The sequence below is a fragment of the Serratia sp. CY82433 genome (assembly GCF_052166535.1).
GTDB lineage: Bacteria > Pseudomonadota > Gammaproteobacteria > Enterobacterales > Enterobacteriaceae > Serratia > Serratia sarumanii.
Genome location: NZ_JBJNOR010000004.1, coordinates 228,922 through 274,845 on the forward strand (window position 1 = coordinate 228,922; position 45,924 = coordinate 274,845).

The following is a 45,924-nucleotide window of genomic DNA, read 5'->3' on the forward strand; positions in this document are numbered from 1 at the left end:
GTACGGTCAAAAATTGCAGCAAATGTTAAGGTGCCCGGCGTGTGGAACCGCTTTTGCTTCAGCAACTGCCGTAGAATCAATCATTTCCCCGCTGTAATAATCACCTGCATGATTTTGTATTCTCATAGAGAGGGTTTGAATGACCAAAGAAATGCAAACTTTAGCCTTAGTACCCCAAGGTAGCTTGGAAGCCTATATCCGGGCAGCCAACGCCTATCCGATGCTGACGGCAGAGGAAGAGCGGGAGCTGGCTGAACGGCTGCATTATCAGGGCGATCTGGATGCCGCTAAGCAGCTCATCCTGTCTCACCTGCGCTTTGTCGCTCATATTGCCCGCAACTATTCAGGCTATGGTCTGCCACAGGCGGATCTGATTCAGGAAGGCAATATCGGCCTGATGAAAGCCGTTCGCCGCTTCAACCCTGAAGTCGGCGTGCGTCTGGTTTCCTTTGCGGTGCATTGGATTAAGGCGGAAATCCACGAGTACGTATTGCGCAACTGGCGCATCGTGAAAGTGGCGACCACCAAAGCGCAGCGCAAGCTGTTCTTTAACCTGCGCAAAACCAAACAGCGTTTGGGCTGGTTCAACCAGGACGAAGTGGAACTGGTGGCCCGCGAGCTGGGCGTAACCAGCAAAGACGTGCGCGAGATGGAATCTCGCATGGCGGCGCAGGACATGACGTTCGATCCGACTCCGGACGACGAGGCCCGCGATGGCCAGTCGATGGCGCCGGTGCTGTACCTGCAGGACAAGAGCTCCGACTTCGCCGAAGGCATCGAGGAAGATAACTGGGAAAGCAACGCCGCAGACAAACTGGCCTATGCGCTGGAAGGTCTGGACGAGCGCAGCCAGCATATCATCCGCGCCCGCTGGCTCGACGACGACAACAAGTCGACGCTGCAGGAGCTGGCCGATCAGTACGGCGTTTCCGCCGAACGCGTGCGCCAGCTGGAAAAGAACGCCATGAAGAAATTGAAAATGGCGATCGAAGCCTGAGTCGATGCGATATTCGAAAAAAAAGCCCGGCAAGCCGGGCTTTTTCATGCGTGAAATTCGGCGTTATGGCGCCACGGCGGTAAAGTCCGGCGCCGGGCAGTCGTAGCCGAATTTCGCCGCCCACGGGTAGCGAGTGCCGGTGTTGATGTAGCGTTGATAAAGCGCCCGGCCGGTCTTGGCGTCGCGCTTGATAACCCAGCTGGCGGCGTTACACAGCACGGCGGCATAGGCCTGGCTCTTCGGCGGCAGCAGATCGGCCGCCTGTTGCGCCAGCCCCACCGCCTGCCAGCGATAGTGCAGGAAACGGTTGTCCTGCGCCGGCAGCGCCGCCTTGGCGCGCGCCGCTTCTGCGCTGTCGATCCAGCTTTTATGCTTCAGCTCGCGAGTATCGAACGCATCCCCCAGATAGGAATAGCCGGCGCCATAGATGGCGTAATCCGGCGTCATCTCATAGCCGGTAAACTCCAGCCCCTGGGCGCGCAGCAGGTTGGCCGCACGATAGTAAGCTTGCGCGCGCGCCAGCGGCGCGGCGGATTTGTCCTTGGCGGCCTTCAGCTCATCGGCGTACTGCTGCGCCGCTTGCCGGTAGTTAGGGATATCGAAATAGGCCTGCGCTTCCGCGGCCCGCCCGGCGCGCATCAAGCGCCGCGCCAGCAGTTCGCGCAGCTGCACTTCCGGCGTGATTTGCTGGCCGCCACCGTAGTCGTCCGGGTTAACCGGCTTGAGCGGCGTCGTCGGCGCCGGGGCGTGCTTATCGACAAAGTCTTTCAACTCATCGACGGTCAGCACGCGCTCTGCCACATCGGCCACGTCGGCCCAGTAGATCGCCTTGCCGCGATACAGCAGGTCCATCGCCTGCAGATAGTCGCCGCGGTTCAGCGCCAGAATAGCCTGTTCGCCGGCCACCCGGCACTCGGGGACGATGGTTTCCGCGACAAAGTCGGCGTTACGCTGTTCGCCCCAGCTTTCGTCGGCGGGGAACGCGCTTGCCGCCTTGGCGTAGGCGGCGGTGGCGGCTTTCACTTCACCGTCGCGCAGCGCCATTTTGGCGCGCAGCCACCACGCCAGGCCGCTGTCGCCGGCGTTTTTCAGCAGGCTCGCCGCCATCGGGTACTGCCCGGAACGGTAGGCCAATGCCGCCAGCCGATCGCTGCCGGCGAAGCCGCTTTTTACCGTGCCGTCCAGCAGCGTCAGGATCTGGCTGATGATCTGGGCAGAGCGGCCGTTGCCGTCGGTATCCGCCATTTGCAGATTGCCGCTGCGGGCGAACAGCTCAATGGTCACCAGCTGCTGGATCAACGGATCGCCGATCACCTGCTTCAGCGTTTCCAGATGGTCGGGATTGACCAGGTAGCTGGAGACGTACTGCAGCGACTGCCCGCCGCTCGGATCGCCCTGCGCCGCCTGCTGTGCGTACAGGTGGGCAGCGGGGGCGACGTCACCCAGCCACAGGTGGATGCGCGCCTGCTGCCCGAGGCTGCTTAGCGCCAGCTGGTCGGGATCGGCGGCGCCGCTTTTCACCCGATCGATCACCTGCTGGAACGCCGCCAGCGCCTGTTCAAGTTCGGCTTTAGGCGGATGCTCGGCGGCGGGGGCCGCTTCACCCGATTCATTCACCGGCGTACCGTGGTCAGCCATCAACACCCGCCCAAGTGAATACTGCGCCCGCAGCCCCCAGTCGCCCTGTTCGGCGGCCGGGAACTTCAGCACCTGCTGGAAATAGTCTGTGGCGCGCGGATCGTGGCTGGCGAAAGCGACGGCGCCCAGTTGATAAAGGCGTGCGGCGTTGGACAATCCCTGAGTATTGACGGTGTCAGCCTCTTCCACCGTTTTGGCGGCGCGCATTTTGCCGATCGCCACCGTTTCCGGCGACTGCGGCATCGGTTTCGGCGGCATCGGCGGCGGGGGGGCTTGCCAGTGCGGCAGCTGTTTATCCGCCGGCACCAGCCGGCCGGCTTCGAAGGCGAAATTGCCCTCCGGCATATACAGCAGGGTGCCGTTGCGGTCGATCAGCAGCCGGTTAGGGAAATCCGGGCCGCAGGCATAGCCGCTCAGCGGCAGCGCGGCGCCGATCAGCATGGCCAGCGGAAGAAGGCGGCGGGTGTTCCGTGCCGCGCGCGTATCAAGGTGTGACAAGGGTGCCTCCTGGCGTCAGTTGTTGGCAGCGCAGCCAGCCCAGCGGCCGGGATTGCCCGGCGCGCAGCTGATCGCCGCTGATGCGAATAAAGCGTTGCCGCTGCGGTGCGGATTCCAGCCGGTAGTTGCCGACCGCGTCCGCCGCCAGGCAGTCGTCGGCGCGGATGGCCACCTCTTGCGGCAGCGGGGCGTCCACCGGCCCGTTGTTATGAATTATCAGATCATACAGCCCGTTTTGCTGTGGCTGAGGCCTAAATTTTACCTGCCAGTCGACGTTCAGCGGCTGCCGTTCGATCACCGCTCGCAGCGTGGCGAGCGACCAGGCGCGCCGATCGTCCGCCAGCGGCAAGCGGAACCAGATAATGCCGCGCAGCCGGGGCGGCGTTTGCTGCGCCAGCGTCTGCAGAAAATCGGCGATCTGCTGCGGCGCGACCGTCAGCTCGCGGCCGTTGCCCGCCACGCGCAGCGAGGACTCGCTCTCCACCTGCGCGCCCTGCGCATCAAACCCCAGCAGCGCCATGCCGTAGGCCGGCAGCGCGACGCGAAACGGCTTCGGTGTGACGGAGGCGTACTGCCGCACCCAGCGCAGCGCCAAGGAGCCGTCAAACAGCCCCTGCTGCGGCGAGAGCACCGCATGTACCTGCAGGACGGAGCTGTCGGCCTGTTGCAATACGCCGGGCAGGTCGGGCGAGCCGATCCAGGCCGGCAGGGCGGTGATGCCGAGCTGCAAAGCGGCGGGCAGCCGTTGGCGCAGTTGCTGCAGAAAGCGTTGGTAGTCCGGCAGGCGGGCGGTGGCGGCGTCATGATCGATCTCGACGCCGGTGACGGGCAGCCCGGCCGCCTGCCAGCGTTGGGTGAGCGCCAGCAGGCGCTGGATAATGGCCTCTTGGTCCAGCTGCGGCAGCTGGCCGTCGAGGCGCGCCACCAGCCAGAGCGGGCGGCCGTCCTGCTTCAGCAGGCTGAGATCGGCCGGGATCTCCCGCCAGCCTTCGCGCGGATGCACCTGCAGCGCCAGCACGCGCAGCCCACCGAACAGATCGCGGCTGCGCGCCAGCGCATCGGCGTGCTGCGGCGTCCAGACCCGCTGCCAGACATAAACCTGCTGATCCCAGCCTGAGGCCAGGCGCAGCGCCTGCTGGCGCCCGAGGAGCGCGGCCGCCAGCCCCAGCGCAATCAAGACCAGCGCCGCCAGCCGGCGTTTCATTTTTGCCAGAGATCGCCCTGCGGTGCGAAGCCGCAGGCGCGCATGAAGTTATCGACTTCCCCGCGTTCGCGCGGCGCCAGGCCGGCGGTCGACAGCTGCCAGTGGGCGATCTGCGGCAGCTGACGCTGCGCATCCTGCACCAGGTAAAGACCGACGCCGCGGCGGCGCGTCACTTCGCGTACCAGCAGGTCCTGCAGCTCGGCGCGGTCGTTCTGCAGCGCGATTTTCACCGCCCCCAGCAGCCGCTCGTTGAAGCGGGCGGCGAACAGCGCCTTGCCGTCGCTCAGCCAGCTCTGCCACTGTTCCGGCTGCTGGTGCGGCCAAATTTTGCCGAGGTCGATAAGGTCTTGCGGGGACAGCGCGGTCAGGCGCTCGATGGTCAGTTTCATGCAGAATTTCCGCGCAGCTAAATGATGCCGACAGTGTAATAGATCTTGTGCAGAGCGTTGTGTAAGTTTTTCTGTACGATTACTGTGCAATATGTTTTTTGCACGGGGCATTTTCCGAGTAAATAGTTAGTAAACGGATTGTTAACCAGCACAACGCACTACGCCTCAAGGTAAAGAGCGCAGATTTAATTCGAATTTTATCCTGTTTACACCGCTTGTTTCTGCCTGATGAAGTTGATTTGCAGAAGAAAATTCCTGTTTAATGGCATGAAAAATAAAGTCTTATTAGAAAATAATGCCGACAAAGCGCCTAAATCATTATTACTTATAACAAAAGCGGTCAATAACGATCCGGTGCAGGCAAACACAACAGGTACGTTCACAACGACAGATGGGGATTTGCGGATGAAATTAACAACAGGTAAGGCACTGCTGGCGGGTTGTATTGCGATGGCCATGAGCCAGGCGGCCATGGCGAAAGACATCAAGGTGGCGATCGTCGGGGCGATGTCCGGCCCGGTCGCGCAGTATGGCGACATGGAGTTTACCGGCGCGCGCCAGGCGATTGCCGACATCAACGCCAAGGGCGGCATCAAGGGCGACAAGCTGGTCGGCGTGGAATACGACGACGCCTGCGACCCGAAACAGGCGGTTGCGGTCGCCAACAAGGTGATCAACGACGGCATTCGCTACGTGATCGGCCACCTGTGCTCCTCTTCCACCCAGCCGGCGTCCGATATTTATGAAGACGAAGGCGTGATCATGATTACCCCGGCGGCCACCAACGCCGATCTGACCACCCGCGGCTACAAGATGATCATGCGCACCACCGGCCTGGACTCGGATCAGGGCCCGACCGCCGCCAAATACATCCTCAGCGACATCAAGCCGAAGCGCATCGCCGTGGTGCACGACAAGCAGCAATATGGCGAAGGCCTGGCGCGCTCGGTGCGCGACAGCCTGAAAAAACAGGGCACCGAAGTGGCGATGTTCGAAGGCATCACCGCCGGCGACAAAGACTTCTCCACCCTGGTGGCGCGCCTGAAGAAAGAGAATATCGACTTCGTGTATTTCGGCGGTTACTACCCGGAAATGGGCCAGATCCTGCGCCAGGCCAAGCAGGCCGGGTTGACCACCCGCTTCATGGGGCCGGAAGGCGTGGGCAACTCCTCGCTGTCCAACATCGCCGGGGCCGCTTCGGAAGGCATGCTGGTGACGCTGCCGAAGCGCTACGATCAGGTGCCTGCCAACCAGCCGATCGTCGATGCATTGAAAGCCAAGAAGCTGGATCCGACCGGCCCGTTCGTCTGGACCACCTATGCCGCGCTGCAGTCGCTGACCACCGGCATGGAGCGCAGCGGCAGCCAGGAGCCGGCGGACATCGTCAAGGATCTGAAAACCGGCAAGCCGGTGGAGACCGTGATGGGGCCGCTGAGCTGGGATGACAAGGGCGATCTGAAAGGCTTCGAGTTCGGCGTGTTCGAGTGGCATGCCAACGGCACGTCCACACCGATCAAATAAGCCATAATGATTAGGGTGGGGCGCGGCTCGCTGCGCCCGGCGGGTCGGCTTGCCGGCCCCGTCTCCCTTTACCCGCCGGTTCTCCGCCGGCGGGTTTCGCAGCCAAGGGTTCAGAGTATGTCAGAGCAGCTCCTCTATTTTCTGCAGCAGATGTTCAACGGCTTAACGTTGGGCAGCACCTATGCATTGATCGCCATCGGTTACACCATGGTTTACGGCATCATCGGCATGATCAACTTCGCCCACGGCGAGGTGTACATGATCGGCAGCTATGTCTCCTTTATCGTTATCGCCGCCCTGATGATGCTCGGCATCGACGTCGGCTGGTTGCTGATCGGCGCCGCGTTTCTGGTCTCGATCGTCATCGCCAGCGCCTACGGCTGGAGCATCGAGCGGGTGGCCTACAAGCCGGTGCGCAACTCCAAGCGCCTGATTGCGCTGATCTCGGCCATCGGCATGTCGATATTCCTGCAAAACTACGTCAGCCTGACGCAGGGCTCACGCGATCTGGCGCTGCCCAGCCTGGTGACCGGCCAGTGGGTGCTGGGGGAAAGCAATGGCTTCGCCGCCACCATCAGCACCATGCAGCTGACCATCTGGCTCGTGACCTTCCTGGCGATGCTGGCGCTGACGCTGTTTATCCGCTATTCGCGCATGGGCCGCGCCTGCCGCGCCTGTGCGGAAGACCTGAAGATGGCCAGCCTGCTGGGCATCAACACTGACCGGGTGATCTCGCTGACCTTCATCATCGGGGCGGTGATGGCGGCGGTGGCCGGGGTGTTGCTCGGCCAGTTCTACGGCGTCATCAACCCCTACATCGGCTTTATGGCCGGCATGAAAGCCTTCACCGCCGCGGTTCTGGGCGGCATCGGCAGCATTCCCGGCGCGATGATCGGCGGCCTGGTGCTGGGCGTGGCGGAAGCGCTGACCTCCGCCTACCTGAGCACCGAATACAAAGACGTGGTGTCGTTCGCGTTGCTGATCGTGGTGCTGCTGATCATGCCGACCGGCATCCTCGGGCGTCCGGAGGTTGAGAAAGTATGAAACTCAATCTGCTCAATGCGCTGATCGCCACGGCGGTGCTGTTCGTGATGGCGTCGTTCCTGATGGGCATGCAGCTTAGCCTGGACGGCACCAAGCTGGTGGTGCACGGCGCGGCGGAAGTGCGCTGGATGTGGATCGGCATCGGCTGCGTCATCGTCTTTTTCTTCCAGCTGTTGCGCCCGCTGCTGCAGCAGGGATTGAAAAAAGTCTCCGGCCCGGCGTTCGTGCTGCCGAGCTTCGACGGCACCACGCCGCGGCAAAAGCTGCTGGCGGCTCTGCTCATCGTCGCGGCGGTCGCCTGGCCGTTCCTGGTATCGCGCGGCACGGTGGATATCGCCACCCTGACGCTGATCTACGTGATGCTGGGCCTCGGCCTCAATGTGGTGGTGGGCTTGTCCGGCTTGCTGGTGCTCGGCTACGGCGGTTTCTACGCCATCGGTGCCTACACCTACGCGCTGCTGAATCACTATTACGGCCTCGGCTTCTGGGAGAGCCTGCCGCTGGCGGGCATCGTCACCGCCGCCTTCGGCTTCCTGCTCGGTTTCCCGGTGCTGCGGCTGCGCGGCGACTATCTGGCGATCGTGACGCTCGGCTTCGGTGAGATCGTGCGCATCCTGCTGCTGAACAATACCGAGATCACCGGCGGGCCGAACGGCATCAGCCAGATCCCGAAACCGACCTTTTTCGGCCTGGAGTTCAACCGCAGCGTGCGCGACGGCGGTTGGGATACCTTCCATAACTTCTTCGGCCTGAAATACGATCCGAGCGATCGCATCATATTCCTGTATCTGGTGGCGCTGCTGCTGGTGGTGCTGACGCTGTTCGTCATCAACCGCCTGCTGCGCATGCCGCTGGGGCGCGCCTGGGAAGCGCTGCGCGAAGACGAGATCGCCTGCCGCTCGCTGGGCCTCAGCCCGACGCGCATCAAGCTGACCGCCTTTACCATCAGCGCCGCTTTCGCCGGGTTTGCCGGCACGCTGTTCGCCGCGCGCCAGGGCTTCGTCAGCCCGGAATCTTTCACCTTCGTCGAATCGGCCTTCGTGTTGGCGATCGTCGTACTGGGGGGCATGGGCTCGCAGTTCGCGGTCATTCTGGCGGCGATCCTGCTGGTGGTGTCGCGCGAACTGATGCGCGATCTGAATGAATACAGCATGTTGCTGCTGGGTGCGCTGATGGTGTTGATGATGATTTGGCGGCCGCAGGGGCTGCTGCCGATGAAACGGCCGCAGCTGAAGCTGCAGGCGGCGGACATTCAGGCGGGCAAGGGGGAGCAGGCATGAGCGTTCAACCTTTACTGCAGGTGGAAGGCCTGTCGATGCGTTTCGGCGGGCTGCTGGCGGTCAACAACGTGGCGTTGACGCTGAACGAAGGCGAAATCGTGTCGCTGATCGGCCCCAACGGCGCCGGTAAGACCACGGTGTTCAACTGCCTGACCGGTTTTTACCGCCCGACCGGCGGCACCATCAAATTGCGCGATCGCCACCTGGAAGGGCTGGCGGGGCAGGCCATCGCCCGCATGGGCGTGGTGCGCACCTTCCAGCACGTGCGGCTGTTCCGTGAAATGACGGTGATCGAGAACCTGCTGGTGGCGCAGCATCAGCACCTGAAAAGCGGCGTGTTTGCCGGGCTGTTGAAAACCCCGGCCTTCCGCCGCGCCGAAGCCGAGGCGCTGACGCACGCGGCGGAGTGGCTGGAGCGCGTCGGCCTGCTGGAGATGGCCAACCGTTCGGCGGGCAACCTGGCCTATGGGCAGCAGCGGCGGCTGGAGATCGCCCGCTGCATGGTGACCCGGCCGGAGCTGCTGATGCTGGACGAACCGGCCGCCGGCCTCAACCCGAAAGAGACCGACGAACTGGATCACCTGATCGTCGAGCTGCGCGATCGGCATAAGGTATCGGTGCTGCTGATCGAGCACGACATGAAGCTGGTGATGGGCATCTCCGACCGCATTTACGTGGTGAATCAGGGCACGCCGCTGGCGCAGGGCACACCGGCGGAGATCCGCAGCAACCCGGACGTGATCCGGGCTTATTTGGGCGAAGAATAATATGTTGTCATTCAATCAGGTATCCGCCCATTACGGCAAAATTCAGGCGCTGCATCAGGTCAGCCTCACGATAAGCCAGGGTGAAATCGTGACGTTAATCGGCGCCAACGGCGCCGGTAAAACCACGCTGCTCGGCACCCTGTGCGGTGAGCCGCGCGCCAGCGAAGGCAGCATCGTCTTTCAGGATCAGGACATCACCCAGTGGCAAACCTCGCGCATCATGCGCGAAGCGGTGGCGATCGTGCCGGAAGGGCGGCGCGTCTTCTCGCGCATGACGGTGGAAGAAAACCTGGCGATGGGCGGTTTCTTCGCCGATCGCCGGCAGTATCAACAGCGCATCGAACGGGTGTTCACTCTGTTCCCGCGCCTGCTGGAGCGCCGAAACCAGCGCGCCGGCACCATGTCCGGCGGCGAACAGCAGATGTTGGCCATCGGCCGCGCGCTGATGAGCCAGCCGAAGCTGCTGCTGCTCGACGAGCCCTCGCTCGGGCTGGCGCCGATCATCATCCAGCAGATCTTCGACATCATTCAGCAGCTGCGGGAAGAGGGCATGACCATCTTCCTGGTGGAGCAAAACGCCAATCAGGCGCTGAAATTGGCGGACCGCGGTTATGTGCTGGAAAACGGCCGCGTGGTGTTGGAAGATACGGGGGCTGCATTGTTAGCCAACGAAGCAGTGAGGTCGGCGTATCTGGGCGGTTAATCCGCCCCCCTACGAATTAAAATAATCAGGTACGAGAAGAAGAAATGAAGACAGAAGGGTTACTCGCGCAGCGCATCGTTAACGTAAAAAGTTCGGCCATCCGTGAATTGCTTAAACACAGCAAGATGGAACACGTCATTTCGCTGGCGGGCGGCATCCCCTCTGATGCGCTGTTCGATTTCGAAGGATTGAGCATCGCCACCCAGCAGGCGATCACCGAACAGCCGAAAAGCGCGTTCCAGTATGGCCTGACCGAGGGCAGCCCGCTGCTGCGTGAGCGCATTTGCGCGCTGTGCGCCGAGCGCGGCGTCACCGCGCGCGCGGAAGAGGTGATGGTTACCGCCGGCTCGCAGCAGGCATTGGATTTGGTGATGCGCGCCATCGTCAACCCCGGCGACGTGTTCGTGGTGGAGCGCCCGACCTACCTGGCGGCGCTGCAAACGCTGGAGCTGGCGGAAGCTAACATCATGTCGGTCTCGTCAGACAGCGACGGCATGGTGGTGGAAGAGCTGGCCGAGCTGCTGAAAACCCAGCGCATCAAGGGCGTGTACGTGGTGCCGAACTTCGGCAACCCCAGCGGCATCACCCTGAGCGCCGCGCGCCGCGAACTGCTGGTGAAGCTGGCCGCCGAACATAACTTCCTGATCATCGAAGACGATCCGTACGGCGAGCTGCGTTTCACCGAAGAGCGCCACCCGACGCTGCATCAGGTGTCGCAGCGGGTGCTGGGCAACACCGACCACATCATTTATACCTCGACCTTCTCCAAGATCCTGGCGCCGGGCCTGCGGTTGGGCTGGGCGATCCTGCCGCCGTTCCTGCTGCATAAAGTGGCGATCATCAAGCAGGCGGCGGATCTGCACGCCAGCGCGCTGTCGCAGAGCATCGTCGAATGCTACCTCGGCCTGGATCGCCTGCCGGCGCAGATCGACAAGATCCGCGCCGCCTACAAGCAAAAGGGCGAGATCCTGGCCGGTTTGGTGGAGCAGGAGCTGGGCGACTACATCACCTTCGATAAGCCGAAGGGCGGCATGTTCCTGTGGGCGCGTTTCCGCCAGCCGTTCAACGCCACCGAATGGCTGAATACCACGCTGCAGCAGGGCGTGGTGTTCGTGCCGGGGGAATACTTCTTCTCCGACAACCCGGATCGTTCGACCTTCCGCCTGTCGTTCGCCACCGCCACCGAGCAACAAATGCAGGAAGCGGTGGCGCGCCTGCGCCGTTCGCTGTAATCCTCGCGGCGGCGGAGCGCATGCCCGCCGCCGACATCAAACTGCCATCTTCACTTCACTCTCCTGTCACATGGCTGTCACTTTTTAGTTATTTTTCTGTCATCCGCGCATGGCATGTTAGCTTCCGAACAAAAAACTGATTCTTTTCGCTCACGCGCTTTTACACCAGCTTTTTTCAGGAGTTAGGCATGCTCACCTACGCTATTCGCAAAACCACGCTGTGCGTCGCATTGACCCTGGCGGTCAGCACTCAGGCGCTGGCGGCGACCGAGATCCCGTTCTGGCATTCGATGGAAGGCGAACTGGGTAAGGAAGTGGACTCCCTGGCGGATCGCTTCAACCAGTCGCACAGCGACGTCAAGATTGTGCCGGTTTACAAAGGCAACTACGAACAGAGCCTGGCGGCGGGCATCGCCGCTTACCGCTCCGGCAAGGCGCCGGCGATCCTGCAGGTTTACGAGGTGGGCACCGCCACCATGATGGCCAGCAAGGCCATCAAACCGGTCTACGAAGTGTTTAAAGAGGCCGGCATCAACTTCGACGAGTCGGTGTTCGTGCCGACGGTAGCCGGCTATTACACCGACAACAAGAGCGGCCATCTGCTGTCGCAGCCGTTCAACAGCTCCACGCCGGTGCTGTACTACAATAAAGACGCCTTCAAGAAGGCCGGCCTGAACCCGGATCAGCCGCCGAAAACCTGGCAGGAGCTGGCGGCGGATACCGCCAAACTGCGTGAGGCCGGCATGAAGTGCGGCTACGCCAGCGGCTGGCAGGGCTGGATCCAGTTGGAGAACTTCAGCGCCTGGCACGGCGTGCCGTTCGCCAGCGAAAACAACGGTTTCGGCGGCACCAACGCCAAGCTGGAGTTCAACAAGCCGCTGCAGGTCAAGCATATCGCGCTGCTCGAAGCGATGAACAAGAAGGGTGATTTCACCTACTTCGGCCGCAAAGACGAATCCACCGAGAAGTTTTATAACGGCGACTGCGCCATCACCACCGCGTCATCCGGTTCGCTGGCGGACATCAAGCACTACGCCAAATTCAACTACGGCGTCGGCATGATGCCGTACGACGCCGACGCGAAAAACGCGCCGCAGAACGCCATCATCGGCGGGGCCAGCCTGTGGGTGATGAACGGTAAAGACGCCGCTACCTACAAGGGCGTGGCCGAGTTCCTGCAGTACCTGGCGCAGCCGGAAATCGCCGCCGAATGGCACCAGAAGACCGGCTATCTGCCGATCACCACCGCGGCTTACGATCTGACCAAGCAGCAGGGCTTCTACGACAAGAACCCGGGGGCCGACGTCGCCACTCGCCAGATGCTGAACAAGCCGCCGTTGCCGTTCACCAAGGGCCTGCGCCTCGGCAACATGCCGCAGATCCGCAGCGTGGTGGATGAGGAGCTGGAAGGCGTATGGACCGGCAAGAAAACGCCTCAGCAGGCGTTGGACGCCGCCGTGCAGCGCGGTGATGTATTGCTGCGCCGTTTCGAAGCATCAACCAAGTAACCCTGCGTCGCGGGCCCGGCAGACCGGGCTCGCGTCTTCACGCCGATCCTTCCGTACCCGATTAATGGTTTAACTGCTATGTCATCTTCCCGTCCCGGTTTCGGCTGCAGCTGGTTGCCCTATGCGTTGGTGCTGCCGCAGTTGCTGATTACCGCCGTCTTCTTTTTATGGCCCGCCGGCGAGGCGCTGTGGTATTCGGTGCAGAGCCTCGATCCGTTCGGCCTGTCCAGCCAGTTTGTCGGGCTGGATAACTTTAAGCAGCTGTTTCAGGATCCTTACTACCTCGACTCGTTCTACACCACGCTGATCTTCAGCTTCCTGGTGGCGGGCATCGGGCTGGCGGTTTCGCTGTTCTTCGCCGCGCTGGTGGACTACGTGCTGCGCGGCAGCCGCCTCTATCGCACGCTGATGATCCTGCCCTATGCGGTGGCGCCGGCGGTGGCGGCGGTATTGTGGATCTTTCTGTTCAACCCCGGCCTGGGGTTGATCACCCATTTCCTCAACGGGCTGGGCTATAACTGGAACCATGCGCAAAACAGCGGCCAGGCGATGTTCCTGGTGGTGCTGGCCTCGGTATGGCAGCAGATAAGCTATAACTTCCTGTTTTTCCTCGCGGCGCTGCAGTCGATCCCGCGCTCGCTGGTGGAGGCGGCGGCCATCGACGGCGCCGGCCCGGTGCGGCGTTTCTTCCATCTGGTGCTGCCGCTGATCGCGCCGGTGAGCTTCTTCCTGCTGGTGGTCAATCTGGTGTACGCCTTCTTCGATACCTTCCCGGTGATCGACGCCGCCACCGGCGGCGGGCCGGTGCAGTCCACCACCACGTTGATCTACAAGATCTACCGCGAAGGCTTCGCCGGATTGGATCTCTCCAGCTCCGCCGCGCAGTCGGTGATCCTGATGCTGCTGGTGATCGGCCTGACGGTGATCCAGTTCCGCTTCGTTGAACGTAAGGTGCGCTATCAATGATTGAGAATCGACGCGGGCTGGATATCTTCAGCCATGTGATGCTGATTATCGGCGTGCTGGTGGTGCTGTTCCCGCTGTACGTGGCCTTTGTCGCCGCCACGCTGGACGACAAGCAGGTGTTTCAGGTGCCGATGACGCTGGTGCCCGGCGGCCACCTGTGGGAGAACATCCGCAATATCTGGCAGGGCGGCGTGGGCAACCTCAAGGTGCCGTTCTCGCTGCTGCTGCTGAACAGCGTGATCATGGCGCTGGCGATCACCTTCGGCAAGATCGCGGTGTCGGTGCTGTCGGCTTACGCCATCGTGTACTTCCGCTTTCCGCTGCGCAGCCTGTTCTTCTGGCTGATTTTCCTCACCCTGATGCTGCCGGTGGAGGTGCGTATCTTCCCGACGGTGGAGGTGATCTCCAACCTCAACCTGCTGGACAGCTACACCGGCCTGACGCTGCCGCTGATGGCCTCGGCCACCGCGACCTTCCTGCTGCGCCAGTTCTTCATGACGCTGCCGGATGAGCTGCTGGAGGCGGCGCGCATCGACGGCGCCGGGCCGATGCGTTTCTTCTGGGACATCGTGCTGCCGCTGTCGAAAACCAATCTGGCGGCGCTGTTCGTCATCACCTTTATCTACGGCTGGAACCAATACCTGTGGCCGATCCTGATCACCAGCGACGCCTCGATGGGCACCGCGGTGGCGGGCATCAAGAGCATGATCTCCACCTCCGGCGCGCCGACCCAGTGGAACCAGGTGATGGCGGCGATGATTCTGACTTTATTGCCACCGCTGGCGGTGGTGCTTCTGATGCAGCGCTGGTTTGTGCGCGGTCTGGTTGATAGCGAGAAATAACAACGATGGCAGGATTAAAACTACAGGCGGTCACCAAGTCTTACGACGGTAAAACGCCGGTGATCAAACAGATCGACCTCGACGTGGCGGACGGCGAATTCATCGTGATGGTCGGCCCGTCCGGCTGCGGCAAATCCACGCTGCTGCGGATGGTGGCCGGGCTGGAACGCACCACCAGCGGCGATATCTATATCGATACCCGACGCGTGACCGATCTGGAGCCCAAGGATCGTGGCATCGCGATGGTGTTCCAGAACTACGCGCTCTATCCGCACATGAGCGTGTACGACAACATGGCCTACGGCCTCAAGATCCGCGGTTTCGGCAAGGATCATATCCGCCAGCGGGTGGAAGAAGCGGCACGCATCCTGGAGCTGGAGCCGCTGCTCAAACGCAAACCGCGCGAGCTTTCCGGCGGCCAGCGCCAGCGCGTGGCGATGGGGCGCGCCATCGTGCGCGAACCGGCGGTATTCCTGTTCGATGAGCCGCTGTCCAACCTGGATGCCAAGCTGCGGGTGCAGATGCGCCTGGAGCTGCAACAGCTGCACCGCCGTCTGAAAACCACCAGCCTGTACGTGACCCACGATCAGGTGGAGGCGATGACGCTGGCGCAGCGGGTCATCGTGATGAACAAGGGCGTGGCGGAGCAGATCGGCACCCCGAGCGAAGTGTACCAACGGCCGGCTTCGCTGTTCGTCGCCGGCTTTATCGGATCGCCGGCGATGAACCTGCTGCCAGGCACCCTGAGCGCCGACGGCGGCCAGCTGCTGCTGGCGGACGGCATGGCGCTGCCGTTGCCGGTGGCCAAACCGCAGTGGGCGGGGCGGCCGTTGACGTTGGGCATTCGGCCGGAGCATATTCAGTTGGTGGCGCAAGGCCAGGGTGTGCCGCTGCAGCTGCAGACGCTGGAGCTGCTGGGGGCCGATAATCTGGCTCACGGCCAGTGGGGCGGCCACGGGGTGATCGTGCGGCTATCGCATGAAACCTTGCCGGCGGCGGGCAGTACGCTATATTTGCAGCTGCCTGCTCAGGCGCTGCACTTCTTTGACACCGACAGCGGATTACGGATGGATTGATGACCAGACACTGGCCTTACCCTCATATCGTCGCCCACCGCGGCGGCGGTTCTCTGGCGCCGGAAAACACCCTGGCGGCGATCGACGTCGGCGCGCGCCACGGCCACAAGATGATCGAGTTCGACGCCAAGCTGGCGCAGGACGGGCAAATTTTCCTGCTGCACGACGACACACTGGATCGCACCAGCAACGGCTGGGGCGTGGCGGGCGAGCTGCCGTGGGACAAACTGGTGCAGCTGGACGCCGGCAACTGGTACAGCTCGGCCTTCAAGGGCGAGCGGCTGCCGCTGCTGTCGGAGGTGGCGGAACGCTGCCAGGAACACGGCCTGATGGCCAATATCGAGATCAAACCGACCACCGGCAGCGACGATGAAACCGGCCGGGTGGTGGCGCTGGCGGCGCGGCTGCTGTGGCAAGGGCAGACCGATCCGCTGCTTTCTTCCTTCTCGGTGGACGCGCTGGCGGCGGCGCAGCGCACCGTGCCGGATTTGCCGCGCGGCCTGCTGCTGGAGGACTGGGACGACAACTGGCGCGAGCTGACCGAACGTCTGGATTGCGTCTCGCTGCATATCGATCATAAAGCGCTGACCGCCGAGCGGGTAAAAGCGTTGAAAGACGCCGGGCTGCGCATTCTGGTGTATACCGTCAACCAACCGGATCGCGCGCGCCTGCTGCTCGACTGGGGCGTTGACTGCATTTGCACCGACCGGATAGATTTGATCGGCCCGGATTTTTAATCCGGCGCCGATGAATCCCGCGACGACAAGCCTTGCCGCCGCACCACCGGAAGGAATGCGATGCCTGGCTTTATGATGTCACTGTGGCACCAGATCGTGCTGTCTTTACCGCTGTTTGTGCTGATCGCGTTGGGTTATGGGCTGATTCGCTGGGGGAAATGGCCTGCCGGCATCACCGATGGCCTGACGCGCTTCGTGTTTTCCCTCACCTTGCCCGCCATGCTGTTTCGCATGATGTGCGACTTCTCGCAGCGCCCGGCGGTCGACGCCCGGCTGCTGATCGCGTTTTTCGGCAGTTGCCTGATCGTGTTCGTGCTCGGCCGTCTCGTCGCCCGGCACCTCTTTCGGCTGGATGGCGTCGCCGGATCGGTGTTTGCGCTGGGCGGCATTTTCTCCAATAACGTGATGCTCGGCTTGCCGATCGCCAGCGTGATGCTGGGGGAGGCGGCGATCCCGTCGGTGGCGCTGGTGCTGGTGTTCAACGGCCTGATCCTGTGGACGCTGGTGACGGTGTCGATCGAATGGGCGCGCAACGGTTCGCCGACGCTGAGCGGTTTCGTTAAAACTGCGCGCAGCGTGCTGACCAATCCGCTGATCGTCGGCATTCTGTCCGGCACCCTGTTCAGCCTGACCGGCCTGCCGCTGCCGGCCTTCGTCGATCGGCCGATCAGCATGCTCGGCCAGGTGGCGGCGCCGCTGTCGCTGGTGGTGCTGGGCATGGGGCTGGCGGAGTACCGCATCGGCGAAGGCTGGCGGCTGAGCAGCGCCATCTGCGTGCTGAAATTGCTGGTGCAGCCATTAGTGATTTGGCTGCTGGCCTGGATGATGGATCTGCCGCCGATGGAGACCCGGGTTGTGGTGCTGCTGGGCTCGATGGCGGTGGGGGTGAACGTCTACCTGATGTCGCGCCAGTTCAATACGCTCACCGGCCCGGCCGCCACCAGCCTGGTGATGTCCACCGTGCTGGCGGCGATCACTACGCCGCTGATCCTCACCGTTATGGGCGTGCGGGCGTAGCCGGCATCGGCGCCTGCGGCACCGCCGGCGCGGTGCGATTGAACGGATCGCGCGGCTGGTTGCCGTTGGGCAGCAGCTGCCCGCCGTTCGGCGTGGTTTGCAACAGCTGCTGCCGTTGATTGTCGAACTGCCGTTGCTGCTGCAGGCGGCGTTGATCCATCTGCCGATTGTTCAACAGGCGCTGTTGCTGAGCCTGTTGGCTGTTTTGGTTGAGCAACTGCTGCTGTGAGCGCAGGTCGGTTACGCCGTTGGCCGCCGCAGCCAGGCCGGGCAGCCACAGCAGAACAAACAGGATGTGAGAAGTTTTCATGATGGTTACCTCGCCTTTTTATTAAGCCTAACCCAACGGTGAAATTTTGCCGGTAGTTTGTATTTTGTTCAGATGTAAACCGCCTTTTCGCCAACGCGGCGCGCATCTTCCGTTACAATCGCCCTTTCGGTCTTTTTAGGGTGAACCCATCGTGCTGCTTTTGGTTATAACCACCATCCTGTGGGCGTTTTCTTTCAGCCTGATTGGCGAGTACCTGGCGGGCCAGGTCGACAGCGGGTTCTCGGCGCTGGTGCGCATCGGGCTGGCGGCGTTGGTGTTCCTGCCGTTTCTGCGCTGGCGCAATATCAAGCCCAGGGTGATCCTGCTGTATATGCTGGTGGGCGCCTTCCAACTGGGCATCATGTACCTGTTCAGCTTCCGCGCCTATCTCTACCTGACGGTGCCCGAATTCCTGCTGTTCACCGTGCTGACGCCGCTGTACATCACCTTGATCTACGATTTGCTGAGCGGCCGGCGTCTGCGGTGGGGCTACGTATTCAGCGCGCTGCTGGCGGTGCTGGGCGCGGCGATCATCCGCTATCACCAGCTGAGCGAACACTTTTGGTGGGGGCTGCTGTTGGTGCAGGCGGCGAATATCAGCTTCGCCATCGGCATGGTCGGCTATAAGCGCCTGATGGAAGTGCACCCCTTGCCGCAGCACACCGCATTTTCCTGGTTCTACCTGGGGGCGGCGGTGGTGGCGGTGGTGGCCTGGTTCCTGTGGGGCAATCCGCAGCAGCTGCCGACCACCAATCTGCAGTGGGGCGTGTTGATCTGGCTGGGCGTGGTGGCGTCGGGGCTGGGCTACTTTATGTGGAACTATGGTGCGACGCAGGTGGATGCCGGCACGCTCGGCATCATGAACAACATGCATGTGCCGGCCGGTTTGTTGGTCAACCTGGCCATCTGGCAACAGCAGCCGCATTGGCCGAGCTTTATCATTGGCGGGGCGGTGATCGTCGCTTCGCTGTGGGTGCATCGCCGCTGGGTGGCGCCGAAACGGCTCGGCTAAGCGGGCGGGCCACCCGGCACGTTTATACGTCGGCCGTCAACGCTTTGGCGCCGGCAGCGCCAGGGCGTGCCGCGTCGCGCACAAACGGCAGATGATCGCAGGCGTGCTGGCGGGCCGAGCGGATAAAGGCTTCGGTCACCGCCTGGCGCTGTTCGCCGTCGCGCACGGCGGCGTACAAGCGGCTCCACAGGCCGTCACCCAGGGTTTTGGTCACTATCAGCCCCTGTTGTTCGAAACTTTCCACCACCCAGTGCGGCAGCGCCGCAATCCCCATCCGCGCCGATACCATCTGGATCAGCAGCAGCGTGTTATCGACGTTCTTCAACGCCGGGCTAACGCCCGCTGGCTGCAGAAAATGCCGCCAGATATCCAGCCGCTGGCGCTGCACCGGGTAAATCAACAGCGTTTCGTCACTCAAGTCTGCCGGCTCGATGTGCGGCCTGCCGGCCAGCGGATGATCCGGCGCCAGCACCAGGCGTACCTCGAAATCGAACATCGGTGAATAGTGCAGGCCGCTGCGCGGCAGAATATCCGACGTCATGACCAGATCCAGCTCGCCCTGTTGCAAGGCCGGCTGCGGATCGAAAGTCACGCCGGAAGTAAAGTCCATCACCACCTGCGGGAAACGCCGGCGGAAGTTGTCCAGCGCCGGCGTCAGCCACTGAATGCAGCTGTGGCATTCGATGGCGATGCGCAGCGTGGTCTGGTGCGGTTCGTGGCAGGCCTGCAGCGCCTGTTGGATCTGCGGCAGCACCTGTTCTGCCAGCTGCAGCAGGATCTCGCCCTGGGCGGTGAAGCGCAGCGGCTGGCTCTTGCGCACGAACAGCTTGAAGCCCAGACGTTGCTCAAGATCGCTGAACTGGTGCGACAGGGCAGACTGCGTCTGATGAAGTTGGGCCGCCGCCCCCGCCAACGAACCGCTGTTGCGCAGGGCCTGCAGCGTCCGTAAATGTTTCAGTTCGATCATGAGAGTCCTTCACATTGACAGTGAATAAATTGCGCTTGTGGTTAATACAGTACCTGCTGATTATGGATGTGTAAACATCTGGACGGCTAAATGGGGAATATGACGATGGCAATTTTGAATCACACACTGGGTTTTCCTCGCGTTGGGCTACGACGTGAGCTGAAAAAAGCTCAGGAAAGCTACTGGGCCGGCAACTCAACGCAGGAAGAGCTGTTGGCGGTTGGCCGCGAGCTGCGCGCTCGTCATTGGCAACAGCAACAGCAGGCCGGGGTGGATTTGGTGCCGGTCGGCGATTTCGCCTGGTACGATCATGTGTTGACCACCAGCCTGCTGCTGGGCAACGTGCCGGCGCGCCATCAGAATGCGGATGGCACGATCGATCTGGACACGCTGTTTCGCATCGGCCGTGGCCGCGCACCGACCGGCGAGCCGGCGGCCGCGGCGGAAATGACCAAATGGTTCAACACCAACTATCACTACATGGTGCCCGAATTCCAGCAAGGCCAGCAGTTCAAGCTGGGCTGGACTCAGCTGCTGGACGAAGTGGACGAAGCGCTGGCGCTCGGCCATCGCATCAAGCCGGTGCTGCTGGGCCCGGTGACCTATCTGTGGCTGGGTAAGGTGAAGGGCGAGCCGTTCGACCGCCTGTCGCTGCTGAAAGACATCCTGCCGGTTTACCAACAGGTGCTGGCCGAGCTGGCGAAACGCGGCGTCGAGTGGGTGCAAATTGATGAGCCTGCGCTGGTGCTGGAACTGCCGCAAGCCTGGCTGGATGCGTTCAAACCGGCTTACGACGCGCTGCAGGGGCAGGTGAAGCTGCTGCTGACCACGTATTTTGACAGCGTCGGCCACAACCTCGATACCGTCCGCACGCTGCCGGTGCAGGGGCTGCACGTCGATCTGGTTGCCGGCCATGACGATATCGCCGCGCTGAGCGCCGCATTGCCGCAAGACTGGCTGCTGTCGCTGGGGGTAATCAACGGGCGCAACGTCTGGCGCGCCGATCTGAGCCGCTGGTTCGAACGTCTGCAGCCGCTGGTGGGCAGCCGTCCGCTGTGGATCGGCAGCTCCTGTTCACTGCTGCACAGCCCGATCGATCTGAGCGTGGAAAGCCGTCTGGACGAAGAAGTGAAAAGCTGGTTCGCCTTCGCCCTGCAAAAATGCGCCGAGCTGGCGCTGTTGAGCTCGGCGCTGAACGCGCCTGACGCGACGAAACGGGCCGAACTGGACGCCTACAGCGCGCCGATCCGCGCCCGCCGTCAGTCGAGCCGCGTGCACAACCCACAGGTCGAGCGCCGCCTGGCGGCGATCACCGCGCAGGACAGCGAACGCCACAGCGCTTACGCCGAACGCGCCAGGGCGCAGCGCGAACGTTTCAACCTGCCGGCCTGGCCGACCACCACCATCGGTTCGTTCCCGCAGACCACCGAGATCCGCGGCCTGCGTCTGGACTTCAAACAGGGCCGTTTGGACGGCAACAACTACCGCACCAGCATCGGTGAGCACATCAAACAGGCGATCGTCGAGCAGGAGCGCCTCGGGCTGGACGTGCTGGTGCACGGTGAAGCCGAGCGCAACGACATGGTGGAATATTTCGGCGAGAACCTCGACGGCTTCGTGTTTACCCAGAATGGCTGGGTGCAGAGTTACGGCTCCCGCTGCGTGAAGCCGCCGGTGATCATCGGTGACGTCAGCCGCCCGGAAGCCATCACCGTCGAATGGGCCAAATTCGCCCAGTCGCTGACCGACAAGCCGGTGAAAGGCATGTTGACCGGGCCGGTGACCATCCTGTGCTGGTCATTCCCGCGTGAAGACGTGACCCGCGAAGTGATTGCCAAGCAGATTGCGCTGGCGCTGCGCGATGAGGTGGAAGATCTGGAAAAAGCCGGCATCGGCATCATCCAGATCGACGAACCCGCGCTGCGCGAAGGGCTGCCGCTGCGCCAATCCGACTGGGCGGCGTACCTGAACTGGGCGGTGGACGCCTTCAAGCTGAACGCCGCCGTGGCGCGGGACGACACCCAGATCCACACCCACATGTGTTACTGCGAGTTCAACGACATCATGGACTCCATCGCCGCGCTGGACGCCGACGTGATCACCATCGAGACCTCGCGTTCCGATATGGATCTGCTGGAAGCCTTCAAAGAGTTCGAATACCCGAACGAAATCGGGCCGGGCGTCTACGATATCCACTCGCCGAACGTGCCGAGCGTGGAATGGATTGAAGCGCTGCTGCGTAAAGCGGCGCAGAACATCCCGGCGGAACGCCTGTGGGTTAACCCGGATTGCGGCCTGAAAACCCGCGGCTGGCCGGAAACCCGACAGTCGCTGGCCAACATGGTATTGGCGGCACAGCGCCTGCGCGAGCACGCGTGATGCCGTGCGGCGGATAAACCGCCGCTTATAGATTTACTGGTGTGATGATTGGGCGCTTCGGCGCCCTTTTTTATGCGCGGGAAATTATTTGACGCCGTGCTGGGCGAACCATGCCAGCATGCGTTGCCAGCCGTCTTGCGCCGCTTCGGCGTTGTAGCTGGGGCGATAGTCGGCGTTGAACGCATGCCCGACTTCGGGATACACCACAATTTCGGCCTCGGCGTTGGCGGCGCGGATCGCCTGACGCATGGTTTCCACCGTCTCCAGCGGGATGCCGCTGTCCTGCCCGCCATACAGCCCCAGCACCGGCGCCGACAGGTGGGTGGCGACGTCGACCGGCTGCTTCGGTGAATTCAGCGTTTTCTCGCCGACCAGTTTGCCGTACCAGGCGACCGCCGCCTTCAACTGCGGGTTATGCGCCGCGTACAGCCAGGTGATGCGGCCACCCCAGCAAAAACCGGTGATCGCCAGCTTGCCGGCGTCGCCGCCGTGGCGGATAGCCCAGTGTGCGGCGTGATCCAGATCCGACAGCACCTGACGATCCGGCACCTTGGTGACCAACTGCTGGAACAGCTCGCCGATATCGGTGTAGTCGTTGGCGTCGCCCTGGCGGAAATAGAGCTCGGGCGCGATCGCCAGATAGCCCTGCTTGGCCAGGCGGCGGCACAGATCCTGAATATGTTCATGGACGCCGAAGATTTCCTGCACCACCAGCACGATGGGGAAAGGGCCGCTCTGGTCGGCGGGTTTGGCGACGTAGGCCGGCAGCGCGTCGCCCTGAGAAGGAATGGTCGTTTGCCCGGCGTGAATGCCCTGTTCGTCGGTGATAATCGCGGAGGCGGCCAACGGCGCGGCGGCCGGGGCGAATCCCCCCTGAGCCTGTTCTAATGTCATCACATGTTCGGTTTTCATTGCGGTCTCCGTGCAATAGAAAAAAGCGCTGAGATTAACTATAGGAAAGATTACCCATTATTGGCGCTGCGTGGCGCACTTTCGGACAAGTTGATAAAAAACGGCTAATTATCTGGCTTTGCGGCATTTTTAAGCGCTTTTTATCATGTTATTACGCGTTTTGCCCCGCGTAAGTGCCATAAGGTGCGTTAGAGGGCTTTTTTGTCCCTAAGCAACCGATAAGATGGGGTTATTTGGGATTGATCAGCTAAATAGTTTCAGCCGGCAACCAACGGGCAGAGGGCGGCAAGATTTGTCGGCTAGACTGAGGTATAGCGGTGCGCTCTGGGGGCGTTACAGTGCTTTTTTGTGATAAAAATCACAAAAAATATGTAGCATGTAATTTGTTTCTCTTTTCATAGTGACTATCGTCACGAAATTAAGCGGCGATTTTCAGTAGAGTGCTTTTTTGTTCCTCCCAATAAACATGATCCATGAGGAGTCTCGTATGTCTCAGTCTGACGTTTTTCATCTCGGCCTCACCAAGAACGATTTACAAGGGGCCCAGCTTGCCATCGTGCCGGGCGATCCGCAGCGCGTAGAGAAGATTGCCAAGCTGATGGAAAATCCGGTGCATCTGGCCTCCCATCGTGAATTCACTACCTGGCGCGCGGAGCTGGACGGCAAGGCGGTGATCGTCTGCTCTACCGGTATCGGCGGCCCGTCTACCTCTATTGCGGTGGAAGAGCTGGCGCAGCTGGGCATTCGCACTTTCCTGCGCATCGGCACCACCGGCGCCATTCAGGCGAACATCAACGTCGGTGACGTGCTGGTCACCACGGCGGCGGTACGCCTCGACGGCGCCAGCCTGCACTTTGCGCCGATGGAGTTCCCGGCAGTCGCTGACTTCGCCTGCACCACCGCGCTGGTGGAAGCGGCCAAGGCCAGCGGCGCTACCACGCACATCGGCGTGACCGCCTCCTCCGATACCTTCTATCCGGGCCAGGAGCGTTACGACACTTACTCCGGCCGCGTGGTCAGCCGCTTCAAAGGCTCGATGGAAGAGTGGCAGGCGATGGGCGTGATGAACTATGAAATGGAATCCGCCACGCTGTTGACTATGTGCGCCAGCCAAGGCCTGCGTGCCGGCATGGTGGCTGGGGTGATCGTCAACCGCACCCAGCAAGAGATCCCGAACGCCGAGACCATGAAAAACACCGAAAGCAAAGCGGTGCAGATCGTGGTGGACGCCGCCCGCCGCCTGCTGTAATCGCCTTTCCCCCAGCGGGCCGCTGACGCGGCCCGTTTTTCCATTCGCGGCGAATCTGTTACGGTGATACTCCTCAGCGCTGCGCCGATGGCTGCCGCGCGTTGTCATAACAAAAACAACGAGGACGTTTATGACCGCCCAGATCCTGCTTCATCCTTCGCTCGCGCCGCTCGACGGCGGCATCAATTTCCGCGACTTCGGCGGCAACGGCGTGGCTGACGGGCGCCGCATCAAGCGCGGCCTGCTGTTCCGCTCCGGCTCCCTCGAGCGGCTGACGGAAAACGACTGCACCTTTCTCGCCGGTGTGCCGGTGCGCTCGGTGCTGGACTACCGCGATGCCGACGAGGTGCAGGCCAAGCCGGATGTTCTGTGGAATGGCGCCGATTATCACCACGTGCCGGCGAACCCGCTGAGCAGCGAAGTCAACGCCAACCTGGAAAAGCTCACCAACGAGACGCTGGCCGCCTTCGACGCCCGCGCGTTCATGCTGGAGCTGTATCGCCGCCTGCCGTTCGGCAATGCGGCCTATCAGCGGCTGGCGCAGCTGTTGAGCAATCCTGGCGGCGGCGCCATCGTGCAGCACTGCGCGGTCGGCAAGGATCGCACCGGGGTCGGTTCGGCACTGGTGCTGTTTGCGCTGGGGGCCGACGAAGCGACGGTGCTGGAAGACTATCTGCTGACCGAAACCACGCTGGCCACTTTCCGCGAGCAGATGCTGGATCAGCTGTCTATCAAGCTGAATGCGGCGGCGCTGGAGCAATTCGCCTACGTGCTCAGCGCGCGCGAGGAGTTCCTGATGACGGCGTTGGGCTGCATCCGTCAGCAATACGGTTCCACCGACCGCTGGCTGGAAGCGGAATACGGCCTGGGCGCAGCCCGGCGCGAAGCGCTGCAGGCGTTCTACCTCGAGTAAATCGCCGCGCGTTTAGCCGGGGTTTAACTCGCCCCGGCCTATCCTAGGCGGCGAATTATCGCGTATCAGGAGCCCCGCATTGAGCCTCAATGACGTTATCAACTGGGTCAGCGACGTCGTGCGTCAGCACGAAGGCTGGGCCATTCCCATCATCTTTTTCCTGGCGTTCGGCGAGTCGCTGGCGTTTTTGTCGCTGCTGCTGCCGGCCACGGTGATCCTGCTGGCGCTGGGCGCGCTGATCGGCGAAAGCGGCATCGCCTTTTGGCCGATTTGGGCCGCTGCCGCCGTCGGGGCGTTTTTCGGCGACTGGCTCTCTTACTGGATCGGCTATCACTATCAGGACCGGGTGGCGCATATGTGGCCGCTGTCGCGCAATCCGCAGCTGCTGGCGCGCGGCCACGCGTTCTTTGAACGCTGGGGCGTGCTGGGCATCTTCATCGGCCGCTTTTTCGGCCCGCTGCGCGCCGTGGTGCCGCTGGTGGGCGGCATTTGCGGCATGCCGCAGCGTTATTTCCAGTTAGCCAACGTCACGTCGGCGATGATCTGGGCGTTCGGCATTCTGGCGCCGGGGGCATTCGGCATCAAGTGGCTCAGCCAGTGGCTGGGCTGATTTCTCGCTAAATTGCGCAGCGCCGCGCAATATTGTGCGCGGCGGGCAAAATCAGGCTGGACATCCATACAGGCTCCCCTTAACGTGACGGGCAATGGGCGTGCGAAACGCCGGAACGGCAAGGTGCAACAGGAGGCAGGGTGGATACCAGTCTGATTTATGGGATTGGCGGCGTAGCGATCGGCATGCTGTTGGGGTGGCTGATCGCCAGTCTGCGGGTGCAGCAGGCGAATGCGCAACATGAAACCGAACTGCGGTTGCTGGAGCAAGCGTTGCAGCAGGCGCAGCAGGAAACGGCGGCGCGGCAGGAGGCTCTGCAGCGCCACGAGCAGCAGCTGCGGCAGAGCGAGCTGGAGCTACGCAACCTGCACAGCCAGTTGGCGGCCGGGCATGAAAAGCTGCAACAGCTCAACCATTGGCGCAACGAATGTGAACTGCTTAATCAGGAGCTGCGCGCCCAGCGCGAGGTCAACAGCGCGCAGGAGGCCGAGCTGCGCGAAGTCACCATCCGTCTGGAAGAGACGCGCATGGCGGCGGAAGAGAAGCAGCGCCTGCTTATCAACAGCGAACAGCGCCTCACCACCCAGTTTGAAAACCTCGCCAACCGCATTTTTGAACACAGCGGCCGCAAGGTGGACGAGCAAAATAAGCAAAGCTTGGATCGGTTGCTGCTGCCGCTGCGTGAACAGCTGGACGGTTTCCGCCGGCAGGTGCAGGACAGTTTTGGCCAGGAGGCGCGGGAGCGCCACACGCTGACGCACGAGATACGCAATCTGCAGCAGTTGAACGCGCAGATGGCGCGCGAAGCCATCAACCTCACCAAGGCGCTCAAAGGCGACAACAAGACGCAGGGCAACTGGGGCGAGGTGGTGCTGAGCCGGGTGCTGGAGGCTTCCGGCCTGCGCGAAGGGCACGAGTATGAAACGCAGGTCAACGTGCGGGTGGATCACCAGAGCCGCATGCAGCCCGATGTGATCGTGCGCCTGCCGCAGGGCAAGGACGTGGTGATCGACGCCAAGATGTCGCTGATCGCCTACGAGCGCTATTTCAACGGTGAAGACGAGGTGGAGCGCGAAGCGGCGCTGAGCGAACATATCGCCTCGCTGCGCGGCCACATTCGCATGCTGGGCCGCAAGGACTATCAGCAGCTGCCGGGGCTGCGCTCGTTGGACTATGTGCTGATGTTCATTCCGGTCGAGCCCGCCTTCCTGCTGGCTATCGATCGCGAACCGGAGCTGATCAGCGAAGCGCTCAAGCACAACATCATGCTGGTCAGCCCGACCACGTTGCTGGTGGCGCTGCGCACCATCACCAACCTGTGGCGCTATGAGCATCAAAGCCAGAACGCGCAGCGCATCGCCGATCGCGCGGCGAAACTGTATGACAAGATGCGGCTGTTCGTGGACGATATGTCCGCGCTGGGGCAGAGCCTGGATAAGGCGCAGGGCAGTTATCGTCAGGCGATGAACAAACTGAGCGAAGGCCGTGGTAATCTTATCGGCCAAATTGAAGGTTTCCGCGCGCTGGGGGTTGAGGTCAAACGGCCGATAAACCCGCTGCTGGCGCAGCAAGCCGGCGCGCAACACGATGAAGCGGAAGAGGCGAACGACGACGATGTCGCCGCGCTGCCGCAGACGAAAGACGATGACGATACCGCCGGAGAACCGGGCTTCGTTTCGCACGGCTGAGGCCGTGGCGAGGTGGGGTATTCTCCGAGCTTCTGGTACACTCATCCACACAAAATTGACTGAATAGCAGGCAGGACAATGGCAGATCAACCGCAGGAAACCACCGATTTCGGTTTTCGCACCGTCGCTAGAGACGAAAAACAGGCCATGGTGGCAGACGTTTTTCATTCGGTAGCGGCAAAGTATGACGTGATGAACGACCTGATGTCGTTCGGCATCCACCGTATCTGGAAGCGTTTCACCATTGACTGCAGCGGCGTGCGCCGCGGGCAGCGCGTGCTGGATCTGGCCGGCGGTACCGGCGACCTGGCCGCCAAGTTCTCCCGCATGGTCGGCGAGCAGGGGCAGGTGGTGCTGGCGGACATCAACGATTCGATGCTGAAGATGGGGCGCGAGAAGCTGCGCGATCGCGGCATCGTCGGCAACATCAATTACGTGCAGGCCAACGCCGAAGCGCTGCCGTTCCCGGACAATTACTTCGATTGCATCACCATCTCCTTCGGCCTGCGCAATGTCACCGACAAAGACAAAGCGCTGCGCTCGATGTTCCGCGTGCTCAAGCCGGGCGGCCGCCTGCTGGTGCTGGAGTTCTCCAAGCCGCTGCTGGCGCCGCTGAGCAAGGCTTACGATGCCTACTCCTTCCACGTGCTGCCGAAGATCGGCGAGCTGGTGGTGAAAGATCCGGACAGCTACCGCTACCTGGCGGAATCGATCCGCATGCACCCCGATCAGGAAACCCTGAAGGGCATGATGGGCAACGCCGGTTTTGAAAACGTCACCTATTTCAACCTGACCGGTGGGATTGTCGCCCTGCATCGCGGCTTCAAGTTCTGAGAGGGAGATGCCGATGCTGTTTACCCCTCTGCTGACCGCTGCGCTGGAAACCTCGCTGAATAACCTGCTGTTTCGCGATCGCAGCATGAAAGCCGCTCGCCAACGCCTGGCGGGCAAGGTGCTGCGCATCGAACTGGAAGAGCTGGCTTCACCGCTGGTGCTGGTGTTCAGCGAACTGCGCGTGGACGTGCTGGGGCAGTCCGAAGACAGCGCCGATTGCACGGTGCGCAGCCGCATTCCCGTCTTACTGAAGCTGCGCGATCGCCAGCAGTTGCCGGTGCTGATGCGCAGCGGCGAATTGACGGTGGAAGGCGATATTCAGGTGGTGCAACAGCTGGTTGGCCTGCTCGATCTGGCGGAGTGGGATCCGGCGGAGTGGCTGGCGCCTTACATCGGCGATATCGCCGCCCAGGGTATTACGCAGGCGCTGGGAAAAGGCGCCTCGCTGCTGAAAGCCGGCTTTATGCGCCGGCAGCAGGACATGGCGGAGACGTTGACGGAAGAGTGGCGCCTGGCGCCGGGGCCACTGGAAGTGGTGTGGTTCAACGAAGAAGTTGATGCTCTCGCCCGCAGCGCGGAAGCGCTGTTTGCCCGCATGGACAAGTTGGAGGGCAAGCGATGACCCCAGGCGAACTGCGCCGTTTGTATTTTATCGTCCGCGTTTTTCTCAGCTATGGGCTGGACGAACTGATCCCTAAAATGCGTTTGACGCTGCCGCTGCGCTTTGGCCGCCGGCTGCTGTTCTGGATGCCGAATCGGCACAAGGACAAGCCGCTGGGCGAACGGCTGCGGCTGGCGCTGCAGGAGCTGGGGCCGGTATGGATCAAGTTCGGCCAGATGATGTCGACCCGCCGCGATCTGTTTCCGCCGCACATTGCCGATCAGCTGACGTTGTTGCAGGATCGGGTGGCGCCTTTCGACGGCGCGCTGGCGCGTAAACATATCGAGCTGGCGATGGGTGGCCCACTGGAAACCTGGTTCGACGATTTCGACCAGCAGCCGCTGGCCTCTGCCTCGATCGCGCAGGTGCATACCGCGCGGTTGAAAACCACCGGCCAGGAAGTGGTGCTGAAGGTGATCCGGCCGGATATCGGGCCGATCATCAAGGCCGACGTGCGGCTGATGTACCGGTTGGCCGGCTGGGTGCCGAAGCTGTTGCCGGACGGCCGCCGTCTGCGCCCGCGTGAAGTGGTGCGCGAGTACGAGAAAACCCTGCTGGACGAATTGAACCTGCTACGCGAAGCGGCCAACGCCATTCAGCTGCGCCGCAATTTCGACGGCAGCCCAATGCTGTACGTACCGGAAGTTTATTCCGACTACTGCCGTGAAAGCGTATTGGTGATGGAACGCATCTACGGCATTCCGGTCTCGGACATCGCCACGCTTGAACGGCAGGGCACCAACATGAAACTGTTGGCGGAACGCGGCGTCCAGGTGTTCTTTACCCAGGTATTCCGCGACAGCTTCTTCCATGCGGACATGCATCCCGGTAATATTTTCGTCAGCTACGAACATCCTGAAGATCCTTGCTATATCGGCATCGACTGCGGCATCGTCGGCTCGCTGAACAAGGATGACAAGCGCTATCTGGCGGAAAACTTCATCGCCTTCTTCAACCGCGATTACCGCAAGGTGGCGGAACTGCACGTCGACTCCGGTTGGGTGCCGCGCGACACCAACGTGGAAGACTTCGAATTCGCCATTCGCACCGTGTGCGAGCCGATTTTCGAGAAGCCGCTGGCGGAAATTTCCTTCGGCAACGTGCTGCTGAACCTGTTCAACACTGCGCGCCGCTTCAATATGGAAGTGCAGCCGCAGCTGGTGTTATTGCAGAAGACCTTGCTGTATGTTGAAGGGCTGGGGCGCCAGCTCTACCCGCAGCTGGATCTGTGGACTACCGCCAAGCCGTTCCTCGAGAGCTGGCTGCGCGATCAGGTCGGCATTCCTGCCGTGGTGCGCGCGCTGAAAGAGAAAGCGCCGTTCTGGGCGGAGAAGCTGCCCGAACTGCCCGAGCTGTTTTACGACAGCCTGCAGCAGCATAAACTGTTGCAACAAAGCGTTGATAAGCTGACCAACCAAATGCAGGCTCAGCGGGTTCGTCAGGGGCAGTCACGTTATTTGTTCGGCGTTGGCGCTACACTGTTAGTAAGCGGTACGCTGTTGCTGCTGGGGCAAATCGAGGTGTTTCCCGCCTGGATGATGGCCGCCGGCATCGTATGCTGGGTGATTGGCTGGAAGCGAACCACCTGATTTAATTCGTTACTCTGGTAAGGCCGAGCCTATAATGCGGGCTGGCTTTAAAAGACCCTTTAAAATTAGAGGTAATTGAAATGGGCGGTATTAGTATTACGCAATTGTTGATCATCGCAGTGATCGTGGTGCTGCTGTTCGGCACCAAAAAACTGCGCACGCTGGGCTCCGATCTCGGCGCCTCGATCAAGGGCTTCAAAAAGGCGATCGGCGACGATACGCCGTCGAACCCCAACACGGCTGAAAAAAGCAGCCTGGATGACGCTGACTTCGCGGCCAAGCCTATTACCGATAAGCAGCCGGAAGTGAAACCGGAAGAGTCGAAGAACAAAGAGCAGGTATAAACCGTGTTTGACATTGGGTTTAGTGAGCTGCTGCTGGTGCTGGTGATCGGCCTGATTGTTCTGGGGCCGGAACGGTTGCCGGTCGCGGTCAGAACGGTGTCGGGCTGGATCCGCGCGCTGCGCTCGCTGGCGGCCTCGGTGCAGCACGAACTGTCTCAGGAACTGAAGCTGCAGGAGCTGCAGGACAGCCTGAAAAAAGCCGAACAGGCCGGCCTGCAGAACCTGACGCCGGAACTGAAGGCATCGATGGATGAGCTGAAAGACGCGGCGGAATCATTGAAACGCACCTACCGGGGCGAGACAGAAGAGCTGGCGAACACCATTCATAACCCGCAGGCCATCGATCCGGAAGCCTTGCACGACGGCGTGACGCCGGCGGAAGCGGCAACCCGCGCCAGCGCGCCCGCTGCCGTGCCAAAACCGGCAGCGGAGCCTGAGGCCGTTGCGGCTGCATCCCCGGCTGCGCCCGTGGCGGCGCAACCGGCCAAAGCACCGGTGGAAACCGCGCCGGCACCTGTCGAACCTGTTGCGGATAAAACCCCAGCGTCTCACCAACCTAGTGGCGATCGTTAATACATGGCTGTTGAAGATACCCAACCCCTTATCAGTCATCTGATAGAGCTGCGCAAGCGGCTGTTGAACTCGATTATTTGCGTGCTGGCGGTGTTCGTGGTGCTGGTGTTTTTCGCCAACGACATCTACCAGCTGGTTTCTGCACCGCTGCTCAAGCAGCTGCCGGCCGGGGCGAGCATGATCGCCACCGACGTGGCGTCACCGTTCTTTACGCCGATCAAGCTGACCATGATCGTCTCGGTGTTCGTCTCCGCGCCGATGATTTTGTATCAGGTGTGGGCATTCATCGCACCGGCGTTGTACAAGCATGAACGCCGCCTGATGATGCCGCTGCTGGTGTCCAGCAGCCTGCTGTTCTACCTCGGCATGGCTTTCGCCTACTTCATCGTGTTCCCGCTGGCCTTCGGCTTCTTTGCCAAGACCGCGCCGATGGGGGTGACCATTGCGACCGACATTAAAAACTACCTCGATTTCGTCATGGCGCTGTTTATGGCGTTCGGCGTCGCCTTCGAAGTGCCGGTCGCCATCATTCTGCTGTGCTGGAGCGGCGTCACCTCGCCGGAAGATCTGAAGAAGAAACGGCCATATGTGTTGGTCGGCGCGTTTGTGGTCGGCATGCTGTTGACGCCGCCGGACGTGTTCTCGCAAACCCTGTTGGCAATACCGATGTATCTGCTGTTTGAAGTGGGGGTATTCTTCGCTCGCTTCTATACCGGCAAGCGTCGTCCGCAAGCGGAAGAAGAAGACGAGGGTGACGAACCCCCAGCCTCATGATCCACATTGATTGCTAAGCCGCCCACTGGGCGGCTTTTGCTTTGGAAAAAACCATGTTTGATATCGGCGTTAATCTCACCAGCAGCCAATTCGCCAAAGATCGCCAGGCGGTGGTGGAACGCGCCCGCGCCGCGGGCGTGACGGGGATGTTGATTACCGGCACCGATCTGGCGGAGAGCCGCGAGGCCGCCGAATTGGCGCGGCAACATGCGGGCTACTGTTGGTCTACCGCCGGCGTGCATCCGCACTACGCCAGCGGCTGGGATGAACACACCGCCGAGCAGATTTATGCGTTGGCCGCGCGCCCTGAAGTGGCGGCGATCGGCGAATGCGGCCTGGATTTCAACCGCAATTTCTCGACGCCCGCGCAGCAGGAAGCGGCGTTCACCGCGCAGCTGGCGCTGGCGGCGGAGTTGGCGCTGCCGGTGCTTCTTCATTGCCGCGACGCACACGCACGTTTTGCCGAGCTACTGACGCCGTGGTTGGATAAACTGCCCGCGGCCGTGGTGCACTGCTTCACCGGCACCGCCGAAGAATTAACTAGCTGCCTGTCGCTGGGCCTGTCGATCGGGATTACCGGTTGGGTCTGCGACGAGCGGCGCGGCCTGGAATTGCGCGCCCTGTTGCCGCAGATCCCGGCCGAGCGTCTGCTGCTGGAAACTGACGCCCCTTATCTGTTGCCCCGGGATTTACAGCCTAAACCCGCATCTCGCCGCAACGAACCCTGTTTCCTGCCCCATATCGTGCATCAGGTCGCCGTCTGGCGACAGGAAGAGCCGCAATGGCTGGGGCAAAAAACCGATGAGAACGCCCGCCGGCTATTCCGGCTGGTTTGAGCTAGGAGAAAACTATGAGCTATGCATTTCCGGGCACCTTCCCTGGTCGCCGTATGCGCCGCGTGCGCCGTCATGACTTCAGCCGCCGCCTGGTGGCCGAGAACCAACTGACGGTCAACGACCTGATTTATCCGGTGTTTGTCATGGAAGGCAGCAACCGTCAGGAAGAAGTGGCCTCGATGCCGGGCGTATCGCGCATGACGATCGATCTGCTGGTCAAGGAAGCGGAAACCATCGCCAAACTCGGCGTGCCGGTGATCTCCCTGTTCCCGGTGATTGAGCCAGGTCTGAAATCGCTGCATGCGGAAGAAGCCTATAACCCGGAAGGACTGGTGCAGCGCACGGTGCGCGCGCTGAAAGACGCGGTGCCTGAGCTGGGCATTCTGACTGACGTAGCGCTCGATCCCTACACCACGCACGGGCAGGATGGGGTAATCGATGAGCAGGGTTATGTGATTAACGATGTGACCAAAGACATCCTGGTGCGTCAGGCGCTTTCCCATGCCGAAGCGGGCGCGGAAATCGTGGCGCCGAGCGACATGATGGACGGCCGCATCGGGGCGATCCGCGATCGTCTGGAATTGCAGGGTCTGGTGAATACCCAGATTATGGCCTACTCCGCCAAGTATGCTTCCTGTTACTACGGCCCGTTCCGCGATGCGCTGGGTTCCAGCGGCAATCTGAAGGGTGGCAACAAGAAGACCTATCAGATGGATCCGGCCAACAGCGATGAAGCGCTGCAGGAGATTGCACAGGATCTGCAGGAAGGCGCGGATATGGTGATGGTGAAACCGGGCATGCCGTACCTCGACGTTGTGCGCCGCGTGAAGGATACCTTCGGCGTGCCAACCTTCGCTTATCAGGTGTCCGGTGAGTACGCCATGCATATGGCGGCGATTCAGAACGGCTGGCTGCAGGAGCAGCCAGCGGTGATGGAGTCGTTGATGTGCTTCAAACGCGCCGGCGCCGACGGCGTGCTGACCTACTTCGCCAAGCGTGTCGCCCAGTGGCTGCACGACGACGCGATGCGTCGCTAAGCGTGAAATGAGCCAACAAAAAGGCGCCTGAGGGCGCCTTTTGCATTACATCTTCTGGAACTGTCGGTTGTCGATGCTTTGGCTGACCTGTTTGTTGATCAGGTTGAGCAACAGCATTGAGCGGGCCTCGCCGTCCGGCTCGGTGTAGATCGCCTGCAGCCCTTCGAACACGCCGTCGACGATCAGGACGGTATCCCCCGGCTGCGGGGTTTCCGGATCGACATAGGTTTCGCTGGCGTGCGTGCGCAGCTCATCGATCACCTTACTCGGGATGACGCTCGGCAGCGCGCCGAAGCGCACGAAGTGGCTGACGCCGCGGGTGGCGCTGATGGTGGTGGTGTGAATGCGCTCCGGGTCGAACTCCACAAACAGATAGTTGGGAAACAGGGGTTCGCTGACCGCGATACGCTTGCCGCGCACGATCTTTTCCAGCGTGATGATCGGGCTGAGGCAGTTTACCTGCTGCCGTTCCAGATGTTCCTGCGCCCGCAACAGCTGACCGCGTTTGCAATAAAGTAGATACCAGGATTCCATAATTTCACATGCCTTTCTGCCAGCCGGTAAGCATATCAAAAGCGCTTCCGGATACATAGTGATGCAAGTTTCAGCGTGTAACATCACCTATCTCTATGAATATGCGGCTATTAGCGAGGAGTCACACACTTATCGATACGGCGCTGGTATAACAGAGGGCTAAAAATTTGTTACCGTCACAGTATGGCAAGGCGTTGCGCTACCGGCTGTGACGCTATTCATCGTTTTTGACCGAGGGAAGATAAATGGAGCTGTTTCTGTTGAGCAACGGCAAGCTGTCTGGCGAAGCCGAGCTGCTGGGGTATGCCAAAAGCCAACTGCTGGCGATGATTGCGCGTCTCGGCATCAAATCCGCCGTCTTTATCCCTTATGCGCTGATCCGTTACGACTACGACCAGCGTGCGCAGGAGCTGGCGCAAACGCTGGGCATCGAAGTCACCAGCATCCATCACGCCGCTTCGCCGGCGGCGGCGATCGCGCAGGCAGAGTGCATTTTGGTCAGCGGCGGCAATACCTGGTTGCTGAACCAAATGCTGCACGAACAAGGCTTGATCGTGCCCATCCAGCGCGCGGTGCGCGAGCGTGAAGTGCCTTACGTCGGCTGGAGCGCCGGTTGCAACGTGGCCACGCCGAGCATTCGCACCACCAATGATATGCCGGTGCGCTGCAGCGTAGTGCTGCCGGCGCTGGGGCTGTTCCCGGTGCAAATCAACCCGCATTACATCGACGCGCATATCAGCGGCCACATGGGCGAAACCCGTGACGAGCGCCTGGCGGAGTTCTGCGCGATCAACCCAAGTGAATCGGTGGTGGCGCTGCGTGAAGGCAGCCTGCTGCACGTTGAAGGCAACGAGCTGCGTTACTTCAGCGCCAACGGGCAGGGCTTCAAGGTGTTCCGCCACGGCGAGGAGACGCGCGAATATCAGGATACGCGTGCGCTGGCTGCGCTGGTGCCGTTCAACTGCGGCTGAGGGCCACCCGATGGCGGGCGGCGTTAACAAAATTGCAGCAACAACCGTGAAGAGGGCTTATAATGCCCTCCCCACTGGCCGTTATAATGATCAGCATGAAATACCGTGACTTACGCGATTTCCTCTCGTTGCTGGAGAAGAGAGGGGAACTAAAACGCATCAGCCAGCCGATCGATCCTTACCTGGAAATGACGGAGATTGCCGATCGCACCCTGCGGGCGGGCGGCCCGGCATTGCTGTTTGAAAACCCGAAAGGCTACGACATGCCGGTGCTGTGCAACCTGTTCGGCACCGCCAATCGCGTAGCGATGGGCATGGGGCAGGAAGACATCAGCGCGCTGCGCGAAGTCGGCAAACTGCTGGCGTTCCTCAAAGAGCCGGAGCCGCCGAAAGGCTTCCGCGATCTGTTCGACAAAATGCCGAAGTTCAAGCAGGTGCTGAACATGCCGACCAAGGTGCTGGGATCCGCGCCTTGTCAGGAGCAGGTATGGCAGGGCGAGGACGTCGATCTGGGCCGTATTCCGGTGATGCACTGCTGGCCGGAAGACGCCGCGCCGCTGATCACCTGGGGGCTGACGGTGACCCGCGGCCCGCATAAGGAACGGCAAAATCTCGGCATCTATCGCCAGCAGGTGCTGGGCAAGAATAAAGTGATCATGCGCTGGCTGTCGCATCGCGGCGGCGCGCTGGATTATCAGGAGTGGTGCCAGGCGCACCCCGGCGAGCGTTTCCCGGTTGCGGTGGCGCTGGGCGCCGATCCCGCCACCATCCTCGGCGCGGTGACGCCGGTGCCGGATACCCTGTCTGAATACGCTTTTGCCGGGCTGCTGCGCGGCAATAAAACCGAAGTGGTCAAGTGCCTTTCCAACGATCTGGAAGTGCCCGCCAGCGCTGAAATCGTGCTGGAAGGCTATATCGAGCCGGGTGAAATGGCGCCGGAAGGCCCCTACGGCGACCACACCGGTTACTACAATGAAATCGACCAGTTCCCGGTGTTCACCGTCACCCACATCACCCAGCGCCGCAACGCGATCTACCACTCGACCTACACCGGCCGGCCGCCGGATGAGCCGGCGATCCTGGGCGTGGCGCTGAATGAAGTGTTCGTGCCGATTCTGCAAAAGCAGTTCCCGGAAATCGTCGATTTCTATCTGCCGCCGGAAGGGTGCTCGTACCGCCTGGCGGTAGTGACCATGAAGAAACAGTACGCCGGCCACGCTAAACGCGTGATGATGGGTGTCTGGTCGTTCCTGCGGCAGTTTATGTACACCAAATTTGTTATCGTCTGCGATGACGACGTCAATGCGCGCGACTGGAACGACGTGATTTGGGCGATCACCACACGAATGGATCCGGCAAGGGATACCGTTCTGGTGGAGAATACGCCGATCGACTATCTGGACTTCGCCTCACCGGTTTCCGGCCTGGGTTCGAAGATGGGGCTGGACGCCACCAATAAATGGCCGGGTGAAACCGATCGCGAATGGGGCCGTCCGATTCAGATGGATGAAAAGGTACGTGCGCGCGTCGACGAAATCTGGGATGAGCTCGCAATCTTCAGTGACAGGGAACCGACGCTGTAGCGTCAGGCCCTGTTCTCAGCTTTGCATTGATGACCCGACAGAGGGAACGCATGACAATATTGAGCTGTAAAGTGACCTCGGTAGAGGCCATTACCGATACGGTTTATCGGGTACGTCTGGTGCCTGAGCAGCCGTTTTCTTTCAAGGCAGGGCAATATCTGATGGTGGTGATGGACGAGCGCGACAAGCGCCCGTTCTCGCTGGCATCAACCCCGACGCAGCAAGATTACATCGAGCTGCACATCGGCGCTTCGGAGCTGAATCTGTACGCCATGGCGGTGATGGATCGCATTCTGAAAGAGCAGGCGATCACCGTCGACGTGCCGCACGGCGACGCCTGGCTGCGGGAAGAGGGCAGCCGTCCGCTGGTGCTGATCGCCGGCGGCACCGGTTTCTCTTATGCGCGTTCAATCCTGTTGACCGCGTTGGAGCAACAGCCCGATCGCGATATTTCTATCTACTGGGGCGGGCGTGAGCTGAAGCACCTGTACGATCTGAGCGAGCTGGAAGCGCTGTCGTTGCAGCATCCGAATCTGAAGGTGATCCCGGTGGTCGAGCAGCCGGAAGCCGAATGGCGCGGCCGCAGCGGCACCGTGCTCAGCGCGGTGCTGCAGGATTTCGGCACGCTGGCGGAGCACGACATCTATATCGCCGGGCGTTTCGAGATGGCGAAAATCGCCCGTGAGCGTTTCTGCGCCGAGCGCGGCGCGCTGGAAGCGCATATGTTCGGCGACGCGTTTTCGTTTATCTGACCGATGCGATGCGCAGTGAACGGGGTGGCCGAGGGTCGCCCCGTTTTTATTTGGGCGCCGGCAAACGTCAGGCATAAAAAACCCGCCCCTGACAGGCGGGAAGAACGGCAACTAAACTTGGCGGGATGCCGCGATTTGAAGTGGTGACGCGGTCATCCCAAGATAGACACAGCTAAACGCGTTCAAAGACGGTGGCGATGCCCTGGCCCAGGCCGATGCACATGGTCGCCAGGCCGAACTGCGCGTCGCGACGTTCCATGTTGTTCAACAGGGTGGTCGAGATGCGGGAGCCTGAACACCCCAGCGGGTGGCCGAGCGCGATGGCGCCGCCGTTCAGGTTGATCTTGTCGTCGATGCTGTCCATCAGCCCCAGATCCTTGATGCACGGCAGCGACTGGGCGGCGAACGCTTCGTTCAGCTCGAACAGATCGATGTCCTGCACGCTCAGACCGGCGCGTTTCAGCGCCAGCTTGCTGGCCGGCACCGGGCCGTAACCCATGATGGAAGGATCGCAGCCGACGACCGCCATCGAGCGGATGCGGGCGCGGGCCTTCAAACCGAGCGCTTTGGCGCGCGATTCGCTCATCAGCAGCATGGCGGAAGCGCCGTCCGACAGGGCGGAAGAACTGCCGGCGGTGACGGTGCCGTTGACCGGATCGAACGCCGGACGCAGGGCCGACAGGCTTTCGACGGTGGTTTCCGGGCGAATGACTTCATCGAAATCGTAACGGGTCAGCACGCCGTCGGCATCATGGCCGTTGGTCGGTATGATCTCGTTTTTAAAGTAACCGGCCAGCGTCGCCGCATGCGCGCGCTGGTGGGAGCGGGCGGCAAACTCATCCTGCATCTGGCGGCTGATGTTGTGCATCTTGGCCAGCATTTCGGCGGTCAGCCCCATCATCCCAGCGGCTTTGGCCACGCTGCGGCTCAGCCCCGGATGGAAATCCACGCCGTGGTTCATCGGCACATGGCCCATGTGTTCCACGCCGCCGATCAGGCTGACGTGCGCGTCGCCGACCATGATGGCGCGCGCCGCGTCGTGCAGCGCCTGCATCGAAGAGCCGCACAGGCGGTTGACGGTCACCGCCGGCACGCGGTGCGGGATCTCGGCCAGCAACGCGGCGTTGCGGGCGATGTTGAAGCCTTGTTCCAGCGTCTGCTGCACGCAGCCCCAGTAAATATCATCGATCTCGGCGGCGTCCAGCGCCGGGTTGCGGCTCAGCACTTCACGCATCAGGTGAGCGGAGAGATCTTCGGCGCGCACCTGGCGGAAGGCGCCGCCCTTGGAGCGGCCCATCGGCGTGCGTACGGCATCAACAATAACTACGTTTTCCATCTTTATGACCTCATGCCGGTTGGCGGGTAGCGACGTCGGACAGCGGTGTCGCCACCGGGTAGTAGCTTTCATTGCGTTCGGCCTTGGCGCGCAGACCGGCCGGCACCTGATACAGGGCGCCGAGGTGTGCGTAACGCTGGGCCAGCTCAACGTAGTTGGCGGTGCCGAGCGTATCCAGGTAGCGGAACGCGCCGCCGTGGAACGGAGGGAAGCCAATGCCGTAGACCAACGCCATATCGGCTTCCGCCGGGCTGGCGACGATCTTCTCTTCCAGGCAGCGAACCACTTCGTTGATCATCGGGATCATCATGCGCGCGATGATTTCTTCGTCGCTGATGGTCTGGCGCGGTTGGCTCACTTCGGCCAGCAGCGCATCGGTCTGCTCGTCGTTGTCCTTGCGCGGCTTGCCTTTGCTGTCCTGGCTATAGCGGTAGAAGCCCTGCTGATTTTTCTGACCGAAGCGCTGGTTGTCGAACATCACGTCAATAGCGTCGCGGTAGTCTTTGCTCATGCGATCCGGGAAGCCGGCGGCCATTACCGCCTGCGCGTGGTGCGCGGTGTCGATGCCCACGACGTCGAGCAGGTAGGCCGGGCCCATCGGCCAGCCGAACTGTTTTTCCATCACTTTATCGATCTGACGGAAGTCGGCGCCATCGCGCAGCAGCAGGCTGAAGCCGGCGAAATACGGGAACAGCACGCGGTTGACGAAGAAGCCCGGGCAGTCGTTCACCACGATCGGCGTTTTGCCCATGCGGCTGGCGTAGGCCACCACCTTGGCGATGGTGTCGTCGCTGGTCTGTTCGCCGCGGATGATTTCAACCAGCGGCATGCGGTGTACCGGGTTAAAGAAGTGCATGCCGCAGAAGTTTTGCGGGCGCTTCAGCGATTTTGCCAGGTGATTAATCGGAATGGTCGAGGTGTTCGACGCCAGCACGGTGTCCTCACCGATCAGGGTTTCCACTTCCGACAGCACGGCGGCTTTGACCTTCGGATTCTCGACGACCGCTTCAACGATCACCTGCGCGCGCTCGATGCCGGCGTAGTCCAGCGTCGGCTGAATGGTCGAGAGCACCTGCGCCATTTTCAAGCCATCCAGCTTGCCGCGCTCCAGTTGCTTATTGAGCAGCTTGGCCGCTTCGTTCATGCCCAGCGTCAGCGACTTGTCGCTGATGTCTTTCATGATCACCGGCACGCCTTTCAGCGCCGATTGGTAAGCGATGCCGCCGCCCATGATGCCGGCGCCCAGCACCGCCGCCTGTTTCGGCGCATCCACATTCTTGGCCAGCTTTTTCGCCTGGCTCTTCACGAACTGATCGTTGAGGAAGATGCCGACCAGCGCGCGCGCTTCGTTGGAACGCGCCAACGGCACGAAGCTGGCGGTTTCCAGTTTCAGCGCTTCATCACGGCCCAGCTTGGCGGCGGCTTCAATGGTTTTCACCGCGGTCATCGGCGCCGGGTAATGTTTACCGGCGGTCTGCAGCACCATGCCTTTAGCGGTGGTGAAGCTCATCGCCGCTTCAATCGGGCTGAGCTTCAGCGGCTCCAGCTTAGGTTGACGCGCGGCGCGCCAGTCCAGCTTGCCGTCGATCGCCTGTTGCAGCATTTTCAGCGCCGCTTCGGCCAGTTTTTCCGGTGCCACCACCGCATCCACCAGGCCGACTTTCAACGCGTCTTTGGCGCTGACGTCTTTGCCGGCGGCGATGATTTCCAGCGCGCTGTCGTTACCCAGCAGGCGCGGCAGGCGGACGGAACCGCCGAAGCCCGGCATGATACCCAATTTGGTTTCCGGCAGGCCGATGCGCGCGTCCGGTGAGGCGACGCGGAAATCGGTCGCCAGAATGCATTCACAACCGCCGCCGAGCGCATAGCCGTTAATGGCCGAAATGGTCGGCACCGGTAAATCTTCCAGCCGGTTAAAGACGTTGTTGGCGAACACCAGCCACTCTTGCAGCTTTTCAGCCGGTGCGGCGAACAGAGAAAGGAATTCGGTGATATCGGCGCCGACGATAAACGCGGCTTTGGAGGAACGCAGCAGCAGCCCTTTCAGCTCAGGCTGGTTTTCCAGCACGGTGAGCGCTTCGCCCAGGCTGGCTACGGTGCGGGTGTCCAGCTTGTTGACCGAGCCCGGTGCGTTGAACACCAGCTCGGCGATGCCGTTATCGAGCCAGTGCAGTTGTAATGTTTCGCCTTGGTAGAGCATGTCTATCTCCTGAATCAGCGTATGATCTGGTATGACCAGATGATGAGGAGTGTGGTTTTTATGTTAAAAATATGCAAATGAGAGATTGCATATTTGCTGGTCGGATCACATCTCACCAAGTTAGCGTTTTGATTTAAAACGAAGTTATATTTTATGTGCTATCGGCATTTGCTGGCGGTTGTCGGCCTTCATACACTTGCCAGCGGCGATTTATCATTCAGGCGAGGTTAGGCATGAATAAGGCGGCTGGCGTCATGGCGACGAAGATGCGGGGCTGAAGATGGCACTCGGCTGGCTAAGGTTAAACTGCGGATGTAACGGCATTTGCCGGGAATTGCGAGCTGCTCCGCATGCCCAACGCGATGAGGTTGGTGCGCCGGAGCGCTGTGTTAAGATGACTTCTTTCGTGCTAAGGCATAAGGGTAATGTGATGGAAACGCTGGCTTCTTTGTATAACGACCACCTGGCAGAGCTGCAAAAACGCGCGCGCGAAGTGCTGGAGCGCAACAAGTTGGATGCGCTGCTGATTCACTCCGGTGAACTGCAAAAGGTATTTTTGGACGACCATAGCTATCCGTTCAAAGTGAACGCGCATTTCAAAGCCTGGGTGCCGGTGACGTCGGTGCCGAACTGCTGGTTGTGGATTGATGGCGTCAACAAGCCGAAGCTGTGGTTCTACTCCCCAGTTGACTACTGGCACAGTGTAGAGCCGCTGCCGGACAGTTTCTGGACCAAATCCCTTGAATTGATGCCGCTGGCCAACGCCGACGCTATCGCCCAGCAGCTTCCGCCGCAGCGCGAGCGCGTGGGCTATATCGGTTATGCGCAACAGCGTGCCCGCGATCTCGGCATCCCTTCGGAGAACATCAACCCGAAAGCGGTGTTGAACTACCTGGATTTCCACCGTTCGATCAAAACCGGCTATGAGCTGGCCTGCATGCGCGAAGCGCAGAAGACGGCGGTAACCGGCCATCGTGCGGCGCATGAAGCCTTCCTCTCCGGCATGAGCGAGTTCGACATCAATCTGGCCTACCTCACGGCGACAGGCCACCGCGATACCGACGTGCCTTACGACAACATCGTGGCGCTGAACGAACACGCTTCGGTACTGCACTACACCAAGCTCGATCATCAGCCGCCGGCCGAATCCCTGAGTTTCCTGATCGACGCCGGCGCGGAATACAACGGCTACGCTGCCGATCTGACCCGCACCTACGCGGCGCAAAGCGGCAGCGAATTCGCCCATCTGGTGAAAGATCTCAACGGTGAACAGCTGGCGCTGATCGACACCATCAAAACCGGCGTGCGCTATACCGACTACCATGTGCAGATGCACCAGCGCATCGCCAAGCTGCTCAAGAATCACAAGCTGGTGAACGGCCTCAGCGAAGAGACGATGGTTGAAACGGGCATCACTACGCCGTTCCTGCCGCACGGGCTGGGCCACCCGCTGGGCCTGCAGGTGCACGACGCCGCCGGCTTTATGCAGGACGAGCAAGGCACCCATCTGGCGGCGCCGGCCAAGTATCCGTTCCTGCGTTGCACCCGCGTGTTGCAACCGGGCATGGTGTTGACCATCGAGCCGGGTCTGTACTTCATCGAGTCTCTGTTGGCGCCGTGGCGCAGCGGTGAGTTCAAGCAGCACTTCGCCTGGGATCGCATCGATGCGCTGAAGCCGTATGGCGGCATCCGCATCGAAGACAACATCGTGATCCACGAAAAGCGCATCGAGAACATGACGCGCGATCTGAACCTGGCCTGATGCGGCCGTATCCGATACCGGCGGAAGCAACCTGCTTTACCGAAGAAATAAAGAAGAGCCGTTTTATCACCCTGCTGGCGCCGACCAGCGGGGTAGAAGCGGCAAAGACGTTTATTCAGCAGGTGCGGGATGAGCACCCGGCGGCGAGGCACCATTGTTGGGCCTTCGTCGCCGGCAGCCCCGATGACTCGCAGCAGTTGGGATTCTCCGACGACGGAGAGCCGTCGGGTACCGCCGGCAAACCGATCCTCGCGCAGCTCATGGGCAGCGGCATCGGGGAAGTGACCGCCGTGGTCGTTCGTTACTACGGCGGTGTCAAGCTGGGCACCGGCGGATTGGTGAAAGCCTATGGCAACGGTGTTCAACAGGCGTTGAAGCAGCTGGCGTTGGCTCAAAAGGTGCCGGAAGCCGAATATATCTTGCAGTGCGACTATGCGCAGTTGGCGTTGGTGGAGAACTTGCTGCAGCAAACCGCAGGTCGGATCCTGCAGGGCGAATACGGCGCCGCCGTCGTGCTGCATCTGGCGTTGCCGGCCACCGAGGTCGAGCTGTTTGGGAATAAATTGCGTGATCTTAGTCGCGGTAATTTGCAATTAACCCCCATTTCGCAATAATTCCTCCCAATTGAATTGCTAAGGATCGTGCTGAAATGCATTTTCGCGCCATAACCCGTATCGTTGGTCTGCTGGTCATCCTGTTCTCCGGGACGATGTTTATTCCCGGCCTGGTGGCATTGATTTACCGCGATGGGGCGGGGCGCGCGTTCAGCCAAACCTTCTTCGTGGCGCTGACCATCGGTCTGATGCTGTGGTGGCCGAACCGCAAACAGAAACACGAACTGAAACCCCGCGAAGGCTTCCTGATCGTCGTGCTGTTCTGGACCGTGCTGGGCAGCGTGGGGGCATTGCCGTTCCTGTTTTCTGAACGGCCCAACTTGTCGCTGACCGACGCCTTCTTTGAATCCTTCTCGGGGCTGACGACCACCGGTGCGACGACGCTGGTGGGACTGGATTCGCTGCCGAAGGCCATTCTGTTCTATCGCCAAATGCTGCAATGGATGGGCGGCATGGGGATCATCGTGTTGGCGGTGGCGATACTGCCGATACTCGGCGTCGGCGGCATGCAGCTGTATCGGGCGGAAATGCCCGGGCCGCTGAAAGATAACAAGATGCGCCCGCGCATCGCCGAAACAGCCAAAACCCTGTGGCTAATCTATGTGTTGCTGACCGTAGCCTGTGCGCTGGCGCTCTGGGGAGCAGGAATGTCGGTGTTCGATGCCATCGGCCACAGTTTCTCGACCATCGCCATCGGCGGCTTTTCTACCCACGACGCCAGTATCGGTTATTACGCCAGTCCGACCATCAACACCATCATCGCCGTGTTCCTGCTGATTTCCGGCTGTAACTACGGCCTGCACTTCGCTTTGCTCAGCGGCCGCAGTCTGAAGGTATATGGGCGCGATCCTGAATTCCGCATGTTCATCTTCGTCCAGCTGACGCTGGTGGTGGTGTGCACGTTGGTGCTCTGGGGACATGGCGTCTATAAGAGCGGTATGGAAACGCTCAATCAGGCGTTCTTCCAGGTGGTATCGATGGCGACCACGGCCGGTTTTACGACCGACAGCATCGCCAAGTGGCCGCTGTTCCTGCCGATGCTGTTGTTGTGTTCGGCATTCATCGGCGGCTGCGCCGGCTCGACCGGCGGCGGCCTGAAGGTGATTCGTATTCTGCTGTTGTACCTGCAGGGCTCGCGCGAGTTGAAAAGGCTGGTGCACCCTAACGCGGTCTATACCATCAAATTGGGCAACCGCGCGCTGCCGGAACGCATTCTGGAGGCGGTGTGGGGATTTTTCTCCGCCTATGCGCTGGTGTTTATCGTCAGCATGCTGGCGATCATTGCTACCGGCGTTGATGATTTCTCCGCGTTTGCCGCAGTGACGGCAACGCTGAATAACCTCGGCCCCGGCCTGGGCGTAGTGGCGGATAACTTCACCACGATGCCGGCGGCGGCCAAGTGGATCCTAGTGGTGACGATGCTGTTCGGGCGCCTGGAAGTGTTTACATTGCTGGTGCTGTTCACGCCAACCTTCTGGCGTGAGTGAGCCTGATATAAGGAGTACGCCATGAAGGCATTGATACTTTATTCGAGCCGTGACGGGCAAACACGTGCTATCGCTTCTTATATAGCAAGCAAATTGCAGGATACGCTGCGCTGTGAGGTGATCGATCTGCTGCAGGCGGAACAGGTCGACCTTAATCAGTATCAGCTGGTGATGATCGGTGCTTCTATCCGTTACGGGCACTTTAACCCGGTGTTGGATAAATTCGTCAAACGTCATGCCGAGCAGCTGAATCGAATGCCGAGCGCGTTCTTTGCCGTGAACCTGACGGCGCGCAAACCGGAAAAGCGCTCGCCGCAAACCAACGCTTATACCCGCAAGTTTCTGCTGGCCTCGCCGTGGCAGCCAAAACAGTGCGCGGTGTTTGCCGGCGCATTGCGTTATCCGCGCTATCGCTGGTTCGACCGCATCATGATTCAATTTATTATGCGTATGACGGGTGGTGAAACGGATACCAGTAAGGAAGTGGAGTACACCGATTGGCAGCAGGTCGATCGTTTCGCCCAGGAATTTAGCCAGATCCCGTACGAAAAGTGACAAAAACGCGGGTTTGGCCAGCG

General features: G+C 61.2%; 43 protein-coding genes. 34 read left to right on the forward strand and 9 right to left on the reverse strand.

Annotation, left to right across the window (positions count from 1 at the left end; all coding sequences use genetic code 11):
• Positions 1–139: 139 nt before the first annotated feature.
• The gene (gene rpoH / locus ACJ8PI_RS19465) at positions 140–997 is read left to right on the forward strand and encodes an RNA polymerase sigma factor RpoH (protein ID WP_004934345.1); all 858 of its coding nucleotides are present in this window, start codon (positions 140–142) and stop codon (positions 995–997) included.
• Between the two features lie 63 nt (positions 998–1,060).
• Here rpoH and ACJ8PI_RS19470 read toward each other — a convergent pair whose 3' ends face one another.
• The 3 genes from ACJ8PI_RS19470 to panM are packed head-to-tail and all read right to left on the reverse strand — an operon-like array spanning position 1,061 to position 4,726.
• The gene (locus ACJ8PI_RS19470; RefSeq protein ID WP_164134587.1) at positions 1,061–3,076 is read right to left on the reverse strand and encodes a hypothetical protein; all 2,016 of its coding nucleotides are present in this window, start codon (positions 3,074–3,076) and stop codon (positions 1,061–1,063) included.
• Positions 3,077–3,119: 43 nt separating this feature from the next.
• Positions 3,120–4,337 (reverse strand): DUF3142 domain-containing protein, encoded by a 1,218-nt coding sequence (locus ACJ8PI_RS19475; RefSeq protein WP_164134576.1) that lies wholly within the window; start codon positions 4,335–4,337, stop codon positions 3,120–3,122.
• Positions 4,334–4,726: an aspartate 1-decarboxylase autocleavage activator PanM gene (panM, locus tag ACJ8PI_RS19480; RefSeq protein ID WP_033636683.1), complete on the reverse strand. Its 393-nt coding sequence runs from the start codon at positions 4,724–4,726 to the stop codon at positions 4,334–4,336. The genes ACJ8PI_RS19475 and panM overlap by 4 nt, the downstream gene beginning before the upstream one ends.
• Positions 4,727–5,131: 405 nt before the next feature.
• Here panM and ACJ8PI_RS19485 point away from each other — a divergent pair, with 405 nt between their 5' ends.
• The 12 genes from ACJ8PI_RS19485 to ACJ8PI_RS19540 all read left to right on the forward strand — a co-directional run bounded on the left by ACJ8PI_RS19485 (position 5,132) and on the right by ACJ8PI_RS19540 (position 17,419).
• A complete protein-coding gene (locus tag ACJ8PI_RS19485; RefSeq protein WP_033636684.1) occupies positions 5,132–6,247 on the forward strand; it encodes a branched-chain amino acid ABC transporter substrate-binding protein in 1,116 nt (371 codons plus the stop codon).
• A 117-nt stretch (positions 6,248–6,364) separates the two neighbouring features.
• Positions 6,365–7,291 (forward strand): high-affinity branched-chain amino acid ABC transporter permease LivH, encoded by a 927-nt coding sequence (gene livH / locus ACJ8PI_RS19490; RefSeq protein WP_164134577.1) that lies wholly within the window; start codon positions 6,365–6,367, stop codon positions 7,289–7,291.
• On the forward strand, positions 7,288–8,571 hold the full coding sequence (locus tag ACJ8PI_RS19495) for a high-affinity branched-chain amino acid ABC transporter permease LivM (RefSeq protein ID WP_033649658.1): 1,284 nt from the start codon (positions 7,288–7,290) through the stop codon (positions 8,569–8,571). Before livH ends, ACJ8PI_RS19495 begins: the two co-directional genes overlap by 4 nt.
• Complete coding sequence (gene livG, locus ACJ8PI_RS19500; RefSeq protein ID WP_043148327.1) at positions 8,568–9,338, forward strand: high-affinity branched-chain amino acid ABC transporter ATP-binding protein LivG; 771 nt, start codon at positions 8,568–8,570, stop codon at positions 9,336–9,338. Before ACJ8PI_RS19495 ends, livG begins: the two co-directional genes overlap by 4 nt.
• Position 9,339: 1 nt before the next feature.
• Positions 9,340–10,041 carry a high-affinity branched-chain amino acid ABC transporter ATP-binding protein LivF gene (livF, locus tag ACJ8PI_RS19505; RefSeq protein WP_033636687.1) on the forward strand — a complete coding sequence of 234 codons (702 nt, stop codon included), beginning with the start codon at positions 9,340–9,342 and terminating at the stop codon, positions 10,039–10,041.
• Between the two features lie 44 nt (positions 10,042–10,085).
• Positions 10,086–11,273 carry an aminotransferase-like domain-containing protein gene (locus tag ACJ8PI_RS19510; RefSeq protein WP_004934394.1) on the forward strand — a complete coding sequence of 396 codons (1,188 nt, stop codon included), beginning with the start codon at positions 10,086–10,088 and terminating at the stop codon, positions 11,271–11,273.
• A gap of 188 nt (positions 11,274–11,461) precedes the next feature.
• Positions 11,462–12,781, forward strand: coding sequence for a sn-glycerol-3-phosphate ABC transporter substrate-binding protein UgpB (gene ugpB / locus ACJ8PI_RS19515; protein WP_033636688.1), 1,320 nt, complete (start codon positions 11,462–11,464; stop codon positions 12,779–12,781).
• 78 nt (positions 12,782–12,859) lie between these two features.
• Positions 12,860–13,747 (forward strand): sn-glycerol-3-phosphate ABC transporter permease UgpA, encoded by an 888-nt coding sequence (gene ugpA, locus ACJ8PI_RS19520; protein WP_015376293.1) that lies wholly within the window; start codon positions 12,860–12,862, stop codon positions 13,745–13,747.
• Positions 13,744–14,589, forward strand: coding sequence for a sn-glycerol-3-phosphate ABC transporter permease UgpE (gene ugpE / locus ACJ8PI_RS19525; protein ID WP_019455301.1), 846 nt, complete (start codon positions 13,744–13,746; stop codon positions 14,587–14,589). Before ugpA ends, ugpE begins: the two co-directional genes overlap by 4 nt.
• 5 nt (positions 14,590–14,594) lie before the next feature.
• Positions 14,595–15,665, forward strand: coding sequence for a sn-glycerol-3-phosphate import ATP-binding protein UgpC (locus ACJ8PI_RS19530; RefSeq protein WP_033649662.1), 1,071 nt, complete (start codon positions 14,595–14,597; stop codon positions 15,663–15,665).
• On the forward strand, positions 15,665–16,402 hold the full coding sequence (gene ugpQ / locus ACJ8PI_RS19535) for a glycerophosphodiester phosphodiesterase (RefSeq protein WP_033649663.1): 738 nt from the start codon (positions 15,665–15,667) through the stop codon (positions 16,400–16,402). The genes ACJ8PI_RS19530 and ugpQ overlap by 1 nt, the downstream gene beginning before the upstream one ends.
• 60 nt (positions 16,403–16,462) lie before the next feature.
• A complete protein-coding gene (locus tag ACJ8PI_RS19540; protein ID WP_060437046.1) occupies positions 16,463–17,419 on the forward strand; it encodes an AEC family transporter in 957 nt (318 codons plus the stop codon).
• Here the strand turns inward: ACJ8PI_RS19540 and ACJ8PI_RS19545 are convergent.
• Entirely contained in the window at positions 17,400–17,729 is a 330-nt protein-coding gene (locus ACJ8PI_RS19545) for a hypothetical protein (RefSeq protein ID WP_033649665.1), read from the reverse strand. The two genes, ACJ8PI_RS19540 and ACJ8PI_RS19545, sit on opposite strands and share 20 nt — an antisense overlap.
• Before the next feature lie 151 nt (positions 17,730–17,880).
• Between ACJ8PI_RS19545 and ACJ8PI_RS19550 the strand changes: the two genes are divergently transcribed.
• Entirely contained in the window at positions 17,881–18,741 is an 861-nt protein-coding gene (locus tag ACJ8PI_RS19550) for a carboxylate/amino acid/amine transporter (protein WP_033649666.1), read from the forward strand.
• A gap of 22 nt (positions 18,742–18,763) precedes the next feature.
• Here the strand turns inward: ACJ8PI_RS19550 and metR are convergent, their stop codons facing one another.
• Positions 18,764–19,708 (reverse strand): HTH-type transcriptional regulator MetR, encoded by a 945-nt coding sequence (metR, locus tag ACJ8PI_RS19555; protein ID WP_164134578.1) that lies wholly within the window; start codon positions 19,706–19,708, stop codon positions 18,764–18,766.
• Positions 19,709–19,798: 90 nt separating this feature from the next.
• Here metR and metE point away from each other — a divergent pair, with 90 nt between their 5' ends.
• Positions 19,799–22,087 (forward strand): 5-methyltetrahydropteroyltriglutamate--homocysteine S-methyltransferase, encoded by a 2,289-nt coding sequence (metE, locus tag ACJ8PI_RS19560; RefSeq protein ID WP_164134579.1) that lies wholly within the window; start codon positions 19,799–19,801, stop codon positions 22,085–22,087.
• Between the two features lie 84 nt (positions 22,088–22,171).
• Here the strand turns inward: metE and ACJ8PI_RS19565 are convergent, their stop codons facing one another.
• Complete coding sequence (locus tag ACJ8PI_RS19565) at positions 22,172–22,999, reverse strand: dienelactone hydrolase family protein (RefSeq protein ID WP_038874174.1); 828 nt, start codon at positions 22,997–22,999, stop codon at positions 22,172–22,174.
• Positions 23,000–23,486: 487 nt separating this feature from the next.
• On the opposite strand from ACJ8PI_RS19565, the gene udp reads away from it, so the two are divergent.
• The 12 genes from udp (at position 23,487) to hemB (ending at position 34,107) form a co-directional block, all read left to right on the forward strand.
• The gene (udp, locus tag ACJ8PI_RS19570; protein WP_004934432.1) at positions 23,487–24,248 is read left to right on the forward strand and encodes a uridine phosphorylase; all 762 of its coding nucleotides are present in this window, start codon (positions 23,487–23,489) and stop codon (positions 24,246–24,248) included.
• A gap of 130 nt (positions 24,249–24,378) precedes the next feature.
• On the forward strand, positions 24,379–25,161 hold the full coding sequence (locus tag ACJ8PI_RS19575) for a tyrosine-protein phosphatase (protein WP_164134580.1): 783 nt from the start codon (positions 24,379–24,381) through the stop codon (positions 25,159–25,161).
• 79 nt (positions 25,162–25,240) lie between these two features.
• Positions 25,241–25,771, forward strand: a complete 531-nt coding sequence (locus ACJ8PI_RS19580) for a DedA family protein (RefSeq protein WP_019455291.1) — start codon at positions 25,241–25,243, stop codon at positions 25,769–25,771.
• 140 nt (positions 25,772–25,911) lie between these two features.
• Positions 25,912–27,459 carry a DNA recombination protein RmuC gene (gene rmuC, locus ACJ8PI_RS19585; RefSeq protein ID WP_033655131.1) on the forward strand — a complete coding sequence of 516 codons (1,548 nt, stop codon included), beginning with the start codon at positions 25,912–25,914 and terminating at the stop codon, positions 27,457–27,459.
• A 78-nt stretch (positions 27,460–27,537) separates the two neighbouring features.
• Positions 27,538–28,293, forward strand: a complete 756-nt coding sequence (gene ubiE, locus ACJ8PI_RS19590; RefSeq protein WP_025304918.1) for a bifunctional demethylmenaquinone methyltransferase/2-methoxy-6-polyprenyl-1,4-benzoquinol methylase UbiE — start codon at positions 27,538–27,540, stop codon at positions 28,291–28,293.
• Positions 28,294–28,306: 13 nt separating this feature from the next.
• Complete coding sequence (gene ubiJ, locus ACJ8PI_RS19595) at positions 28,307–28,915, forward strand: ubiquinone biosynthesis protein UbiJ (protein ID WP_033636702.1); 609 nt, start codon at positions 28,307–28,309, stop codon at positions 28,913–28,915.
• Positions 28,912–30,543 carry a ubiquinone biosynthesis regulatory protein kinase UbiB gene (ubiB, locus tag ACJ8PI_RS19600; RefSeq protein WP_033655130.1) on the forward strand — a complete coding sequence of 544 codons (1,632 nt, stop codon included), beginning with the start codon at positions 28,912–28,914 and terminating at the stop codon, positions 30,541–30,543. The genes ubiJ and ubiB overlap by 4 nt, the downstream gene beginning before the upstream one ends.
• Positions 30,544–30,623: 80 nt before the next feature.
• Positions 30,624–30,887, forward strand: a complete 264-nt coding sequence (gene tatA / locus ACJ8PI_RS19605; RefSeq protein WP_033636704.1) for a Sec-independent protein translocase subunit TatA — start codon at positions 30,624–30,626, stop codon at positions 30,885–30,887.
• A 3-nt stretch (positions 30,888–30,890) separates the two neighbouring features.
• A complete protein-coding gene (gene tatB, locus ACJ8PI_RS19610) occupies positions 30,891–31,460 on the forward strand; it encodes a Sec-independent protein translocase protein TatB (protein ID WP_033649672.1) in 570 nt (189 codons plus the stop codon).
• 3 nt (positions 31,461–31,463) lie between these two features.
• Positions 31,464–32,234: a Sec-independent protein translocase subunit TatC gene (gene tatC, locus ACJ8PI_RS19615; RefSeq protein WP_033649673.1), complete on the forward strand. Its 771-nt coding sequence runs from the start codon at positions 31,464–31,466 to the stop codon at positions 32,232–32,234.
• Between the two features lie 53 nt (positions 32,235–32,287).
• Positions 32,288–33,070 carry a 3'-5' ssDNA/RNA exonuclease TatD gene (gene tatD, locus ACJ8PI_RS19620; protein WP_164134581.1) on the forward strand — a complete coding sequence of 261 codons (783 nt, stop codon included), beginning with the start codon at positions 32,288–32,290 and terminating at the stop codon, positions 33,068–33,070.
• Positions 33,071–33,084: 14 nt separating this feature from the next.
• On the forward strand, positions 33,085–34,107 hold the full coding sequence (gene hemB / locus ACJ8PI_RS19625) for a porphobilinogen synthase (RefSeq protein WP_033636707.1): 1,023 nt from the start codon (positions 33,085–33,087) through the stop codon (positions 34,105–34,107).
• A gap of 45 nt (positions 34,108–34,152) precedes the next feature.
• Here the strand turns inward: hemB and rfaH are convergent, their stop codons facing one another.
• Positions 34,153–34,641, reverse strand: coding sequence for a transcription/translation regulatory transformer protein RfaH (rfaH, locus tag ACJ8PI_RS19630; RefSeq protein WP_004934466.1), 489 nt, complete (start codon positions 34,639–34,641; stop codon positions 34,153–34,155).
• 245 nt (positions 34,642–34,886) lie between these two features.
• Here rfaH and pepE point away from each other — a divergent pair, with 245 nt between their 5' ends.
• From pepE to fre, 3 genes are all read left to right on the forward strand, one after another.
• Complete coding sequence (gene pepE, locus ACJ8PI_RS19635; RefSeq protein WP_164134582.1) at positions 34,887–35,612, forward strand: dipeptidase PepE; 726 nt, start codon at positions 34,887–34,889, stop codon at positions 35,610–35,612.
• Between the two features lie 86 nt (positions 35,613–35,698).
• Complete coding sequence (ubiD, locus tag ACJ8PI_RS19640; RefSeq protein ID WP_025304926.1) at positions 35,699–37,195, forward strand: 4-hydroxy-3-polyprenylbenzoate decarboxylase; 1,497 nt, start codon at positions 35,699–35,701, stop codon at positions 37,193–37,195.
• Positions 37,196–37,245: 50 nt separating this feature from the next.
• A complete protein-coding gene (fre, locus tag ACJ8PI_RS19645; protein ID WP_004934474.1) occupies positions 37,246–37,947 on the forward strand; it encodes an NAD(P)H-flavin reductase in 702 nt (233 codons plus the stop codon).
• Positions 37,948–38,119: 172 nt separating this feature from the next.
• On the opposite strand, the gene fadA is transcribed toward fre, so the two are convergent.
• Both fadA and fadB read right to left on the reverse strand, forming a co-directional pair.
• Positions 38,120–39,283 (reverse strand): acetyl-CoA C-acyltransferase FadA, encoded by a 1,164-nt coding sequence (fadA, locus tag ACJ8PI_RS19650; RefSeq protein ID WP_025304928.1) that lies wholly within the window; start codon positions 39,281–39,283, stop codon positions 38,120–38,122.
• Positions 39,284–39,293: 10 nt separating this feature from the next.
• The gene (fadB, locus tag ACJ8PI_RS19655; protein ID WP_164098102.1) at positions 39,294–41,483 is read right to left on the reverse strand and encodes a fatty acid oxidation complex subunit alpha FadB; all 2,190 of its coding nucleotides are present in this window, start codon (positions 41,481–41,483) and stop codon (positions 39,294–39,296) included.
• Between the two features lie 430 nt (positions 41,484–41,913).
• Between fadB and pepQ the strand changes: the two genes are divergently transcribed.
• From pepQ to hemG, 4 genes are read left to right on the forward strand one after another with little or no spacing between them, the layout of a single operon-like run.
• Positions 41,914–43,245: a Xaa-Pro dipeptidase gene (gene pepQ / locus ACJ8PI_RS19660; RefSeq protein WP_164134583.1), complete on the forward strand. Its 1,332-nt coding sequence runs from the start codon at positions 41,914–41,916 to the stop codon at positions 43,243–43,245.
• The gene (locus tag ACJ8PI_RS19665) at positions 43,245–43,859 is read left to right on the forward strand and encodes an IMPACT family protein (RefSeq protein ID WP_033649682.1); all 615 of its coding nucleotides are present in this window, start codon (positions 43,245–43,247) and stop codon (positions 43,857–43,859) included. The genes pepQ and ACJ8PI_RS19665 overlap by 1 nt, the downstream gene beginning before the upstream one ends.
• Positions 43,860–43,894: 35 nt before the next feature.
• Entirely contained in the window at positions 43,895–45,346 is a 1,452-nt protein-coding gene (gene trkH, locus ACJ8PI_RS19670) for a Trk system potassium transporter TrkH (RefSeq protein ID WP_004934492.1), read from the forward strand.
• Between the two features lie 21 nt (positions 45,347–45,367).
• A complete protein-coding gene (hemG, locus tag ACJ8PI_RS19675) occupies positions 45,368–45,901 on the forward strand; it encodes a menaquinone-dependent protoporphyrinogen IX dehydrogenase (protein WP_047569749.1) in 534 nt (177 codons plus the stop codon).
• The last annotated feature ends 23 nt before the right edge of the window (positions 45,902–45,924 follow it).

What these genes read in the sequence shown, in the direction of transcription:
- fadB (WP_164098102.1), bottom strand. Translation starts at nt 41,483, where the DNA reads ATGCTCTACCAAGGCGAAACATTACAACTGCACTGGCTCGATAACGGC.
- ugpQ (WP_033649663.1), top strand. Translation starts at nt 15,665, where the DNA reads ATGACCAGACACTGGCCTTACCCTCATATCGTCGCCCACCGCGGCGGC.
- tatC (WP_033649673.1), top strand. Translation starts at nt 31,464, where the DNA reads ATGGCTGTTGAAGATACCCAACCCCTTATCAGTCATCTGATAGAGCTG.
- livF (WP_033636687.1), top strand. Translation starts at nt 9,340, where the DNA reads ATGTTGTCATTCAATCAGGTATCCGCCCATTACGGCAAAATTCAGGCG.
- ubiE (WP_025304918.1), top strand. Translation starts at nt 27,538, where the DNA reads ATGGCAGATCAACCGCAGGAAACCACCGATTTCGGTTTTCGCACCGTC.
- hemG (WP_047569749.1), top strand. Translation starts at nt 45,368, where the DNA reads ATGAAGGCATTGATACTTTATTCGAGCCGTGACGGGCAAACACGTGCT.
- rfaH (WP_004934466.1), bottom strand. Translation starts at nt 34,641, where the DNA reads ATGGAATCCTGGTATCTACTTTATTGCAAACGCGGTCAGCTGTTGCGG.
- ugpA (WP_015376293.1), top strand. Translation starts at nt 12,860, where the DNA reads ATGTCATCTTCCCGTCCCGGTTTCGGCTGCAGCTGGTTGCCCTATGCG.
- trkH (WP_004934492.1), top strand. Translation starts at nt 43,895, where the DNA reads ATGCATTTTCGCGCCATAACCCGTATCGTTGGTCTGCTGGTCATCCTG.
- ACJ8PI_RS19475 (WP_164134576.1), bottom strand. Translation starts at nt 4,337, where the DNA reads ATGAAACGCCGGCTGGCGGCGCTGGTCTTGATTGCGCTGGGGCTGGCG.
- metE (WP_164134579.1), top strand. Translation starts at nt 19,799, where the DNA reads ATGGGGAATATGACGATGGCAATTTTGAATCACACACTGGGTTTTCCT.
- livG (WP_043148327.1), top strand. Translation starts at nt 8,568, where the DNA reads ATGAGCGTTCAACCTTTACTGCAGGTGGAAGGCCTGTCGATGCGTTTC.
- ACJ8PI_RS19565 (WP_038874174.1), bottom strand. Translation starts at nt 22,999, where the DNA reads ATGAAAACCGAACATGTGATGACATTAGAACAGGCTCAGGGGGGATTC.
- ugpB (WP_033636688.1), top strand. Translation starts at nt 11,462, where the DNA reads ATGCTCACCTACGCTATTCGCAAAACCACGCTGTGCGTCGCATTGACC.
- ubiJ (WP_033636702.1), top strand. Translation starts at nt 28,307, where the DNA reads ATGCTGTTTACCCCTCTGCTGACCGCTGCGCTGGAAACCTCGCTGAAT.
- fre (WP_004934474.1), top strand. Translation starts at nt 37,246, where the DNA reads ATGACAATATTGAGCTGTAAAGTGACCTCGGTAGAGGCCATTACCGAT.
- ACJ8PI_RS19470 (WP_164134587.1), bottom strand. Translation starts at nt 3,076, where the DNA reads ATGCTGATCGGCGCCGCGCTGCCGCTGAGCGGCTATGCCTGCGGCCCG.
- ACJ8PI_RS19530 (WP_033649662.1), top strand. Translation starts at nt 14,595, where the DNA reads ATGGCAGGATTAAAACTACAGGCGGTCACCAAGTCTTACGACGGTAAA.
- ugpE (WP_019455301.1), top strand. Translation starts at nt 13,744, where the DNA reads ATGATTGAGAATCGACGCGGGCTGGATATCTTCAGCCATGTGATGCTG.
- ubiB (WP_033655130.1), top strand. Translation starts at nt 28,912, where the DNA reads ATGACCCCAGGCGAACTGCGCCGTTTGTATTTTATCGTCCGCGTTTTT.
- livH (WP_164134577.1), top strand. Translation starts at nt 6,365, where the DNA reads ATGTCAGAGCAGCTCCTCTATTTTCTGCAGCAGATGTTCAACGGCTTA.
- ACJ8PI_RS19575 (WP_164134580.1), top strand. Translation starts at nt 24,379, where the DNA reads ATGACCGCCCAGATCCTGCTTCATCCTTCGCTCGCGCCGCTCGACGGC.
- ACJ8PI_RS19540 (WP_060437046.1), top strand. Translation starts at nt 16,463, where the DNA reads ATGCCTGGCTTTATGATGTCACTGTGGCACCAGATCGTGCTGTCTTTA.
- hemB (WP_033636707.1), top strand. Translation starts at nt 33,085, where the DNA reads ATGAGCTATGCATTTCCGGGCACCTTCCCTGGTCGCCGTATGCGCCGC.
- metR (WP_164134578.1), bottom strand. Translation starts at nt 19,708, where the DNA reads ATGATCGAACTGAAACATTTACGGACGCTGCAGGCCCTGCGCAACAGC.
- tatD (WP_164134581.1), top strand. Translation starts at nt 32,288, where the DNA reads ATGTTTGATATCGGCGTTAATCTCACCAGCAGCCAATTCGCCAAAGAT.
- ubiD (WP_025304926.1), top strand. Translation starts at nt 35,699, where the DNA reads ATGATCAGCATGAAATACCGTGACTTACGCGATTTCCTCTCGTTGCTG.
- udp (WP_004934432.1), top strand. Translation starts at nt 23,487, where the DNA reads ATGTCTCAGTCTGACGTTTTTCATCTCGGCCTCACCAAGAACGATTTA.
- pepQ (WP_164134583.1), top strand. Translation starts at nt 41,914, where the DNA reads ATGGAAACGCTGGCTTCTTTGTATAACGACCACCTGGCAGAGCTGCAA.
- rpoH (WP_004934345.1), top strand. Translation starts at nt 140, where the DNA reads ATGACCAAAGAAATGCAAACTTTAGCCTTAGTACCCCAAGGTAGCTTG.
- fadA (WP_025304928.1), bottom strand. Translation starts at nt 39,283, where the DNA reads ATGGAAAACGTAGTTATTGTTGATGCCGTACGCACGCCGATGGGCCGC.
- ACJ8PI_RS19545 (WP_033649665.1), bottom strand. Translation starts at nt 17,729, where the DNA reads ATGAAAACTTCTCACATCCTGTTTGTTCTGCTGTGGCTGCCCGGCCTG.
- ACJ8PI_RS19510 (WP_004934394.1), top strand. Translation starts at nt 10,086, where the DNA reads ATGAAGACAGAAGGGTTACTCGCGCAGCGCATCGTTAACGTAAAAAGT.
- panM (WP_033636683.1), bottom strand. Translation starts at nt 4,726, where the DNA reads ATGAAACTGACCATCGAGCGCCTGACCGCGCTGTCCCCGCAAGACCTT.
- ACJ8PI_RS19495 (WP_033649658.1), top strand. Translation starts at nt 7,288, where the DNA reads ATGAAACTCAATCTGCTCAATGCGCTGATCGCCACGGCGGTGCTGTTC.
- ACJ8PI_RS19485 (WP_033636684.1), top strand. Translation starts at nt 5,132, where the DNA reads ATGAAATTAACAACAGGTAAGGCACTGCTGGCGGGTTGTATTGCGATG.
- pepE (WP_164134582.1), top strand. Translation starts at nt 34,887, where the DNA reads ATGGAGCTGTTTCTGTTGAGCAACGGCAAGCTGTCTGGCGAAGCCGAG.
- tatA (WP_033636704.1), top strand. Translation starts at nt 30,624, where the DNA reads ATGGGCGGTATTAGTATTACGCAATTGTTGATCATCGCAGTGATCGTG.
- ACJ8PI_RS19665 (WP_033649682.1), top strand. Translation starts at nt 43,245, where the DNA reads ATGCGGCCGTATCCGATACCGGCGGAAGCAACCTGCTTTACCGAAGAA.